This is a genomic window from Nocardioides deserti (assembly GCF_014266025.1).
In the GTDB taxonomy this organism is placed as follows: Bacteria; Actinomycetota; Actinomycetes; order Propionibacteriales; family Nocardioidaceae; genus Nocardioides; species Nocardioides deserti.
Genome location: NZ_JACMYC010000004.1, coordinates 114,271 through 170,147, shown reverse-complemented (window position 1 = coordinate 170,147; position 55,877 = coordinate 114,271). Strand labels below are relative to the sequence as shown.

The following is a 55,877-nucleotide window of genomic DNA, read 5'->3' as shown; positions in this document are numbered from 1 at the left end:
GCGAACAGCAGCAGCGCCGAGCCGAGGAAGGCCGGGCGCAGGAGCGGGATGGCGACGCGGGTCCAGTACTGCCACGGCGTCGCCCCCAGGTTGACCGCCGCCTCGCGCCACTGCGGCCGCAGGCCCTCGAGCGCGGGCAGGAAGACGATCACCATGAGCGGGATCTGGAAGTAGGTGTAGACGAGCACCAGGCCCGGCAGCTCGTAGAGCCACGGGAAGCCGGCCTCGGAGGTGCCGATGGTCCGGGCGAGCAGCTCGGTGAGCAGGCCGCCGAAGCCGAGGGTGGCCAGCCACGCGAAGGCCAGCGTCACGCCGCCGAACTGCGCCAGCACGCCGCACAGCGACGTCACCACGCGGCGTACGACGCTCGTGGGCGGCGCGCTGAGGACCAGCTGCGCGAGGACCGCGCCGAGCACGGCGCCGATCGCCGCGGACAGCAGCGAGAGCAGCACGCTCTCCCGCAGCGCCCGCAGCGGGGTCTCCTCGCCGAGGGCGCGCACCCGGTCGAGGGTGAAGCCGCCCGCCTCGCCGGAGAAGGCGCCGATGAGCACCGTCACCGTCGGGACGAGGAGGAAGATCGCGACGTAGACCAAGAACGGGAGCAGCCCGACGGCCGGCCCGACGCTCGCGCGCCGGGCCGACCGGGGTGCTCGGGACGTCGTGGTCGACGTGCCGGTGACAGGGGCGACGGTGCTCAGCCGATTGCCTTCGCCCAGTTGTCGGCGAGGTACGACGCCATCGACTCCGTCTGCTCGTTGCTCGGGATCACCGGGTCACCGGTGACCTCGGGCAGCGCCTCGTACAGCTCGGTGTCGATCGTGCCGGCCTCGGCCATCGCCTCCGCACGGACCGGACGGGCACCGCCGGCGAGCCAGAGGTTCTGGCCCTCGTCGCTGTAGAGGAACTCCTGCCACAGGCGGGCGGCCGCGGGGTGCGGCGCGTCGGCGTTGATCGCCTGGAAGTAGTAGCCCGCGACGACCGCGTCCTGCGGCACGAAGACCTTCCAGCTGTCGAGCTTCTCCGACTCCGTCGCGTTCAGGTAGTCCCAGTCGATGACGACGGGGGTCTGGCCCGACTCGATGGTGGCCGGCGTCGGGTCGACGGGCAGGAAGTTGCCGGCCGCCTTCAGCTCCTTGAAGAACTCCACACCCGGGGCGATGTCGTCGGCCGAGCCGCCGTTGGCCAGCGACGCCATGACGACCCCGCTGAACGCCGCACCGGCCTGCGTCGGGTCACCGTTGAGCGCGACCTTGCCGCGGAACTCCGGGCCGAGGAGGTCGTCGAGCGAGTCGATGTCCGGCACCTTGCTGGAGTCGTAGCCGACCGACATGTAGCCGCCGTAGTCGTTGACCCACGCGCCGTCCGGGTCCTTGAACTCCTCGGGGATCTCGTCGAACGTCTCGACCTGGTACGGCGCGAACATCTCGGTGTTCGCCAGCGCCACCGACTGGCTCAGGTCGAAGACGTCCGGCGCGCGGTCACTGCCCTTGAGCGTGTTCGCGGCGTTGATCTCGTCCTGGCTCGCCGCGTCGGGCTGCGCCGAGTCGACCTCGATGTCGTACTTCTCCTCGAAGGCCTTGATGATCTCGCCGTAGTTCGCCCAGTCCGGCGGCAGCGCGATCACGTTGAGCGTGCCCTCCTCCTGGGCGGCCTCGACGAGCCCCTCCATGCCACCGAAGTCCTCCGCCGACGTGGCGGTGGCGGCGTCGGTGCCACCGTCGCCCGACCCGGCGTCGCCCTCGTCATCGGCCGGCGGCGCGCACGCCGCCAACGCCGTCGTCGCGGCCAGCACGACGAACCACTTACGAACCTTCACGTCTACCTCCTGAGGCGAGGCGCGGTCGCGCCTCGCGCACCGTTGTGGGCACGACCGTCGCGGACGTTACTATCCCGCGGCCCCGGCGGGGCCGACCGGTGAACTCCCGGCGTCGGACATCGGCACCACGCGGCGTACCCTGGGCGCTCGTGTCGAGCGATCCCGAGTTCCGCTACTCCGACCTGCTGCCCCTCGGCCCGGACCGCACGCCGTACCGGCTGCTGACCACCGAGGGCGTCTCCACCGTCGAGGTGGACGGGCAGACGTTCCTCAAGGTCTCCCCCGAGGCGATCCGGCTGCTGACCCGCGAGGCGATGCACGACATCGCCCACTACCTGCGGCCCGCGCACCTCGCGCAGCTGCGGCGGATCATCGACGACCCCGAGGCGTCCGGCAACGACCGCTTCGTCGCGCTCGACCTGCTCAAGAACGTCAACATCTCCGCCGGCGGCGTGCTGCCGATGTGCCAGGACACCGGCACCGCGATCGTCATGGGCAAGAAGTCCGAGGGCGTCATCACGGGCGTCGACGACGGCGAGGTGGTCAGCCAGGGGGTGTACGACGCCTACACCCAGCTGAACCTGCGCTACTCCCAGCTCGCGCCGCTGACGACGTACGAGGAGAAGAACACCGGCACCAACCTGCCGGCGCAGATCGAGATCTACTCCACCCCCCAGACGCTGGGCTCGGACGGGAGGGGAAAGCCGGAGTACAAGTTCCTCTTCATGGCCAAGGGCGGCGGGTCGGCCAACAAGTCGTTCCTGTTCCAGGAGACCAAGGCGATCCTGAACCCGCAGCGGATGCTGTCGTTCCTCGACGAGAAAATCCGCTCGCTCGGCACGGCCGCCTGCCCGCCGTACCACCTCGCCGTCGTCATCGGCGGCACGTCGGCGGAGTTCGCGCTCAAGACGGCCAAGTACGCCTCGGCGCACTACCTCGACGACCTCCCGACCGAGGGCTCGATGTCCGCGCACGGCTTCCGGGACCTGGAGCTCGAGCAGCAGGTCTTCGAGCTGACCCAGTCCTTCGGCATCGGCGCGCAGTTCGGCGGCAAGTACTTCTGCCACGACGTGCGCGTCGTCCGGCTGCCCCGCCACGGCGCGTCCTGCCCGGTCGCGATCGCCGTCTCCTGCTCCGCCGACCGCCAGGCGCTGGGCAAGATCACCCCCGAGGGCGTCTTCCTCGAGCAGCTCGAGACCGACCCGGCGCAGTACATGCCCGATGCCGGCGTGGCCGACGACATCGCCAGCGGCGAGGTGGTCCCGATCGACCTGACCATGCCGATGGCCGACATCCTCGCCGAGCTGCGCAAGCACCCGGTCAAGACGCGCCTCTCGCTCACCGGCCCGCTCGTCGTCGCCCGCGACATCGCGCACGCGAAGATCAAGGAGCGGCTCGACGCCGGCGAGGAGATGCCGCAGTACCTCAAGGACCACCCGGTCTACTACGCCGGCCCGGCCAAGACCCCGGAGGGCATGGCGTCGGGGTCCTTCGGCCCGACGACCGCGGGACGGATGGACTCCTACGTCGAGCAGTTCCAGGCCGCCGGCGGCTCGATGGTGATGCTCGCCAAGGGCAACCGCTCCAAGGCCGTCACCGACGCCTGCGCCGCCCACGGCGGCTTCTACCTCGGCTCGATCGGCGGCCCCGCCGCCCGCCTCGCCCAGGACTGCATCCGGTCCCAGGAGGTCATCGAGTACCCCGAGCTGGGCATGGAGGCGGTCTGGAAGATCGAGGTCGAGGACTTCCCCGCCTTCATCGTCGTCGACCACCAGGGCAACGACTTCTTCACCGACCCCGCCGGCACCACCACCATCCCCCTCACCGGGCTGCGGGTGCGCTCCGCGCAGTAGCCCGCCTGCCTCGCGGTCGGCACGAGGCTCGTCGGGTAGCCGCGAGGTTCATCGGGTAGCCGACGAACCTCACGGCGAGCCGCTGAAGCTTCGTCGGGGGACCGTCAGGTCCATCGGGTGGCCGATGGACCTGACGGTCCGCTCGGAGCCGCCGGCTCAGGCCTCGCGGGCGGACTCCTGGTTGGCGCGCGGCTTGGCGTTGGGGCCCGCCTCGACGCCCTCGCCGTCCGCGTCGTGCGGCTGGTCGGGGTTGCCGGCGACGCCCTGGTCGTCGGAGATCGGCTGGTCCAGGGCGTCGGGGTCCATGGAGGCGGCCTCGGAGACCTGGCCCTCGGACTGCTTCTTGTTCTCGCTCATGCACTCTCCTTCGGGTCGGTGCGACCGGTACCCGAAGGAGCGTGCGTCAGCAGGAGCGCTTGAAGGTGGCGCTCACGGCGTACCACTTCGACCAGGCGCTGGAGGCGTCCGCGCGGTAGCGGCCCTGGGCGAACACGGTGATCTTCCTGCCGCAGCGCACGGGCGCGGTGCGGTACTGCGTCCGTGCGCCCGGCGCGAGGGTGCGGGCGGCGAGGGTGACGCGCTTGCCGCCGCCGAGGCGGTAGGCGACGCGGACCTGCCGCTGGCCCTCGGAGTCCTGCGTGCGGCGGAACTGCACGAAGGTGCGGGCCTGGCCGGCCGCCGGCGGCGAGACCCGGCCCTGGAGGCCGAGCACCTCGCTGCTCCACGGGCCGTACGACGGGGCGGCGCTCGCCGTGGTCGAGGTGGAGGCGACCAGCCCGATGGTGGGGACCACCACCAGCACGAGCGCCACGAGGGTCCGGAGGATGCGTGCCACGATGTCTCCTTGATCTGAGCGGAGCGGACCGAACGGCCGGTCCGCGCAGGGACAACGAACGACCGGCGATGGAGCAACGCCCCGTGGTGGACGAGGTGGTGGACGAGGTGGTGGACGAGTGGTGGACGGGCACGAGCAGGTCGAGGTCGCGCGGGCGGAGTCCGAGCGCGGTGAGCTGGTACTGCGCGAGCGGCGCGACCCGCACGGACCCACGTCGCTGGAGCTGCGCGCGAACGGCGTCTTCGTGATGGACACCCTCGAGACCAGCACCGAGCGCGCGCTCGCGACCGCCGCCCTCGCGCTGGTCGAGCACCCACGGGCGGTCGTGGTGGGCGGCCTCGGCCTCGGCTTCACCATGCACGAGGTGCTGGCCGACTGCCGGGTCGAGCGCTGCGCGGTCGTCGAGATCGAGCAGGCGCTGGTCGGCTGGATGCGCGACGGCACGATCCCCCACGGCCCGGCGCTGCTCGCCGACGAGCGGGTGCAGGTCGTCGTCGCCGACGTGGCCGTCGCGCTCGCGGAGGCCCGCCCGGCGACGTACGACCTGGTGCTGCTGGACGTCGACAACGGCCCGGGCTACCTCGTGCACGACGCGAACGCCGCGATCTACCGCGAGCCGTTCCTGGCGACCGTCCGCGAGGTGCTGCGCCCTGGCGGCGTCCTGGTGGTCTGGTCAGCAGCGGAGGCCCCGCAGCTCGAGGAGGCGATGCGCGCGGCGTTCGGCGCCGCGGAGGCGCACCCGCACGAGGTCCGGCTGCAGGACCGCGACGAACGCTATTGGCTCTACGTCGCCCGGGTACCGGAGTCCGCGTGAGCGACGCAGACCAGACGCCAGGGCAGACCTCGGCGCAAGCCCAGGAGTTCCGGACCGAGCACGACAGCATGGGCGAGGTCCAGGTGCCGCGCGACGCGCTGTGGCGGGCGCAGACCCAGCGCGCGGTCGAGAACTTCCCGATCTCCGGCACGCCGATCGAGCCGGCGCTCGTCCACGCCATCGGGCTGGTCAAGGCCGCCGCCGCCACCACCAACGGCGAGCTCGGCGTGCTGGACCGGGCCAGGGCCGACGCGGTCGTCGCCGCCGCGACCGAGGTGGCGGAGGGCCGGCACGACCGCGAGTTCCCCGTCGACGTCTTCCAGACCGGCTCCGGCACCAGCTCGAACATGAACGCCAACGAGGTCATCGCCTCGCTGGCCGCGCGCGCCGGCACCGAGGTGCACCCCAACGACCACGTCAACGCCAGCCAGTCCAGCAACGACACCTTCCCCACGGCCATCCACGTCGCCGCGGCGCTCGCCGTCACCAGGCAGCTGCTGCCGGCGCTCGACGTGCTGGCCACCAGCCTCGAGGGCAAGGCCGAGGAGTTCGCCGGGCTGGTGAAGTCCGGCCGCACGCACCTGATGGATGCGACGCCGGTGATGCTCGGCCAGGAGTTCTCCGGCTACGCAGCGACGGTGCGGTACGCCGCCGAGCGGCTCGAGTCGGTCCTCCCCCGCGTCCGCGAGCTGCCACTGGGCGGCACCGCCGTCGGCACCGGCATCAACACGCCGCCGGGCTTCGCGGCGCGGGTGATCGAGGTGCTCGGCGAGCGCACCGGGCAGCCGTTCACCGAGGCGCGCAACCACTTCGAGGCCCAGGGCACGCGCGACTCGCTCGTCGAGCTCTCCGGCGTCCTGCGGACCATCGCGGTCGGACTCACGAAGATCTGCAACGACCTGCGCTGGATGTCGTCGGGCCCGACGACCGGCCTGGCCGAAATCCACCTGCCCGACCTCCAGCCGGGGTCGAGCATCATGCCCGGCAAGGTGAACCCGGTGCTCCCCGAGGCCACGCTCATGGTGTGCGCCCAGGTGATCGGCAACGACGCCGCCGTCGGGTTCGCCGGCGCGAGCGGCAGCTTCGAGCTCAACGTGGCGATGCCGGTGATGGCGCGCAACGTGCTGGAGTCGGTGCGCCTGCTCTCGACGTCGTCCACCGTGCTCGCGCAGCGCTGCGTCGACGGCATCACTGCGGACGCCGAGCGGATGCGGCAGTACGCCGAGTCCTCGCCGTCGGTGGTGACGCCGCTGAACAAGCACATCGGATACGAGAACGCCGCGAAGGTCGCCAAGCAGGCGCTGGCCGACGGCGCGACCATCCGCGAGACGGTCCTGAAGATGGGCTTCGTCGAGCGGGGCGAGGTCACCGAGGAGCAGCTCGACGAGGCGCTCGACGTGGAGTCCATGACCCACCCATGAGCACTCGCTCCGGCCTCGTGCTGCTGAGCGTGCGCCCAGGCGCACGCTGGGCATCACGAGGCGGTCGGCGAGCGCCCGGTCAGTACCAGTTGTGGCCCTGCTTGAACGACCAGGCGCTGCAGGGCGAGCCGTAGGCGTCGCGGATGTAGCCCAGGCCCCAGCGGATCTGCGAGGCGGCGTTGGTCATGTAGTCCGCGGGCAGCTCGTGCAGGCCGGTGAGCGCCTGCGGGATGCCGTACGCCGTCGAGGTGGGGTTGTCGGCGTCCACGCGCCAGTCGCTCTCGCTGACCCAGAGCGAGTCGAGGCAGGAGAACTGGTCGGCGGAGAAGCCGAACTCGCCGAGCATCGCGCGGGCGATGTCGCGCGGGTCGGCGTCGGAGAGGTCCTCGGTGCGGGTGATCGCGCGGGTCGCGCCCTCGCCGGACGCGGCGCCGAGCTCCTCACCGAGGGTCGCCTGCTTGGTCGGGTCGGCCTGCTCGCGGCGGTCCGAGGACCGGGTGACCGAGGAGGCGCGCTCCTCGGCGAACGACGAGCCGCTGAGGCGGGCGTCGTCCGCGACGGCGGCGATGTCGCCCGCGGCGGCGCTCACCGCGCCCGGGCCGCTCAGGACGCCGCCGGCGACGGCGGCCCCGGTCGTGGCAACGGCCACGCCGGAGAGGACGGCCGTGGTGCGCAGGGCCTTCCGGGGTGCCCGGGTGAGCCGCGGCTCGGGAGCGCGGCGGTGCTTCGGGACGTGCTTGACGTGCTTCGACACAGGCGGGTCATCCACGGGGGTAGAGGCCAGGAACCCCGACACCATGCCCGACATGCCGCCGGCCCGCCAAAGCGACGTGCCGTCCTCCGAGACGGACCGGCGGAGCATGTGGCACACGCGTCACAGCGGCCCCGCCGGCCACACTCGTCCAGACCAGTGTCTACAGCGTCACGTTCTCCAGCATCTCCGTCACCAGCGCCGCGATCGGGGACCGCTCGGACCGCGTCAGGGTCACGTGGGCGAAGAGCGGGTGTCCCTTCAGCTTCTCGATCACCGCGACGATGCCGTCGTGCCGACCCACCCGCAGGTTGTCGCGCTGGGCCACGTCGTGGGTGAGGACGACCTTCGAGCCGGCGCCGATCCGCGAGAGCACGGTGAGCAGCACGTTGCGCTCCAGCGACTGCGCCTCGTCGACGATGACGAAGGCGTCGTGCAGCGAGCGGCCGCGGATGTGGGTCAGCGGCAGCACCTCGAGCATCCCGCGGTCGAGCACCTCCTCGATCACCTCCTTGGAGGTCATCGCGCCGAGGGTGTCGAAGACGGCCTGGGCCCAGGGCCCCATCTTCTCGGCCTCCGACCCGGGGAGGTAGCCGAGCTCCTGCCCGCCGACGGCGAACAGCGGCCGGAAGACCACCACCTTCTGGTGCTGGCCGCGCTCGAGGACCGCCTCCAGCCCGGCGCACAGCGCCATCGCGGACTTGCCGGTGCCGGCGCGCCCACCCAGAGAGACGATGCCGACCTCGGGGTCGAGCAGCATCTCGAGCGCGACCCGCTGCTCGGCGGAGCGGCCGTGGACGCCGAACGCCTCGCGGTCCCCGCGCACCAGGTGGATCCGCTTGTCCGGACCCACCCGGCCGAGCGCGGTCCCCCGGTCCGACAGCAGCACCAGCCCCTGGTGGCACGGCATGTCGCGCGCCACCTCGAGGTCGAGCACGCCGTCGTCGTACAGCTCGTCGAGCTCGGCGGCGGCGACCTCAAGCTCGGCCATGCCGGAGTAGCCGGTGTCGGAGTCGCTGACCGCCTCCGCGCGGTACTCCTCCGCGTCCAGCCCGACCGCGGAGGCCTTGATCCGCAGCGGGAGGTCCTTGGAGACCAGCGTGACCACGTGGCCCTCGTCGGCGAGGTTCTTGGCGACCGCGAGGATGCGGGTGTCGTTGTCGCCGAGGCGGAAGCCCGACGGCAGCGCCTGCGGGTCGGTGTGGTTGAGCTCGACGCGCAGCGTGCCGCCCTCGTCGCCGACCGGGACCGGCTCGTCGAGCCGCCCGTGGGTGACCCGCAGCTCGTCGAGCATCCGGAGCGCGGTCCGGGCGAAGAACCCCAGCTCGGGGTGGTGCCGCTTGCCCTCGAGCTCGGTGATCACGACCACCGGCAGCACGACCTCGTGCTCGGCGAACCGGCGGAGCGCGCCGGGGTCGGCCAGCAGGACGCTGGTGTCGAGGACGTAGGTGCGGGTGCTGCTGGTGGTCCGGGTCTTCTTGGCCGTGGTCGGCACGGTTCACCCCTCACGGGACGGCACGCGCACTCGACGCCCCGGTCCCTAGCTCACGCGGTTGGACCGGGACCGGGCCCGCAGGCCGGAGTGCCGGCCCCCTCGCCCACGGCAGGCGGCTGCCTGTCGTGCGCTGCAGTCGTGATCACTCACGAGCGGACCTCCCGACGCGGCCGGCTTCCCCACCGGCCACTGAGCCAGAACGTACGCCGCTGCCCGCTCCGGCGAGGGCGACACGCCCGTCCGCGCGGGTGAACCTCGGTGAACATCGTCCGAACGGCCTACGCGCCGTCGGCCGCGTCAGGCGCCGAAGCGGCGCTCACGCTGGGCGTAAGCGCGGATCGCGCGGAGGAAGTCGACCCGGCGGAAGTCGGGCCAGTAGGCCTCGCAGAAGTAGAACTCCGACTTGGCGCTCTGCCACAGCAGGAAGCCGCCGAGCCGCTGCTCCCCCGAGGTGCGGATCACCAGGTCGGGGTCGGGCTGGCCCTTGGTGTAGAGGTGGTCGGCGATGTGCTCGACGTCGATCTGGCCGGCGAGCTCCTCGAGCGTGGTGCCGCGCTCGGCGTGCTCCTGGAGCAGCGAGCGGACGGCGTCGGCGATCTCGCGGCGACCGCCGTACCCCACGGCCACGTTGACCAGCATCCCCTCGACCTCGCGGGTCGACTCCGCGGCGGCCTTGAGCCGCTCGGCGGTGCGCGACGGCAGCAGGTCGAGCGCGCCGACGGGGTGGAGCCGCCAGCGCTGCTGGGTGGCCAGGGTGTCGACGGCGTCCTCGATGATCTCCAGCAGCGGCGCGAGCTCCGCGGCGGGACGGTTCAGGTTGTCGGTCGAGAGCAGCCACAGGGTGACGACCTCGATGCCGACCTCGTCGCACCAGCCGAGCAGCGGCTCGATGTTCGCGGCGCCGGCGCGGTGCCCGTGGGCGGTGTCGCGGCCCACGGCGCGGGCCCAGCGCCGGTTGCCGTCGAGCATGACGCCGATGTGCTTCGGGAGCTGCTCGGTCGGCAGCCGGCGGAGCATCCGGGCCTCGTAGGCCGGGTAGAGCACCCGGCGCACCCCACGCTTCCAGTCCGCCACGCAAAGCAGGGTACGCCGCCGGAGCGGCACCGTGGGCCAGGTAACTTTCGTCCCATGAGCCGGAGGGACGACGTGCGCGCAGGGCTGGAGCACCGCCTGGAGCACCTCGGCGACTCGATCCAGGACACCTTCGCCGAGATCAAGCCCAAGCTCCGCGGGTGGCTGCACCTGGTGACCGCCCCGCTGACCCTGGCCGCCGGCATCGTCCTGGTGGCGCTCTCCCCCGACACCACCACGCGGGTCGGGTCGGCGGTCTTCGTGGGCACCGCCCTGCTGCTCTTCACGGTCTCGGCGATCTACCACACCGGCACCTGGTCGCCGCCGGTCTGGGCGTTCCTGCGGCGCTTCGACCACGCGAACATCTTCCTGCTCATCGCCGGCTCCTACACGCCGTTCGCGCTCATGCTGCTCGAGGGCACCCAGCGCACCGCGCTGCTCACCGCGGTGTGGACGGGGGCGGTCCTCGGCGTGGTCTTCCGCGTGTTCTGGACCGACGCGCCCCGCTGGCTCTACGTGCCCATCTACGTCGCGCTCGGCTGGGCCGCGGTCTTCTTCATCCCCGACCTGCTCGACGGGGCCCTCGAGCTCGGCATGGGCATCGGGGTCGCGACCTTCGTGATGATCGTGGCCGGCGGGATGCTCTACACGCTCGGCGGCGTGGTCTACGGCTTCAAGCGGCCGAACCCGTGGCCGCGGTGGTTCGGCTTCCACGAGGTGTTCCACACCTTCACGATCCTGGCGTTCGCCGCGCACTACGTCGGCGTCTCGCTGGCGACGTACTCCCTGCGCTGATCCCCTGCGCTGGGCCCGGGCCGGCCGGGCCGGGACCTCAGGCGGGTGGACCGGTCGTCGCGCGCAGCACCAGCTCGGTCGGCAGCACGACCCGCTCCGGCACGAGCTCGTCGGTCTCGCCCAGCAGCGCCAGCACCTGGCGGGCGGCGGTGCGCCCCTGCTCGTCGACCCGCTGGCGGACGGTCGAGAGGTCGAAGAACAGCGCCGTCTCGTGGTCGTCGACGCCGATGACCGACAGGTCGCCGGGCACCGAGCGACCGGCCTCGCGGGCGGCGCGCAGCACGCCGATCGCCATCTCGTCGGACGCCGCGAACACTGCGGTCGGCCCCTCGGGGAGGTCGAGCAGCCGCCGACCCGCGGCGAGCCCGCCGGCCATGGTGAAGCGGCCCTCCACCTCGTACGCCGGGTCCGGCTCGACCCCGGCGTCGAGCAGCGCCTCGAGGTAGCCGTCGCGGCGGGCCGTCGGCACGACCACGTCGACCGGGCTGTCGTCCAGCCCGCCGACGTACGCGATCCGGCGGTGGCCGAGCGCGAGCAGGTGCTCGACCGCCGAGCGGGCCGCGGCGTGGTCGTCGATCTGCACGCTGGGCCAGCCGTCGACCGACGCGCCCACCAGGCCCACCGGGCGGCCGCCGCTGCGCAGCTGCCGGACCTCCTCGGCGGTCGGGGCGAGCCCCAGCACGAGGATCGCGTCGGCGCGCTTGGTGAGCAGGCCGGTGCCGAACAGCCGCTGCCGGGCGGCCGGGTCGCCGGCGAGGTTGTAGAGCAGCAGGTCGTAGCCGCGCTCGCGCAGCACCTGCTCGGCGCCGTGGACTACGGTGGCGAAGAACCACCGGGTCACGAACGGCACCACCACCGCGACCGTGCGGGTCCGGCCGGTCGCGAGCCCGCTCGCGCTGGCGCTGGGCACGTAGCCCAGCCGCACCGCCGCGTCGACCACCCGCTGCCGGGTCTGCTCGGAGACGCGCGGGAGCCCCCGCAGGGCGCGGGAGACCGTGGCGGTCGACACCCCGACCTCGCGGGCGAGGTCGTCGATGCTGGTCATCGGGCCCCCACCCGCGGGTCGGTCACCCCTTGACGCTTCCGGCGAGCAGGCCGCGCACGAAGTAGCGCTGCAGCGCGAGGAAGACGACCAGCGGCACCACCAGCGAGACGAACGCACCGGCGGACAGCAGGTACCAGTCCTGGCCGCGCGTGCCGGAGAGCTCCGCCAGCCGCACGGTCAGCGGCGCGATCTCCGGGTTGGAGCCGAAGACCAGCGCGACGAGCAGGTCGTTCCACACCCACAGGAACTGGAAGATGCCGAACGCCGCGATCGCGGGCGCCATGAGCGGCAGCATGATCTTGGTGAAGATCTGGACGTGGCCGGCCCCGTCGACCCGGGCGGACTCGATCAGCTCGCCCGGGATCTGGCTCATGAAGTTGTGCAGCAGGTAGATCGCCAGGGGCAGCGCGAAGATCGCGTGGGAGAGCCAGATCGTGTAGAGGCCCCCGCCGGGCGCGTCGGAGCCGGCGAGCGGCTGGAGGTTGAACGGCGGCTGCACGTAAAGCTTGAGCAGCGGGATCATCGTGACCTGGATCGGCACGATCTGGAGGGCGAAGATCGCCACGAAGAGGAAGTCGCGGCCGGGGAACTTCATCCAGGCGAAGGCGTAGGCCGCCATCGTCGCGATGCTGATCGGGATCAGCACCGAGGGGATGGTGATGACGACGGAGTTGAGGAAGTACGTCGCCAGGTTGGTCGTGGACCCGTTCAGCACCTCGTCGTAGTTGTCGAGGGTGAAGTCCCAGTTCCACAGCGTCGTCCACCAGCCGCTGCGGGTGATCTCCGACTCGGGCCGGAACGAGGTGACCAGCAGTCCGAACGTCGGGATCGTCCACAGGACCGCGATGACGACCGCGGCCAGCGAGGCCCACGGGGAGGTGAGGCCCCGCTTCGCGGTGGCGGCGACCGACTCCTGGGCGACGATCGCCTCGACGCTCTTCTCCTCCGGGATGACGGTCATCGTGCCTCCAGCTTGCGCATCTGACGGACGTTGTAGATCACGATCGGCATCACCAGCAGGAAGATCAGGACGGCGATCGCGGTGGCCGTGCCCTGGTCGTAGGAGCGGAAGTACTCCACGTAGAACTGGTAGGCCAGCACGCTGGTGTCGTAGTTGCCGCCCGTGGTCGTGCGGACGATGTCGAAGGCCTTCAGCGTGGTGATGCTGATCGTGGTGAGCACGACGATCAGCGAGGGCCGGATGCTCGGCACGGTGATGTTGCGGAACATCTTCATGCCGCCCACCCCGTCGAGCCGCGCGGCCTCGATGATGTCCTCGGGAATCGCCTTGATCGACGCCGACAGGATCGTCATGGCGAAGCCGGCCTGGACCCAGATCAGGATGATGATGAGGAAGATCGTGTTCCAGGGCTCGGTGAGCAGGAACCGGTAGGAGTCGATGCCGACCCAGTTGAGCAGCTGGTTGGCCAGGCCGATCTGGCCGCGGCTGCTGTCGCGGTAGTCGTAGACGAACTTCCAGATGATCGAGGCGCCCACGAGCGAGATCGCCATCGGCAGGAAGATCAGCGCCTTGGCGACCTTCTCGAACCGCGACCGGTCGACCAGCACGGCGTACACCAGACCCACGAGCGTGGAGACCACCGGCACGAGGATGACCCAGGCGGCGGTGTTGAGCAGCACGCGCACCTGGTCGGAGTCGGTGAAGATGGTCTGGTAGTTCTCCAGCCCGACGAACGCGTCGCCGGTGTTGTCCCGGAATGACTGGTAGATGCTCGTGATGGCCGGGTAGAGCAGGCCCAACGCGATGAGCGCAACCGCCGGCAGCACGAAGGCGGCGGACTGCACCAGCTCGCCGCGCCGCGACCGGAGGCGTTGGGTGACCAGCAGGATCAGCGCGACGACGGCGAAGAACACCGCGACCGCGATCGCCATCTGGGTGGACTTCTCACCGGTGGACATGGGGCACTCCGGAGGGCTGGGGCCGGGCCCGAGGGCTCATCGGCCGGACGTACGACGGGGCGGGACGCAGCTGGCGTGGACGGGCCCCTCCCGGCCGGCCGAGCGGCCGACCGGGAGGGGGCGTGTCACCTGCTGAGATCAGTCCTCCCAGGACTCCTCGATCTTCGTGAGGGAGTCCTCGGTGCTCTGGCCCTGGGCGATCCAGGCGGTCATCTCGGTCCAGAAGGAGCCGGCGCCGACGGCACCGGGCATCTGGTCGGAGCCGTCGAAGCGGAAGACCGCGTCGGGGTCCTGGAAGATCTCCGCCGACAGCTGGTCGATCGGGCTGGACAGGTTGGAGATCTCCAGACCGGTGTTGGCGCTCACCCAGCCGCCGCCCGGGGTGGCCTTGGCCTTCTCGTTGGCCCAGGTGTCGCTGGACAGGAAGGTCTGGAAGGCCTGGACCTCCGGCGCGTCGGAGAACGCGGCGACGAACTCGCCACCACCGAGGACCGGGCTGCCGAACTCGTCACCGATCGGCGGGAGGTAGAAGGCGAACGCGTCGCCGTTCTGCGACACGTCGGTCCCCTCGGGCCAGTTGGCGGCGTAGAAGCTCGCCATCCGGTGCAGCGCGCACTCGCCGTCGAGGATCGGCAGGCCGCCCTCCTGGAAGGGGGTGGTCGCGATCGACTTCACGTCGCCGATGCCGCCGTTGACGTAGTCCTCGTTCTTCAGGATCTCGCCCACGGTGTCGAGGCCCTCGACGACGGCGTCGTCGTTGAACGGGATCTCGTGGTTGACCCACTGGTCGTAGACGTCCGGGCCGCCGGTGCGGAGCAGGACGTCCTCGAGCCAGTCGGTGGCCGGCCAGCCGGTGGCCTCGCCGGACTCGATGCCAGCGCACCACGGCTTGATGTCGCCGGCCTGCGCGATCTCCTCGGTCAGCGCCATCATGTCGTCCCAGGTCTCCGGGATCTCCCAGCCGTTGTCGGCGAACATCTTCGGGGAGTACCAGACGAAGGACTTCACGTTCGCGCCGAGCGGGGCGGCGTAGAACGTGTCGTCGACGCTGCCGTAGCCCTTCCAGTCCTCACCGAAGAACTCGTCGACGTTCTCCGAGACACCCTCGGGCGCCTCGACGACCTTGCCGGTGCCGACCAGGGTCTGGAGCAGGCCCGGCTGCGGGATGTAGGCGATGTCCGGCGGGTTGCCGGCCTGGACGCGCACCTGCAGCTGCGCCTCGAACTCCTTGGAGCCCTCGTACTTGACGTCGGCCCCGGTGCAGTCCTCGAAGACCTTCCAGGAGTCGATGTGGGGCTGGTCCTCGGGGGCCACGATCGAGGTGTAGACCGTGACATCGCGACCGGTGAGGTCGCCCCACTCGGTCATGCCCTCGCACTCGGCCTTGCCGTCGCCGGGGGCGGTGCCGCCGGCGCTGCCGCCGCCGTCGTTCTCGCTGTCGTCGGCGCAGCCCGCGAGCGCCGCGCTGGCGGCCAGCAGGACGGCCGCGCCTGCGAGGCCGGATCTCTTCAACGAACGCATGCGTTCTCCCTATCTAGTCCCGTGGTCGGTCACCTGCGTCGGACTCGCGGCGACCGTGCCGGACCCCGATGCAAGCGCTTGCGCACCCAGTGGTCAAGGTCACCGACAGCACGTCGCGTCACGATTCTGTAACGCGAGCGTCATTCCGCGGGACCTGCCGTGGAAACGCTTCCACAGGTCTGGACCAGGGGGTCTCGCCCTGCGGTCGCACGCGGGTCGCACGCGGGCTCGTCCGGCTCCCGCCCGCGACGTACCGTGGGGACATGGCGACCATCGAGCTGACCGGCGCGAACTTCGAGCAGCACGTCGCGGACAGCGACATCCTGCTCGTGGACTTCTGGGCGAGCTGGTGCGGACCGTGCCGGCAGTTCGCGCCCACCTACGAGGCGGCCTCCGAGCAGCACGCCGACATCACGTTCGGCTCCGTCGACACCGAGGCGCAGCAGGAGCTCGCGGCGGCCGCACGGATCACCTCGATCCCGACGCTGATGGCCTTCCGCGAGGGGATCCTCGTCTACGCCCAGCCCGGCGCCCTCCCGCCGCAGGGCCTCGAGCAGCTCATCGGCGCGGTGCGCGGCCTGGACATGGAGGACGTACGCCGCCAGGCGGCCGCCGCGGACCAGGGCGGCGCCTCCGCCTGACGGCCGCGCCCCGGCCCGACCGCCTGGCCGGGTCAGCGCGCGCCGAACACCTGCGCGACGTACCACCGGCCGCCGGTGCCCTGACGGGCGGCGAGACCCATGGTCCGGAAGTCCGGCTCGAGGATGTTCTGCCGGTGGCCGGCCGACCGCATCCAGCCGCGGTTCACGGTGGCCCTGCCGGTCCGGTAGCCCTGCGCGACGTTCTCCCCCACGACCCGCATGTCGCAGTCGCGCAGGACGCGTTGGAGGTCCTGGTGCCACATCCGGCCCGCGCGGGCCATCCGCTGGGCCTGCTTGACGGCCTTGCGCTGCAGGCAGCCGTTCGTGCCCACGCGCGCCCGGCCGTGGTCGACCCGTTGGGCGTTGGTCGCGGCTCGGGCGTCGGCGGCTAACCGCCCGCACCGGCCGCGGTAGCGGCCTCCGCGGGCGTGACCGGAGCGGCCACGGTCAGGGCGACCCCCAACGCGGTGGCGGCGGCGCCGAGCGCCACGGGCTGGTCCTGCTGTGTCGTGTCCTCCACGAGACGTCACCTCGTTCCTGCGGTCGTCGACCGCTTCGGCGATGGTTCGCAGGGGCCGGTACCCGGGTCGCCAGAGGCGGAGTCCGGTGCTTGACTCGGTCCCGTGGACGCGGACGCCTGGGACGAGCGGTACGCCGCCAGCGAGCTGGTCTGGTCGCCCGGCCCGAACGCCGTGGTGGCCGCCGAGTGCGCCGATCTTGCGCCGGGCCGGGCCCTCGACCTGGCCGCCGGGGAGGGCCGGCACGCGCTCTGGCTGGCCGCACGCGGGTGGCGGGTGACCGCGGTCGACTTCTCGGCCGTCGGGCTGGCGAAGGGCCGCCGCGTGGCGGACGCGACCACGCTCACCGGCTCGGTCGCGTGGGTGCCGGCCGACGCCACCACCTGGCACCCGCCGGCCGGCACGGCGTACGACCTGGTGCTGCTCGCCTACCTGCAGCTGCCGCCCGCACGGCGCCGGGTCGCGGTCCGGGCCGCGCACGGGGCGCTCGCCCCCGGCGGGACGCTGCTCCTGGTCGCCCACGACCGGACCAACCTGACCGAGGGCACCGGCGGCCCGCAGGACCCGGAGGTGCTGATGAGCGCCGAGGACGTGCTCGCGGACCTGGCCGGGCTGCCGCACGAGGTCGTGCGCGCGGGCCGGGTCGCGCGGGAGGTCGAGCCCGGCCACGGCGACGTTCCTGGGCGCACCGCCTGGGACTGCGTCGTGCGGGTCAGCCGCCCGGCGTGACCATCGGCGTGACGGTGACCGTCGCGCGGACGAAGGCATGGTCGGTGGCGGCACGCACCGGGGCGCCGTAGTCGACGACGTGGCCGCTGAAGGCCACTCCCCCGACGCCCATGATCTTGTCGATCTTGATCGGGCCGGCGCCCACGCAGGACGTCGGCGTCGCGCCGTTCGAGCCGATCATCCCGGTGGCCGCCGACACCCGGCAGCCGAACTCGGTCTTCTCGTTGGTGTCGCCCATCAGCAGCACCGGCTTGCCGGTCGCCTTGAGCCGCTCGACCAGCGCGATCTGCGCACCGGTGGCGGCGTCGCGGTCGGCCTCCTGGTCGCGCGGGGAGTTGTGCAGGTCGATCACCCAGAACTCGCCGGTCGTCGCGCGGTCCCGGAGCAGGACGTAGGGGATCGGCCGCGACTGGTGGTCGAAGGTCGTGATGATCGAGCCGGTGTCGACGAGCTCGAAGAGGTCGTCGCGCCAGCCGATCTGCAGCCGCACCCCCTGGTTGCCCAGCGACTGGCCGGGCCAGATCGTCCAGCCGGGCAGCCGCGAGCGCAGCACCGCGAGCTGGTCGTCCTGGACCTCCTGGAAGCCGACGAGGTCGACGCCGCGGCCGAGGATCGTGCTCGCGTGCATGGCGGCGCGGCCAGTGCCGTTGGCGCGGTGCTGGCTGCCCTGGACGTTGAGCGTGCCCACCTGGAAGGTGAACGGGTCGCCGGGGACGGGACCGGGCGGGACCTGGCGGACCGGGCGGACCGGGACCCGGCGCAGCGGGGCGCCGGCGCGCTGCAGGCGGTACGGCGGCGGCTCCGGCGCGACCAGCCCGGACACCGCCTCGGTGCGTGAGCGGGAGGCCGCGGGCGCGCGGTCGGCCTCGCGGGAGACGCGCTCACCGCGGGCCGAGACCTGCGCGCCGGCGACCTCGACCGGCGCACCGACCGCGATCGGCACCTGCACCTCGCGCGGGGCGAGCCCGAGGCCCGCGACGACCGCGAGGCCGGTGAGGAGCACGGCCACCACGAGGACGACGGGAGCGGTGGGACGGCGACGCACCGGAGCAGGGTAGCCGCCGCGACGGCGGTTGCCAGCCTCGACGGACACCCTGCGGACAGCCGACGGGTCAGCCTCGCCGGGGCGCGCGGACGCGCACCCGGGCCTGGAGCAGCGCGTGGTCGCTGGCGCGGCGCACCCGGTAGCCGCGGTCCTCGCGATAGCCGGAGAACAGCACGCGGGGTCCACCGCCGAGGATCCAGTCGATGCGCAGGCGGCCCTGGGGCGGGACGCAGGTGCGGCCACGGGTGCTGCCGCCGCTGGCGGACCTGAGGTCGGTGCGCCGGGTCATCCGGCAGTAGAACTCCCGACGTTCGTTGGCGTCGGCGGTGACGAAGACGGGCCGACCGCGTGCCCGGAGCTTCTGGACCAGCCGGACCTGCTTGCGGGTGGCCCGGTCACGCTCGCGCTCCATCCGCCGCGGGGAGTTGTGCACGTCGATGACGTAGAAGGAGCGGCCGGTGCGCCGGTCGCGCAGCTCGACCCACGGGATCGGCCGGGTCTGGTGGTCGAACGTGGTCGTCATCCCGCCGTGGTCGACGAGCCGGAACCGCTTGGTTCGGAAGGCGATCTGCAGGCGGACGCCCCGGTCGCCGAGGCTGCGGCCGGGCCAGAACCGGTGGCCAGGGAGGCGGTTGCGCAGCACCCGCAGCTGGTCGCGCTGGACCTCCTGGAGGCCGATGACGTCGATGTCGCGCTGGCTGATGGCACCGGCCGTCCACCGGGCGCGCTGGGTGCCGGGGGCGAAGCCGCCCCGGCCGCGGGTGTGCTGGCTGCCGAGCACGTTGAAGGTGGCGATCTTGAAGCCGAAGACGGCCGACCGGCGCGCGTCGGTCCCGACGGACTCACCGACGGGCTCACCTGCGGGTGTGGCCGCGGCAGCGGGGAGGAGGCCGGCCGCGAGGGTCAGCACCAGGGCCGCGGCGAACGATGCGGCGACCGAGCCGGCGACCGAGCCGGCGACCGGGGTGGACCGCACGGACCCGGCTGGGGTCGGTCCTGCGGTCCTGGCTCGGGGCACCCGGGGACCGTAGCCACGCGTGGTCCAGTCCAGCAACCGCCCCGCCGTGCGGCGGCGCCCCCGGATCAGCGCCCCCGGATCAGCGCCCCCGGATCAGCGCCCCCGGATCAGCGCCGCCGGGGGCGCAGGGTGACGGTCGCCCGGACGAGCGGGTGGTCGCTCGCCGCGCGGACGGCGCTGCCCTCGAGCACGGTGTAGCGCGAGAACGTCATCGGGCCGGCGCCGAAGATCCAGTCGATGCCCAGCCGTCCCGGGGGCGGGCTGCACGAGCGCGGGGACGACGCCGAGCCGCCGTTGGGGGCGAGCAGGTCGGTCAGGCCGACGATCGTGCAGAACGTCTCGGTGTGCTCGTTCATGTCGCCGACGACGAAGACCGCGCGGCCGGTGGCGCGCAGCCGCTCGACGAGCCGCACCACCTTGCGGGTGGCGGAGTCCCGCTCGTCCTCGAGCCCGCGCGGGCTGTTGTGGTGGTCGACGACGTAGAACTTGCGACCGGTCGCGCGGTGCTCGAGCAGCACCCACGGGACGGGGCGGACCTGGCGGTCGAACGCCGTCCGGATGCTGCCGGCGTCGACCAGGCGGAACAGCCACCTCTTCCACGCGATCTGCAGCCGCAGCCCGCCGCCGCCGAGCGCGGTGCCCGGCCACACGTCGTACCCCTCGAGCTTGCGCTGGAGGACCGCGAGCTGGTCGGCCTGCACCTCCTGGAGGCCGACGACGTCGACGCCCTTGCGCTCGATGAGGCCGGCGGTGATCGCGGCGCGGACCCGGCCGGGCCCCCAGCCGCCCCGGCCGAGCGTGTGCTGGCTGCCGAGCTGGTTGAAGGTGGCGACCTCGAAGCTCGGGCTGGTCGGCCGCGCGGGGACGGCGGACGCGGCCGGAGCGGCGCCGGCCGATCCGAGGACGGTGGCGAGGAGCGTGGCGAGGGTCAGGACGACGGCTGCGCCGCGGCGCCCGAGCGCTGGTCCGAGAGAGTGCACCGGACGACGGTAGGGAGGCCCGGAGCCGACGACGGCCGCTTCCGGACGGCCGCACCCGGACGCCCGGAGGAATGACCCGGGCGGGTCATCGGCGGGCGGGTCAGTCGGAGGACGGGCGGGGTGACCCGGGCGACTCCGGGGCGTCCTGCTCCGGGGTGTCCTGCCCGGCCAGCGGGAGCGCCTCCGCCGACCGCGGGCGGCGGTTGGACGGTCCGTAGAGCCCGGCGTCCTCAGAGGCCTGCGCCTTGCGCAGCCGGCGGACGAGGCTCCAGCCGAGCAGCCCGACGGCGACGGCGAGGGCGATGAAGATGCCGAACGCCAGCCACCCCGCCTTGACGTCCTCGGGCTTCGGCGCCTGGTCGGCCGCGCGGACGAGGGCGTCGGCGGCGAGCGGGAGGAGGTCGAGGGCCATGCCGGCCATCCTCTCAGGACGGGTCGGTGATGCCGGCGAACAGGTCGCTCTCCGGGAGCTCGCTGGCGACGTGGCTCACGACGAGCTCGAAGTCCTCGGTCGGCCACACCTCCTCCTGGATCTCCCGCGGGACCGCGAACCACATGCCGTCGGGGTCGATCTGGGTGGCGTGGGCGAGCAGCGCCTGGTCGCGGACGCCGAAGTAGTCCGAGCAGGGCACCCGCGTGGTGATCCGGGCGTCCCACTCCGGCTCGGGCTTCCAGTCCTCCAGCCGGTCCGCGTAGGGCGACTCGAGCCCGTGAGCCAGCATCGCGTCGTGGATCGCCTGGGTCTTCGGGCGGTTGAAGCCGTGGTGGTAGTAGAGCTTCAGCGGCTGCCACGGCTCCCCCAGGTCGGGGTAGCGCTCCGGGTCGCCCGCGGCCTCGAACGCCGCGACGCTCACCTGGTGGCACTTGATGTGGTCGGGGTGCGGGTAGCCCCCGCGCTCGTCGTACGTCGTCACGACGTGCGGCCGCAGCTCGCGGATCAGCCGGACCAGCGGCGCGGCCGCCTCCTCGAGCGGGACGAGCGCGAAGCAGCCCTCCGGCAGCGGCGGCTTCGGGTCGCCCTCGGGCCAGCCGGAGTCGACGAAGCCGAGCCAGTCCTGGGTGACCCCGAGGATGTCGCGGGCCCGCTCCATCTCCTGGCGGCGGATCTCGGTGATGTTGGCGAGGATGTCGGGGCGGTCCATCTTCGGGTTGAGGATCGACCCGCGCTCACCGCCGGTGCAGGTCACCACGTGGACGTCGACGCCCTGCGCGACGTACATCGCGGTCGACGCCGCTCCCTTGCTCGACTCGTCGTCGGGGTGGGCGTGGACGTGCATGAGCCGGAGGCCCGACCGGGGGTGCTGGTGCCCGTCGTGAGACCCGTCATGAGACATGGGGCCGATCCTAGGTCGCCCGCCCCGGGCCACCGGACGGGTGGGACCATGGGGGCATGAGCAGCGACGTCCTGGCCGAGCGGTACGGCGCGCCGACGCCCTGGCGGCGCCGCGCGGCGCTCGTCGGGTGCGTGGTCCTCGGCGTGGTGTTCCTCGGCTGGCTGGCGTGGACGGCCTGGTCGCACGCGACCCCCGAGGCCACCTCCGAGCTGGAGCGCTTCGAGATCGTCGACGAGCACACCGTCGACGCCGTCGTCGTCGTGAAGCTGCGCGACGACGACGTCGAGGCGACCTGCCTGCTGCGCGCCTTCGCGGAGGACCACACGACCGTCGGCGAGCTGGAGTTCGTGCCCGATCCGGCCCTGGGCGACCGCCAGGAGCAGTCGGTGCGGACCGACCGGCGCGCCACCGCGCTCGAGCTCGTCGGGTGCCGGACCGCGGAGCAGAGCCGCTACTCCTGACCTGCGAACGGAGCGGCCGCTTGTTACAGTGGCCGATCTGACCGTCCCGCCCGGGCCGTCCAGAGGAGGGCCCGAGACGCCGGCCCACGGCGTCAGCACCAGTGCCGCGGCGTACGAGCACACCCTCGACGCCACCCGAGCGGGACGAGTCCTCGTACGCCCCAGGCGGGCACCACCCGCCGTACCCGCACGCACCATCAGGAGTTCCTCATGACGCAGTCGACCGAGCAGGGCACGATCTGGCTGACCCAGGACGCGCACGACAAGCTCTCCGCCGAGCTGGAGAACCTCAAGGGCCCGGTCCGGCAGGAGGTCATCGAGCGGATCGCCTCCGCCCGCGACGAGGGCGACCTCAAGGAGAACGGCGGCTACCACGCCGCCCGCGAGGAGCAGGGCCGCGTCGAGGGCCGGATCCGCCAGCTCGAGGACATGCTGCGCCGCGCCGAGATCGGCGAGACGCCTCCCGACGACGGCGTCGTCGAGCCGGGCATGATCGTGACCTACAAGTTCGTCGGTGACGACGACGACGAGATCGAGTCGTTCCTCCTCGGCGCCCGCGAGATCGAGCCCGAGGGGCTCACCGTCTACTCGCCGCAGTCGCCGCTCGGCGAGGCGATCAACGGCAAGAAGAAGGGCGACACCGTCTCCTACGAGGCGCCCAACGGCAAGACCCTCGAGGTCGTCATCGTGGACGCCAAGCCCTACACGGGCTGACGCCCGGTGACCCGGTAGCCGCTCTCGCGCAGCCGGGCCGCGAGCTGCTCGGCGTGCGGGGCACCGCGGGTCTCCAGCTGCAGGTGCACCTCGACCTCGTCGAGGTGCAGCGAGGGCGAGATCCGCTCGTGGACGACCTCGAGCACGTTCGCGCCGGCGGCGCTGACCTCGCCGAGGAGCCGCGCCAGCCCGCCGGGGACGTCGGGGATGGTGAGCGTCAGGTTGACGTACCGACCGGCCGCCGCCATCCCTTGGCGGATCACCTTGCCGAGCAGCAGCGGATCGATGTTGCCGCCGGAGAGCACCGCGACCGCCGGGGTCTCGAAGCCAGCGGGGTCGTCGAGCACCGCGGCGACCGCCGCGGCGCCGGCGGGCTCGACGACGAGCTTGGCCCGCTCGACGAGCGCGAGCAGCGCGCGGGAGAGGGAGTCCTCGGAGACGGTGCGGATCTCGTCGACGTGGTCGCGCACGGCCGCGAAGGTGATCTCCCCCGGCAGGCCCACCGCGATGCCGTCGGCCATCGTCTTCATGGCCTCCAGCGCGACCGGGCGGCCCTGCGCCAGCGAGGCGGGGTACGCCGCCGCGCCGGCCGCCTGCACGCCGACGACGCGCACGTCGGGACGCGCCGCCTTGACCGCGATCGCGATGCCGGCCAGCAGCCCCCCGCCGCCGGTGGGGACCAGCACGGTCCGCGCCTCCGGCGCCTGCTCGAGGATCTCGAGGCCGGCGGTGGCCTGCCCGACCACGATGTCGGCGTGGTCGAAGGGGTGGATGAGCACCGCGCCGGTCTCGGCCTCGAAGCGCCGGGCTGCGACGAGCGACTCCTCGAGGTTGCGCCCCTCGAAGACGACCTCCGCGCCGTAGCCCCGGGTGGCCTTCTCCTTGGGGATGGGCGCACCCTCGGGCATGAACACCGTCGCCCGGGTGCCGAGCATCCGTGCGGCGAGCGCGACGCCCTGCGCGTGGTTGCCGGCCGAGGCGGCGACGACGCCGCGGGCGCGCTCCTCGTCGCTGAGCCGGGCGATCCTGACGTAGGCGCCGCGCGCCTTGAACGAGCCGGTGCGCTGGAGGTTCTCGCACTTCAGGTGCACCGGGCCGCCCGCGAGGTCGGAGAGCCACCGGGACTCCTCCATCGGCGTGCGCACCGCCACGCCCGAGAGCAACGCCTGGGCGGCCTCGACGTCGGGCAGCGTGATCGGCACCGCGGGGGTGCCCGGGTCCTGCGTCGGCGGCGCGGTCACAGCGGGCTCTCCGGGTCGCCTTCCGGCACGTCGACCTGCGCGTCCGTCTCCTCGTAGTCCTCCGCGAGCTCCTCCACCGGGTCGTCACCCGGAGCGGTGTAGGCCGCCAGGTGCTGGATGACGGCGTTGCCCGCCGCGGCGAGCGGCACCGCGACCAACGCGCCCGCGACGCCGGCGACCACGACGCCCCCGGCGATCGCGACGATGACCGCGAGCGGGTGGACCGAGACCCAGCGGCCGAGCAGGAACGGCTGGAGCACGTGGCCCTCGACCTGCTGGACGACGATGACGCCGGCCAGCATCAGCAGCGCGGTGATCGGGCCCTGGTCGACCAGGGCGACCAGCACCGCGACCGACCCGGCGATGGTCGCGCCGATCATCGGCACGAACGCGCCGAGGAAGACCAGCACGCCGATCGCCAGCACGAACGGCACACCGAGCACGGCCGCCACGATCGCGATGCCGATCGCGTCCACGAGCGCGACGATCACCGTCGCCCGCACGAACTGGGTCAGCGAGATCCACGCGACCCGGCCGGAGCTGTCCACGTGCTCGCGCGCCGCGCGCGGGGCGATCCGGACGAGGAAGGCCCAGATCCGCTCGCCGTCGGCGAGGAAGAAGTACGTCGCGAACAGCACGATGAAGAAGCCGGCGAACAGGTGGGTGACCGCGCTGCCGACCTCCGTCGCGCGCGACACGACGCCGCCCTGCTGGCTGCTCTCGCTGATCGTCCGCTGCGCCGCGTCGATGTAGTCGTTGATCTGGCTGTCGCTGGCGTTGAGCGGGCCGGTCTTGAGCCAGGTCTTGATCTGCCCCAGGCCCTCGACCGTCTGGTCGGCGAGGTCCGTGGCGCCGTTGGCGACCTGCTGGCCGGCGAAGGTCAGCAGCAGCGCGACCAGGCCGATGCCGCCGATGACCACCGAGATCGACGCGAGCCCACGCGGCAGGCCCGCGCGGTCGAGCACGGTCACCAGCGGCTGCACCAGCGCCGCGATCAGCAGCGCGACCGCCAGCGGGATCGTGACGACCGAGAAGAACCCGATCAGCTGGAGCAGGACGTAGCCAGCGGCACAGATGACCAGCAGCCGCCAGGCCCAGGCGGCGGCGAGGTCGACGCCCCACGGCACCTGCGCGCGGGAGAAGTTCGACGGCCCCGTCGGGATCGGCGCCGGCGCCGGCCGGCGCTCCTCGCGCATCTGCGCCCACTGCTGGGCCAGGCGCTGGGCGAGCCCGTCGTCGTCGTCGGCGATCCGCGGCAGCCGCAGGGCCAGGCGCCGCCGGTGCTCCTGCTCCGCGGGCCCGCGGCCTGCGGCCTGGCCCTGGCCCTGGCCCTGCGCCTGCTGCTCGTCCACCGGTCGGCCTAGGCGCCGGCGCCGAGCGCCCGGTCGAGGTCGGCGAGGAGGTCCTCGGCGGTCTCGATGCCGACGCTGAGGCGCACCAGGTCGCCCGGCACCTCCAGGTCGGTGCCCGCGACGCTCGCGTGGGTCATCCGGCCGGGGTGCTCGATCAGCGACTCGACGCCGCCCAGGGACTCGCCGAGGGTGAACACCTCGGCCCGCTCGCAGACCGCGAGCGCCTGCTGCTCGCCGCCCTTGACGCGGAACGACACCATGCCGCCGTACCGCTTCATCTGGCGGCTCGCGACCGCGTGGCCGGGGTGGTCCTCGAGGCCCGGGTAGATCACCTGCGTGACGTCGGGGTGGCTGCCGAGGAACTCCACCACGCGCTCGGCGTTGTCGCAGTGGCGCTCCATCCGCAGCGCCAGCGTCTTCAGGCCGCGCAGCACCAGCCACGAGTCGAACGGCCCGGCCACCGAGCCCATGGCGTTCTGGTGGAAGCCGATGCTCTCCGCGAGCTCGAGGTCGCGGACGACGAGGGCGCCGCCGACGACGTCGGAGTGGCCGCCGCAGTACTTCGTCGTGGAGTGGACGACGACGTCCGCGCCGAGGGTCAGCGGCTGCTGCAGGTACGGCGAGGCGAAGGTGTTGTCGACGACGAGCAGCGCACCGGCCTCGTGGGCGACGCCCGCGAGGGCCTCGATGTCGGCGATGTTCAGCAGCGGGTTGGTGGGCGTCTCGACCCAGACCATCTTCGTGCGGCCCGGCTCGATCGCGGCGCGGACCGCGTCGACGTCGGAGACCGGCGCGGTGGTGTGGTCGACACCCCAGACCTTGACCACCTTGTCGAAGAGGCGGTGCGTGCCGCCGTACGCGTCGTCGGGGAAGACGACGTGGTCGCCCGCCTTCAACGCCGAGCGGACCAGCGTGTCCTCCGCGGCGAGGCCGGAGGCGAACGCGAAGCCCCGCTCCCCCTCCTCGAGCGCGGCGATGTTGCCCTCGAGAGCCGTGCGCGTGGGGTTGCCCGAGCGGCTGTACTCGTAGCCGCCGCGCAGGCCGCCGACGCCGTCCTGCTTGTAGGTCGAGGTCGCGTAGATCGGCGGGATGACCGCCCCCGTTGCGGCGTCCGGCTCGTAGCCCGCGTGGATCGCCCGCGTCTCGAACCCGGTCTTGTGCCTCGCCTCGTGTCCGTGCTGCTGTTCGCTCACCCCGCGAGGTTACCCACGAGCCCCGACATGCAGCCCCGCGGGAACGTCTGCGTCCGCGGCGGTGTTGCACCCGGTGCCAGGATGGATGACCCACCAGGAGGTAGCCCGTGTTCTTCGCCCGCAAGCAGACCCAGCTCGTCGCCCCCGAGGAGACGCTGCCCGGCCACACCGAGCGGTGGTTCAACCTGCACGACCGGCACCTCGCGCTGGGCACCCCCGTCGTCACCGACGAGGCCCCCGCCGGCATGGAGGTCGCGGTCTTCGGCCTCGGCTGCTTCTGGGGCGCCGAGGAGGTCTACTGGCAGCTGCCGGGCGTCTGGTCGACCTCGGTCGGGTACGCCGGCGGCACGACCCCGCACCCGTCCTACGAGGAGGTCTGCTCGGGCGCCACGAACCACACCGAGGCCGTCCGCGTCGTCTTCGACCCCTCGGTCGTCTCCTACGCCGAGCTGGTCAAGCGGTTCTTCGAGGTCCACGACCCGACCCAGGGCATGCGCCAGGGCAACGACGTCGGCACGCAGTACCGCTCCGCGATCTACTTCACCACTCCCGAGCAGGAGCAGGTCGCCCGCGAGCTGACCGAGGTCTACGGCGCCGAGCTGCGCCGCCGCGGGCTGGGCGAGATCACCACCGAGATCCGCGAGGTCCCGACGTACTACTACGCCGAGGACGTCCACCAGCAGTACCTCGTCAAGAACCCGAACGGCTACCGCTGCCACGCCAACACCGGCGTGAGGTTCCCCGAGATGGCCTGAGGGCACAGACGGGCCCCACGCCATCGGGCACCTGCCGGCATGACCGTGCCGTCCCCAGCGCCGGGTCTGATCGCCATCCGACACGAGCGTGACCGCTGCTGGGCTCAGCCCATCGTCGAGGGGGGACCGTCACCAGCCGGCGGGGTGCCGCCGGCACCGGGAGCACCCCCGGTGCCGTTCATGCCGGTGGCGGCCTGCTGGGTGGCGCTGCCGGCGTAGTCGTTGGACGGGTCCCGGTAGACGGTGTGGACGTGGCCCCACCCGGAGGTGGTGACGCCGTCGACGTCGGCACCGGCGGAGCCCTGCTGGGCCTGGAAGGCGATGTAGACGCCCGGGCCGGAGATGGAGAAGCTGACACCGTCGCCGGTGCTCATGTCGTACGACGTCGCGCCGGACCAGCTGATGTAGGTGTCGTCGAGCGTCGCCTCGATGACGGCGAGCGCAGAGGCGGTGGTCTCCGCGTCGGCGAGTCCGGCCCAGTTGGCGACGAGGTCGAGGAGGAGCTGCTGCTGCTCATCGGTCAGGTCGGACCCCTGGAGCCCGGACCCGGTCGGGAAGTCACAGGTGTCCCCGGGCGCACACATGCTGACCTCGCCCGAGGTGAGGGTCGCCAGCTGGTCGTCGGTCAGGCTGTCGTAGAAGGCGAACGCATCGGTGTAGATGGCGTCGAAGGGCTGGACCTCCTCGCCGTCCTCGTTCGTGTAGACGGCCGGCTGGACGCCGAGGTGGGTCGGGGCGAAGGTGAGGGTGCCGGCGGCGGCGTCCATGGTGGCGTTGATGCCGAGGTGGTGGCCCCCGAACTGGACCGCCCAGGCCTCCGTGTCGGAGGGGTCGCCGAAGAAGGCGATGTAGTACTGGCCAAGCGAGTCCTCGGTGCTGCCGCTGTTGTCGGCGAGGTACTGGTCGCCGCCGATGATGCCGGCGACAGTGGCGTAGCCCTCCTCGCTGAGCAGCGCCTCGAGCACCTCGAGCGCGGCCGCCTGCTGCTCCTCGGTCAGCTCGGCCAGGTTCACACCGGCCCGCTCAACGAAGGTGACCGGGAAGTTCGACCACGACGTCGTCTTGGTCTCGTCCTCGTAGGCGTGGAGGACCTGTTCGCGCTGCTCGTCCGAGAGGGTGGCGAGGAAGGCGTCGGCTGCCGCAGCGGTGTCGGCGATGGTCTGCGTGGTAGAGGTCGCGTCCGTGCTCGCAGACCTTGCTGCGGTGGTTGCGGCGTCGGCGACCGTGGTGGTGGCCGAGCTCGTCGTGGCCGACGAGGCGGATGACGCGGCGGTGGCGTCGTCGCTGGTGCCGCAGCTGCTCAGGGCGAGCACGGCCACGAGGGCCCAGGAGGCAACGCAGGCGAGGCGGCGGCGAGCAGGGGTGGCGGCGGAGGGACGTGGTGTGTTCGTGTTCATGGGACGAGCGTCGCGATCGGTCCTGTGCGTGTTCTGTGCACTCCCTGTCCCGCAGCGAGGAATGAGTTACGCCTTCGCTCGACACCGCCCGTAGCGCTCGGCCGACTCGTCAGCGTCGCGGGAGCCGCACGGTGATGGTGGTGTCGCCGGGGCGGCTGTCGAGGTCGACGTCCCCGCCGTGGGCGTCGACGATGGCGGCGACGAGGGCGAGTCCGAGGCCTGCCCCGCCTTCGCGGTGCCGGGAGGTGTCGCCGCGCACGAAGCGCTCGAAGGCGTGGTCGAGCAGCGACGGCGGGAAGCCAGGACCGTCGTCGTGCACGGCGAACCCGCTCGGCGTGGCGGTGACTGTGACCGTGGTGCCGGCCGGGGTGTACTTGCGGGCGTTGGTCAGCAGGTTGGTGACGACCTGGCGCAGCCGCGGCTCGTCGCCGGTCACTTCGACGGAGTCGGCGGGCAGGTCCAGTCGCCAGTGGTGCTCGGGGGCGAGGACGCGGGCGTCGGAGACGGTCTCCAGCAGCAGGCGAGTGAGGTCGACGGTGTCCTCGGCCAGCGGCCTGCCGGCGTCGAGGCGCGCGAGCAGGAGCAGGTCCTCCACCAGCGAGGTCATCCGTCCCGCCTCCTCCTCGACCTTCGCCAGCGCCGTGGCCGTGGCCTCCTTGTCGCCGGGGCGACGGCGGGCGAGCTCGGTGTAGCCGGCGATGGTGGCGAGCGGGGTGCGCAGCTCGTGGGAGGCGTCGGCGACGAACTGCCGGACCTGCTGCTCGCTGCGGTGCCGAGCCGAGAGCGAGTCCTCGACGTGGCTGAGCAGGGTGTTGAGCGCGGCGCCGACCTGGCCGACCTCGGTCCGTTCGTCGGTGAGCCGGTCGGGCACCCGCTCGTTCAGGTCGATCCTGCCCGAGGAGAGGGGCAGCGCGGACACGGCGTGGGCAGTGGCGGCGACGTCGCGTAGCGGTCGCAGCTGGCGGCGTACGACCACCAGGCCGGCGGCCGAGGCGACGAGCCCGCCGAGCAGGACGAGAACGACCTCCCAGGCCACCAGGGTCGTGACGACGTCGTCGACGTCGTCGGTCGGGAGGCCGGCGACCACGTCGGCGCCCCCCGTCCCGTCGTCGGTGACCACCACCCGGTAGGGGCCGAGGTCGGGCAGGTCGACGTCGTGGGGTTCCTCGTCGGTGGGCACGTCACCGAGCACGTCGAGCGCTTCCTCGGACAGTTGCTGTCGCGTCGTCGCACCGTCCTGGGACTGGACCAGCACGTCGCCGATCCCGGGGTCCCAATCCTCGAAGAGGAAGGCCGTGAGCGTCCCCACCCCCTGACCACGCACGTCCTGCGGGCCCCGGCCGTCGAGGCCGTCGGCGTCGCCCGGGCGCTCCGGACCTCCGGTCGGCGGCTCGTCGAACCACGGCGGCGTCCCGTCGGGTGCAGGACGGCTCGCCCGCTCCAGAGCAGCACGAACGTCGTCGTCGAGCTGGTCGTGCAGATACGCGCGGACGGCGAGCGTCGTGGTGACCGCCATCAGCACGGCGACCACCGCGACCAGCGCGAGGGTGGTGGCGACGAGGCGTGCGGTCAGCGACCGCGGGCGGAGCGACCCCGGACGACGCACGTCAGGACGCCGGCTTGAGGACGTAGCCCGCGCCGCGCATCGTGTGGATCATCGGTGGCCGCCCCGCGTCGATCTTCTTGCGCAGGTAGGAGATGTAGAGCTCCACGACGTTCGCCTGGCCGCCGAAGTCGTAGTTCCAGACCCGATCCAGGATCTGCGCCTTGCTCAGCACCCGGCGCGGGTTGCGCATCAGGAACCGGAGGAGCTCGAACTCCGTGGCGGTGAGCGTGACCTCTTCGCCCGCCCGGAACACCTCACGGCTGTCCTCGTCGAGGGTGAGGTCACCCACCGCGAGCACGGACGAGGAGGCCGCCTGCTGGGCGCCGGCGCGGCGCATCAGCCCCCGCACCCGGGCGACGACCTCCTCGAGGGAGAACGGCTTGGTGACGTAGTCGTCCCCGCCGACCGTGAGACCGGCGATCCGGTCCTCGACGGCGTCGCGCGCGGTGAGGAACAGCACCGGGACGTCGGGCTCGGTGGCTCGCACCCGGCGCAGCACCTCGAAACCGTCGAGGTCGGGCAGCATGATGTCGAGCACCACCGCGTCGGGGCGCGTCTCCTTCGCCGCGGCGACGGCCCTGTGGCCGGTGTGGGCCGTCGTGACCTGCCAGCCCTCGTGCCGCAGAGCCATCGTGAGGAGCTCGGCAATGTTGACCTCGTCGTCGACCACGAGCACCCGCAAGGGCGAGCCGTCAGGGCGGGTGAGCGCAGGAGCGTCGGTGGGAGCCACAGGTCTCACGTTGCCGACGCTACCTGTGCGCCTGCTGTGAGGAGGCCGTGGAGCGGCGCAGGAACCATGGCTGCCGGAGTTGAGGTCGCTGGCCCGGTTCACCGCCCGGGAGCGGGTCGCCGTGCCGGCTGCTGTGCCGGTCCGGTCGGTCGTCGCCTCGGTGGCCGCCCCGCGGGCGAACCCTCCCAGTCCCCCGAGGAGGAGCAGCCCGAGTGCGGCGGCGCCGAGCAGGAGCCGGGTGCGGGCGAACCAGGCCCGGACCTGTCGACGCCGGGTCGCGCTCGTCGCGCCGTCCTCCGCCGTGGGTGCGCTCGTGCCGGCCGGGTGCTCCTCCCCCGGTGCTCAGCGTGGACCGATGCCGTGCACAGCACGCGCACAGCCGGCGTCGACAACCTCGGGGTGTCACCGCCCCACCGCTTTGAGGAGTCCTTGTGGACCACCACTCATCCGTCCGCCGCAGTGCCGTCCGTCGTGCCGGTGCTGCGACCGCGGCCGCAGCTCTCGCCGCCTCGTTGCTCTGCCTGCCGCGCCGGCTCAGGCATCCACCCCGTCCCTCGTGCGGGCAGTGGGGGCGCCCGTGGTTCTCAGCGAGTGGTTGCGGTGGCCGAGGTCGCCCCGTTACCTGGACCCCGCCTTCTCCGCCCCGGGCTCTTCCGGCTCGCCCGTCTGGCCCTACCAGGCCGCCGGGTCGGCCGTCGCGGGTCTCGAGGTCAGCGACGCGACGACGGACCAGTCCTCGGGCGTGGTCCTCGTGTCGGCCGTGGTCGACTTCGGTGCCGGCGAGGCCGCCGGTTCCGGCATGGTCGTCGACGGCAAGGACGGCATCGTCGTCACCAACCACCACGTGGTCGAGGGATCCACGACCGTGACCGTCACCGACGCCACCACCGGCGGGAGCTACGTGGCGGACGTACTGGGGACCGACGCCCAGCACGACGTCGCCGTGCTCCGGATCGAGGACGCCCCGACGCTGGCCGAGGTCACCCTCGACACCGCACCGCTCGCGGTCGGCGACCTCGTCACCGCAGTCGGTGACGCCGGCGGAGACGGCGGCACCCTGACCGCTGCCGCCGGCACGGTCACCGACACCCACGAACCTGTGACCGTCACCGAGGACGACGGCACCACCGCCACGCTCCGCAACCTCGTCGAGGTCGACGCCGACATCATCTCCGGCGACTCCGGCGGTGCGCTCCTCGACGCCGACGGCGAGGTGGTCGGCATGAACGTCGCCGCCTCCAAGGGGACCACCGACATCACCGGGTACGCCATCCCCGCCCGCCGGGTGCTCCGCATCGTGGAAGCGGTGCTGTCCGAGGTCGCGTCCACGGACTCGCTCGGGTACGACCCGTTCCTCGGCGTCCAGCTCGACACGACGAGTCAAGGCGCCGGCGCCGCGGTCGCCGCCGTCCTCGACGACGGCCCCGCCCAGACCGCCGGACTGACCGCCGGCGCCACGATCACCGCGCTCTCCGGCGCAGCGACACCAAGCGCCGACGCGCTGGTCCGCGAAGTGGTCGGCCACGAGCCCGGCGAGGTCGTCGAGGTCACCTGGACCGACGCCGCCGGCACCAGCCACACCGCCGAGGCGACCCTCGGACGCGCCCCCGTCGCCTGACTCCGGCGCCTGACTCTGGCGCAAACGCCTGGCCTCACAGGCGCCGCACAAGTGCGCCACACGCTGTTCCGGGCTTGCTCCGGCGTACTGGTCCTACCGCCGGTGGTCGCTTGCAGCACGGCCGCCGCCTCCCACCGATCACAGGAGCTCCTCCATGCAGCAATACGTCATGCTCGTCGCCGACCTGGCCGCGATCACCGTCCTCGTCGGCCTCTTCCTGGCCCGCCACCGTCGCCGCGAGCTCGTCGTGGCCTACCTCGGCATCAACATGGCCGTCCTCGCGGTCACCGCCACGCTGGCGAGCAGCACCGTCGGGGCCGGACTCGGACTCGGTCTCTTCGGGGTGCTGTCGATCATCCGACTGCGCTCCCAGGAGCTGGCCCACCACGAGATCGCCTACTACTTCGCGGCTCTCGCGGTCGGCCTCCTCTGCGGGCTTACGACGACACCGACGGTGCTGCACGGCGTGCTCCTCGCCGGAGTCCTCGGCGCCCTCTGGCTCGGCGACCACCCCCGCACGGCCCCGGCCGTGCGCCAGCAGGAGCTGCTGCTGGACCGGGCGATGACCGAGGGCGCCGCCCTCACCGCCCACCTCGAGCAGCTCCTCGGCACCGAGGTGTTGACCGTCGCGGTCCGTCGTACCGACCTGGTCAACGACACGACCCTCGTCGACGTCCGACACCGCCCGACCGCCTCCGCCGTCACAGCGCTGGCCCCGCCGATCCGGATCGGTGGCGGCCGGTGATCCCGACGTCCCGCGGTCTCGTCGCCGTGCCGGCCCCGGTCGACCGGTTCGACCCCATCGGTCTCGCGGACCTCGTCGAGCAGGCCTCGCTCCTCTCCCGGGTCGACCGCAAGTACCTCGTCCCCGTTGCCGAGCTACCCCGTCTGCTAGCGGCGGCCCCGTCGAGCGCCCGGGTCCTCGAGATCGGCGGCTCACGCACCTTCGGCTACCGCTCGACCTACCTCGACACTGCCGACCGGCTCAGCTACCTGCTCGCGGGCCGGCGACGCCGCCGCCGCTTCAAGGTGCGTACCCGCTCCTACCTGGACACTGGGACCTCCTGGCTGGAGGTGAAGACCCGGCGCGCACGCGACCTGACCGTCAAGGAGCGGGTGGCGCACCACGACGCCGCCGTCGACGGACCCCTCACCCACGAGGGCCGAGCCTTCGTGGCGGACCGCCTCTCGGCCGCCGGCATCCCGGTCGACGCCGACGCGCTCGAGCCGGTCCTGGTCACGGCGTACCTGCGCTCCACCCTGTTCCTCCCCGAGTCGCGCAGCCGGGTCACCATCGACACCGACCTCGGCTGGACGACGCTGGCCCGCACCGACCACACCGACCTCGACCGCGCGTCCCTGGCGGTCGTCGAGACCAAGAGCGGATCCAGCCCCTCGGCCTTCGACCGGCTGCTGTGGACCCGAGGTCACCGTCCGCGGCAGATCTCCAAGTACGGCGTCGGCATGGCCGCGCTGCACCCCGAGCTCCCGCGGCTCAAATGGCACCGGGTCCTCGACCAGCAACTCCAGGTGCCGCCCATCTCCCGCAGGCTCCCCAACCACAGCCCGCACACAGGGTGACTCCACCTCCGCGACAGGTGCGCCCAGCAACCTCGACCCCATCCGCGGCAGACCTCCTGTCCCCGCGCAGACCTCGTTCTCGAAAGGCCCCCCTCATGCGACTCCCCCGACTCCGACGGGCCCTGGCAGCAGCCGCGGCGACAGCCCTCCTCGCCGGCTGCGGCACCTCGGCCGGGAACGACATCACCACGTCGACCACCGCTGGGACGACCACCGTCTCCACCGCCGCCACCACCGCCGCCGAGGCCCTCGCCGAGGACATCGAGGTCGAGACCGGCGAGGTGTCCTACGACGAGGGAGACCTCGTCGACATCAGCCTTGCCGGCAGCGCGGCGACCTCCGACAGCGACGCGGTCAGCACCCAGGACGGGACCGTCACCATCAGCGCCGGCGGGACCTACCGCCTTCACGGCGAGCTCACCGGGCAGGTGGTCGTCCACAGCAGCACCGACGGCGTCGTACGACTCGTGCTCGACGGGGCGACGATCACCTCCGAGACGACCTCGGCGATCAACGTCGCAGACGCCGAGTCCGTCGTCGTCGTCCTCGCGGACGGCAGCGACAACACCCTCTCGGACGCCGAGACCTACGAGGACACCTCTGAGGACGCGCCCACCGGCGCGCTCTACTCCTCCGCCGACCTCACCATCGGCGGCCCCGGCAGCCTCACCGTCGACGGCAACGCCAACAACGGCATCGTCGGCAAGGACGGCCTCGTCCTCACCGGCGGCTCGATCACCGTGACGTCCGTCGACGACGGCGTCATCGGAAAGGACTACCTGGTGGTCGCCGACGGAACGGTCGTCGTTGATGCCGTCGACGACGGCCTGAAGTCCGACAACGCCACTGACCCCGGCACCGGGTTCGTCCTCATCGAGGGCGGCACCGTCCACGTGACCTCGCAGGACGACGGCATCAAGGGCGTCCAGGTGCTGGTCGACGGCGGCACCGTCGACGTGACCGGTTCCACCGAGGCCCTCGAAGGCTCCCTGGTCATTATCGACGGCGGCGACCTCGAGCTGCACTCCGCCGACGACGGCATCAACGTCGCCTCCTCCGACGACAGCGCCGCCACCGATGGCCGGGCCGGTGGCGGCATGGAGGCCGACAGCTCCTTGCACCTGCACATCAACGGCGGCACCGTCGAGGTGTGGTCCAGCGGCGACGGTCTCGACTCGAACGGTGACGCCACCATCACCGGCGGAGACATCACCGTCTACGGCCCGACCAGCGAGGGCAACGGCGCCCTGGACGTCAACGGCACCCTCGACATCACCGGCGGCACCCTGCTGGCGACCGGCAGCGCCGGAATGATGGTCGCCCCCGGCACCGACTCCCCCCAGGGCTGGATCGCCACCGCTCTCACGGCCGCCGGCGCCGCCGGCTCCGCGCTCACCATCACCGACGCCGATGGCGATGAGGTCGCGGCGTACACGGTCGAGAAGGACTACGCCTCCGTCGTCTACTCCTCCGCAGGCATCGAACCCGGCGCCACCTACACCGTCACCGTCGACGGCACCGCCATCGACGTCGTCGCCGGGGAAGCCCCTTCCGGCGGCCGCGGCCCCATGGGCCGATGAGCCTTCACCGACCACCTACCACCACGACCCGAGGAACCACCATGAGCACCCACGACGACAGCACCAGCACCACCGACACCCCCACCCGGGCGACCACCGAGGACACCCCCGAGCCCGCCCGGCCTCGCTCCTGGCGCCGCGCGCTACCGCGCGGGCGAGCCGCCCTGGCGGCCACCGCCGCTGTCGTCGGCTTGGCCATCGCAGGCATCGGCTTCGGCACGGGGTACGCCGTCGCCGACCGATCCACCGACCAGAGCAGCACCAACGGGGGCGACCCGACGAGCCTCCCCGACGAGCAGTTCGACCGTCCCATGGGCGGCCCGATGGGCGGACTCGGCGGCGGACGGATGGACGGCGGCACCGGGGCTTCCGGGCAGACGCCGGACTTCGACGGAGACGGCCAGCCCGACGAGGCCCCTGCGGACCCCGGGACAAACCCCGGGACGGACGCAACCGAAGACTCCGCCCAGCAGGGCTGACGCAGAACGACCCATCACGGTTGCCGAGCCCCCGAAGGCGGCCGGGGTGGGTCCTGTCCCCGACGGGGAGCCGTGCCCATCGAATAGGTTTCGGGCGGGCCAGTCTCTCGCCGACTGACCGATCGGTTCGCACTCGCGAGAACGAAGAATCCGTCGCTGACCGGAGGGATGTTGATCGAGGCGAAGGGTCCGCATCAACCCCGTTGTCGCCGGCACACTCGCAGCCCGTCTACGCCTGAAACGCTGACGCGCCATAACGAGTCTCACTTGTACGACGGCGACGAGCAGTACTTCGTCAAGAACCCGAACGGCTACCGCTGCCATGCCAATACCGGCGTGAAGTTCCCGCAGACCGCCTGATCAGCGGATCGCGGCCCGGGCTCAGGACTCCAGGATGCGCTTGATCGCCGCGAGCGTGACCGGGATCCCCTCGTGCGCGGCTCGCCTGCGCGCCGCTACCTCCTGCGGCGCCGCCGGCCCGAAGCGCTCCTCGAAGTACCGCTGACCGGCCGCGGTGAACTCCCAGGTCTCCGTCAGCAGCGTCCCGCCGTCGGCCGGCTCCATGAGGTATCCCCACCGCACCCGGCCCGGGCCCACCGACCACGCGAACGCGCGGCCCGGGTCGGCAGCGACGACCTCGGAGCGCGTCTCCCAGGTACGGTCCGGAGTGACGTTCCGCCCGGTGAAGCGCGCGCCCACCTCGGGGCCCTCGCCGGCGTCCCACCAGCACTCCGCGCACACCGGTGACCACTCGCCGGTGCGGGTCACGTCCGAGACGAGGGTGTACACCTCGTCGGGGGTCGCACGGACGAGGACCGAGTCGTGGTGCGTCAACGGCGCGGGCTCCATGCGCGCCATCGTCCCAGCTGTCGGACGCGTCCGCGCGGCGGGGCGCCCGGCACGGAACGGACGCGGGAGCCGCCCGCTAGCGTCCGACCATGCCGACCGCGCTCGCGATCCCGCTGCCCACCCATGCCGACCGTCCGGAGGAGCCGCCCGCCCGGCTGGTGCTGCGGGAGATGTGGACCGCGCCGGCGATGCACCGGCTGACGGAGGCGAACCTCGACCGGCTGCGCGCGTTCGAGCACTGGGCGCACGCCGAGCAGACCCTCCGCTCGCAGCAGGCCTACACCCGCCAGCAGCTGCTCGACTGGGTCGACGGGCGCGCGGTGCCGTTCGCGATCGAGTGCGGCGGCGAGCTGGTCGGCTCGGTGGGCGCGCGGATCGACCGCTGGGACAACACCGCCGAGATCGGCTGCTGGATCGACGCCGCCCACGAGGGCCGCGGGCTCGTGCTGCGGGCGATGCGGCGGATGGTCGAGCACCTCTTCGACGACCACCTCGTCGCCCGGGTCGAGGCACGCACGTCCGCGCACAACCCGCGGACCCGCCTGCTCAACGAGCGGCTCGGCATGGTCCACGAGGGCACGCTGCGCGACGCCTCGCAGGTCGGCACCGAGCGGCACGACGTCGCGGTGTGGAGCATCCTGCGGCCGGCGTGACCGCGGCGTACGTCCGAGGGGTCAGGGGTACGGGACCGTCATGATCGGATTCCTTGTCGCCGGCCTCGTCATCGGCGCGCTCGCGCGCCTCGTCAAGCCCGGGAAGCAGAACCTGTCGCTGCTGTGGACGCTGCTGCTCGGCCTCGCCGGGTCCGTCATCGGCGGACTGATCGCCAGCGCGCTCGGCACCGGTGACATCTGGGAGCTCAACATCCTCGGGTTCGTCCTCTCGGTCGTCGCCGCCGTCCTGCTCATCGGCGTCGCCGAGGGCCTCAGCGGCGGCAGGAAGACCGCGCGCCGCTGACCTGTCCCGGCTCGCCTGTCCAACGGTCGACACGCCTCGGCGGCGTGGTCCCACTGACGCGAGGGACGGGTGCCCACCTCGTCGGCATGATGGGGGCATGACCGAGCTCCCTCGCAAGGCGGTCGCCCGCACCGCCCGGCTCGCGGCGCTGCCGCTGGGCTTCGCGGGCCGCAACGCGATCGGGCTGGGCAAGCGGCTGGGGGGCCGCCCGGCCGAGACCGTGATGACCGAGATCCAGCAGCGCACGGCCGAGCAGCTGTTCCGGACGCTCGGGGAGCTCAAGGGCGGCGCGATGAAGTTCGGCCAGGCGCTCTCGGTGCTCGAGGCGGCGCTGCCCGACGAACTGGCCGGCCCCTACCGCGAGCAGCTCACGCTGCTGCAGGACTCCGCGCCGCCGATGCCCACCTCGACGGTCCGCGAGGCGCTCGCCCGCGACCTCGGGCCGGACTGGCGCGAGCAGCTGGTGTGGCTCGACGGCGGCCCGACCGCGGCGGCGTCGATCGGGCAGGTCCACCGCGGGCGGTGGGTCGACGGCCGCGAGGTGGCGGTCAAGGTGCAGTACCCGGGGGCCGGCGAGGCGCTCCGCTCCGACCTGCGTCAGCTCGCGCGGCTGGCCCGCACCGTGGGCTCGCTCGTGCCGGGCGTCGACATCAAGCCGCTCATCGCGGAGCTGCAGGCCCGCGCGGTCGACGAGCTGGACTACCGCCTCGAGGCCGAGGCGCAGCAGGGGTACGCCGAGGCGTTCGCCGGCGACCCCGACATCGTCGTACCCGCCGTGGTCGCCGTGGGCGAGACGGTGCTGGTCACCGAGTGGCTCGAGAGCGAGTCGTCGCTGGCGGCGGTCATCGCCGACGGCACGCAGGAGGACCGCGACCGCTTCGGCGAGCTCTTCGCCCGGTTCCTCTTCGCCGGGCCGGAGCGCACCGGGATGCTCCACGCCGACCCGCACCCGGGCAACTTCCGCGTCGTGCGCGACCCCGACGGCGGCCCCGCCCGGATGGGCGTCCTCGACTACGGCGCCGTCGCGCGGCTGCCCACCCGGGGGTTGCCCGAGGCGATGGGTTCCCTCATCCGGCTGGCCGCGGCGGGCGACACGGCCGGCCTGGTCGAGGGCCTGCGCGCGGAGGGCTTCGTGCGGCCCGGCATCACCGTCGACCCCGACCTGGTGCTGGAGTACCTCGCGCCGTTCGTCGAGCCGACCCAGGTCGAACGGTTCCGGTTCTCCCGGGAGTGGATGCGCGAGCAGTTCCAGCGGATCAACGACCCCCGCTCGCCGACGTACACGATGGCGATGAAGCTCAACCTGCCGCCGTCGTACCTCCTCATCCACCGCACCTGGCTCGGCGGCATCGGCATGCTGAGCCAGCTCGAGGCCGAGGCGCCGTTCCGCGCGATCCTCGAGGAGCACCTGCCCGGCTTCGCCGGCTGACCCGGGCTCAGGTCGCCGGCACGCGGTCGGTGATGCAGTACGCCGGGCCGGCGGGCGGCCGCATCGCCGTCCACTCGTCGAAGACGCCGTCCACGCGCGCACCGAGCGCCTCGTGGCGGGCGGTCTCGGCGGCCCGGTCGCTGCTGGAGAGGTCCAGGTGGGCGGTGACGCGCTCCTGGTCGTCGTCTAGGCGCTGCACGAGCAGCTGCAGCGGGCTCTGCGGCGGCGAGGACAGCCGGCGGAACTCCCCGCTCGGCGGCTGCACCGGCCAGCCGGTCACCTCCGCCCAGAACGTCACCTCGGGGTCGAGCAGCCGAGGCGGCACGTCGAGGCAGACCTGGTCCACCAGCGAGGTGTGCCCGCCCCAGTCGACCGCGGCCGGGCGCACCACCGCCCGGTGGGTGACGAAGCAGAACACGAAGCCGCCGGGCGACTCCAGGACGGCGTACTCCCCCTCCTCCGCGAGGAGCCTCGCGCCGAGCCCGACCGCGCGCTCGACGGCCGGCACGACCTCGGCGACGTGGAGGTCGAGGTGGATCCGCGTGGGCCCCTCCCCCAGCCGCTGGACCTTCAGGTGCGGGTCGCCGTCGGCGGGGAGCAACGAGGCGAACTCGCCGTCGTCGCCACGGGTGGTCGAGACGCCGTAGCCGGTCACGGCCGCCCAGTGGGCGACGGTCGGCCCCAGGTCGTCGGGGGTGAGGTCGAGGAACGCGGTGATCCAGAACGGGTGCACCCCAGCGAGCCTACGGACCGTCGACCCAGCGTTCACCCACGTTCCGGGCCGAGGCGGCCCCGTGCGTCAGCTCGGCGAGCGCCGCGTGGAGGCGGTCCTCCGCGTCGGGCGCCACGCCGACGCGCAGCCCGACGACAGAGCCGTACGTCGCGTCGAGCACCGCCACCCCGCGCGAGCGCAGCTCGGTCTCGACCCGGCCGGCCTCGGCGTGACCGACCTCCACGACCAGCTCCCGGCGCAGCTCGCGCCGCACGGTGCCGGCCTCGTCGAGGGCGGCGCGCACCGCGTCGCCGTACGCGCGGACCAGACCCCCGGCGCCGAGCAGCGTGCCGCCGAACCAGCGGGTCACCACCGCCACCACGTCGGAGAGCCCGTGGCCGCGCAGCACCTCGAGCATCGGCGCTCCGGCCGTGCCGGCCGGCTCGCCGTCGTCGCTGGAGCGCTCGACCGGCGAGGGGGGCGGCCCCAGGACGAACGCAGTGCAGTGGTGGCGGGCGTCCCAGTGCTCCCTGCGCAGCCGCTCGACCACCGCGCGGGCGGCCGCCTCGTCCTCGACCCGGCGCAGCGTGCACAGGAACCGCGACCGCTTCACCTCGATCTCGGCCTCGGCGTCGCGGGCGAGCGCGAGGTAGCTCAGGACCACAGGCCGAGGACCTCGCCGCCGATCCGCACGACGAACGCCGCGACGACCAGCACGAAGAAGACCCGCACGAAGCCGGAGCCGCGCGCGACGGCGGTGCGGGCGCCGACGTACCCCCCGAGCAGGTTGCAGAGACCCATGACGAGGCCGGTCTTCCACAGCACCGCGCCCTGCGGCACGAACAGCAGCAGCGCGCCGAGGTTGGTCGCCCAGTTGGCCATCCGCGCCTTGGCGGAGGCCTCGAGGAAGCCGTAGCCGAGCAGCCCGACCAGCGCGAAGACGAAGAAGCTGCCCGTGCCGGGGCCGAGCGCGCCGTCGTAGAAGCCGATCGCGACGCCGACCAGCATGGCCAGGCCCAGGTGGCGGCGGCCGGTGAAGCGCAGGGCGGTCGCGTCGCCGAGCGACGGCTTGAGCACGACGTACGCCCCCACGGCGACCAGCGCCACCAGCACGATCGGCTCGAAGGCCTCGCGCGGCACCTGGGAGGCGACGAACGCACCGCCGAACGAGCCGAGCAGCGCGAGCCCCATGAGCGGCAGGAAGGTGCGCGGGTCGGGGCGGACGCGGCGGTAGTACGTCGCCGAGCTGACCGTCGTGCCGCAGATCGACGCCAGCTTGTTGGTCGCCAGGATCTCGACCGGCGAGGCGGCCGGCAGGCCCACCAGCAGCGCAGGCAGCTGGATGAGCCCGCCGCCGCCCACGACGGCGTCGACGAAGCCGGCGGTCAGCGCGGCCAGCCCCAGGAGGGCCAGCACGGTCAGCGTCGGGTCCTCCACCGGGAGGACGCTAGCCGCCGACCGGTCAGCTGCTGTGGGCGGGCTTGGCGGTGCGGGTGCGGCGACCGGTGAGGATCAGCGCGATGCCACCGAGGACGCACAGGGCGCCACCGATGAAGCCGACCAGCGGGACCGTCTTGGTCAGCAGGTCGAGGCTCGCGATGTTGTCCTCGGCGTCGGCCACGTTGTCCGCGACCTCCTCGTCGGTGTACTCCACCTGGAGGTCGAGCACCTGGGTGCCGTCGGCGAGCGAGCGCTGCTGGTCGACGACCTGCTTGATGATCGCGCCGGTCCGCGGGTCGACCGAGTACTCCTTGCGGTCGCTGTAGAGACCGTCGATGTCGCTGCCGAGGTCGATCGGCGCGTCGACGGTCTCGGTGACGTAGACGTAGACCTCGAGGCCGTCGATCTCGTCGGTGGTCTCGTAGCGCGCGGTCACCGGCTCGGCGATGACGTTGTCGTAGACCTCGTAGTCCTTCTTCTCCGCGTCGAAGGGCCACTTGTTGACCAGGCCCTCGTAGGGCTCGACGTCGTCGGGCAGCTTCGAGCCGTCGACGGCCATCGCGGTCTCGCGGTCGGTCGCGAAGGTCGCCTCGCCGGCCGAGATCAGCCGGTCGTCGTTCTCGTCGACGCAGTCGGGGGTCTCCCCGTCGACCTCGACCAGGCAGGTCGCCTGCTTGAAGTAGACGGTGTCGTCGTCCGAGGCCTCGGTGTCGGACTTCGTGATGCTCGTGTACTTCACCTCGAGCTCACGGGTCTCCCCGGTCGAGGTGTCCAGACGCAGCGCGGTGCCGGCCAGGTCGGTCTTCTGGTCCACCTCGACCGGCGTCTTCTTCACCGAGCCCGGCGCCCAGGCGACGCCCAGGATCCCGGCCACCAGCAGGAAGGCACCCAGCCCCAGCAGAACTCGTCCCACGATCACACGCACGATTGTCTCCGTACCTCTCCCTCGAACCCTCGAGGCGGAAAGTTACCCTGTGGTAGCCGTCACCCCGCAATCGGGTGTGACGTCGACCTCGGACCTAGTCTGGCGCGGATGCGCATCGTCTCCCTCCTGCCGGCCCACACCGAGGTGCTCTTCGCGATCGGCGCCGGTGACGACGTCGTCGGCGTGACCTTCGAGTGCGACCACCCCGCCGAGGCCCGCAGCCGCACGATCGTGTCGACCTCGGCGATGCCCGAGGGGCTCACCCCGCCCGAGATCGACGCGTACGTCGCCTCCGCGGTCGCCGCCGGCGAGGACCTCTACCGCCTCGACGCCGGCGCGCTGGCCGGCCTCGACGCCGACCTCGTCGTCACCCAGGACCTCTGCGCGGTCTGCGCCGTCGACGTCTCGGTGGTCGACGACGCGCTGGCCCACCTCGGCTGCACGGCCGACGTGCTGACCCTCGACCCGCACACGCTGGCCGAGGTCGACGACGCCGTGCTGCGGCTCGGTGCCGCGACCGGCCGGACCGCCGCCGCCGAGGCGCTCGTCGCGTCGACCCGTGACCGGCTCGAGGCCGTCCGCACCCGCGTCGCCGGGCGGCCCCGCCCGCGGGTCGCGGTGCTCGAGTGGGCCGACCCGCCCTACGCCCCCGGGCACTGGATCCCCGAGATGGTCCACGCCGCCGGCGGTGAGTGCGTCCTCGGCACGGCCGGCGCCCCGTCGACGCGGGTCACCTGGGAGACCGTGCACGCCGCTGAGCCCGAGGTGTACGTGGTCGCGCCCTGCGGCTTCGACCGCGACGGCGCGCAGGCGCAGGCCGACGCGCTCCTCGCGCAGGGGCTGGTGCCGCCCGGGGCGCGCGTGCTGGCCGTCGACGCCAACGCCTCCTGGGCCCGCCCCGGCACCCGGCTCGTCGACGGGATCGAGGAGCTGGCGGCGTACCTGCACGGGTAGGGCGTGCTGCAGGGGTCACCGGTTAACCGGTGACCCCTGCACATATCGGGGTAGATCTGCCCCGATATGTGCAGGACTCCCCCGGTCTGTCCCGCCCGGGTGCCCGCACCGTCGGTGGTCGGAGCCAGGATCGCGGCGTGCGTGCCGAGTGCCTCCTGTGCTTCACCGCCCGCCAGGTCGCCGACGAGGGCTGCGACCACACGCTGCGGTGGGTGGACCTGTTCCGCGAGCTGCGGTCGCCCACCGCGACCGGCCTGGAGAAGCGCGTCGGAGCGTGCGACTGCGCCACGCTCGCGCGCTGGACGCTCGCGCGGCACCTGCTCGTGCGCGACGTGCGCACCGACGAGCTCGAGCCGCCGCCCGAGGCGCCGCGCTGCGCCGGCGTGGGCGCCACCTCGACCCGCCCGTGCGCGAACTGGGACCGGGTTAGGGTCACGCGGTGAAGCGTCTGCGCGCCGGTCTCGCCGGCCTCCTCGCCGCCTCGACGGCCGCCGTCGCGCTGGCCGCGCCCGCCGACGCGGCACCCGGCTGGACCCGGCCGCAGGTGGTCGTGGACGACATGCAGACCGGGTTCGGGTTCGTGGAGCCGCGGGTCGCGGTGAACCGGCACGGGCTCGCGGTCATCAGCTGGGACTGCGACGGGCTGTGCGTGCGGGTGCGGACGCCCGACGGCCGGCTCGGCCCGCTGCTGCGCACCGACGACGACAGCCGCTACCACTGGGCGCGTCAGCCGGTGGTCGACGACCTCGGGAACATCACCGTGCTGGCGTCGGGGTACGCCGCCGGCGGCCCGTTCACGGCGTACCGGATGACCGCCGCCGGCGACCTCCGCGACGAGGTCGTCATCGACGAGGACGAGGCCGGCCGGGTGCTCGCCGAGGCCGGCCCGACCGGGGACGTCCTGGTCGTGTGGGCGGTCGGCGACGAGCACCGGGTCCGCGTGCTGCGACCCGACGGCAGCCTCGGCCCGTCCGGCTCGCTGCCGGACCTTCCCGAGCGGGTCGTCGCGTCGCCGGACGGGTCGTTCATGCTCCTGGGCCGGACCGACGAGCGCCTGTGGCTGCGGCCGGTCGTCGACGGCGTCGTCGGCGACTCCGTGGCGCCGACCGAGCGACGGACCGGGTACGCCGACGCGGCGTTCCTCGCCGACGGCACGCTCGCCTTCCTCTGGTGGCAGCGCACGCCGTCCGGCGACGACCTCCTCACCCGCCGCTGGACGCCGACGGCCGGCCTCGGTGAGCCGACCGTGCTCGCGACCGACCAGGAGCGGCTCCGCGACCTCCGGCTGCACACGCTCGGCGACGGTCGCGTCCTGGTCACCTGGGCCCGCAACCAGGGCCTGCGGGCCGGCGTCCTGCCAGTCGCCGCGGACGCCCCCTTCACCTTCCGTCGGATCAGCAGCAAGCACGTGGGCGTCCACACCGCGCGCAACCGGCTCGTGCTCCTGCAGGTCTCCGACCGCCCCCACCGCGTCGCGGTGCGGACGTGGAACGGGCGGGGCGAGGCGACGCAGCGCCGGTTCGTCCTCGTCGACCCGCGCTACCGCAAGGAGCTCGGCCTCACCGAGCTCTCCGCCGCCTCCGCCGGCGGACCGGTCGTGCTGGTCAACCATCGCGAGATGGTCCACTCCCACCGCGGCCGCGACGCCTTCGCCACCCTGTGGGTCACGGTGCGGCGATGAGGGCCCGCGCGCTGCTCGGAGCGGTCGTCGGCGGGCTGGGGCTCAGCCTGGTGGGCGTCGTCCCGGCACCGGCACAGCCGACGTCGCGCCCGGTCTGGACCCCACCGCAGGTGGTGGGCCGCGACGTCTACCCGACCGATCTCGCGATGAACCCGCGCGGTGTCACTGTCATCTCCTGGTCCTGCGAGAACTCCGTGTGCCTCCGCCGGCGCACGCCCCGAGGAGCACTGACCCGCGTCGTGCGGGTGCCGGTCGTCGGTGGGGGGTCGACGCGGGCATCCGTCACGCTCGACACCCACGGCACCGCCACGGTCGCCTACTCGGTCCGCCGCGGGTCGTACCCCGCCCTGCGCGACGGTCCTCTCCTGGTCCACCGGGTGAGCCCGGGCGGCGTTGTCAGCGAGCCGGTCGCCGTCGAGGAGAGCGCCTCGCCGACCGACCTGGTCGCCTCGCCGACCGGCGACGTCGCCGTGCGCGCCCGGTCGGGGGACGACACCTGGATGCGCGTGCTCGCCGACAACGGCGTGGTGGGCCCGGTCGTGCCCATCGAGCGGGACACCGTGCTCGAGCCGTCACCGGACGGCTCCTTCTGGCTGCTCGACCGCGACCGCGCAGGGGCCGTCACGGTCCGTCGCGTGGCCGGTGGCACGGTCACCGCCACGATCCCGGTCGGTGTCTCCGAGGTGCCCGCCGACCTCGCCGTCCGCACCGACGGCACCGTCGTGGTGGCTTGGTGGGAGGGACCACGACCGGAGCGCCGGCTGCGGACGCTCCACGTCGCCCCGACCGGCACCGTGTCCCGGGTCCGCGGCCTCACCGGGCTCCTCCTAGCGGGTCGTGAGCTGGACCTGACCGCCCTGCCCGACGGTCGGGTCCTCGCGGCCTTCCGCACCGGCGGCGGCCGCCGCGCCGCCGTCCGCGGTGGGGTCGTCCCGCGGGAGCCCGGACCGTGGCTGCGACTGGGGCCGGCACTCCTCCCCGGGTACGACCGGGTGGTCGCGGTGGCCCACGACCGGGTCGTGCTCCTGTCCCTGGTCGACACGTGGATGGACCACCATGTGCTCGCCCAGACGTGGGACGGCCGCCGGACGTCGAGGCCGAAGCGCGTCATCGAGGCGCCCGGCTACGACAACGACTGCGGCTCCAGCGAGATCACCGCCGCGAGCGCGGGCGGCCACGTCGCGCTGGTCAACCGGCGCGGTCACGCGTGCCGGCCCCGTTACGACAAGGTCGTGCTCACCTACCGCCGTTGACCTCCGCAGGACCGGTCAGCCGACCCAGAACCCCCGGCTGCCGAACCACCCGCCGAGGTCGCCCCCGCCGGCACCGCCGGCACCGCCGGCGCCGCCCGAACCGCGTCGCGAGCCGAGGTAGGAGCCGACGACGGCGGCGCCCAGGTCGTCCAGCTCCGGCGCGACCACGCGGCCGTCGACCCGTCGCGCCATCGAGTCGATGAAGCGCGCCAGCCCCGGGTCCTCGCCGAGCCGGAAGAACGTCGTCTGCGCGCCGAGCCGGCGGGCGTTGTCGAGCTCGCGGACGGCGTACGCCACGGTCAGCGGGTGCGGCGGGTAGCTGAACCACACCTCGCCGTCGGGCTCCAGGTGGGAGGTCGGCTCGCCGTCGGTGACGATCAGCAGGACCGGCTGGGCGTTGGGGTGCTTGCGGAAGTGGCGGTTGGCGAGCAGCAGCGCGTGGTGGAGGTTGGTGCCCTTGTCCCACATCGCGTCGAGCGCGGTGAGCTGCTCGATCTCCATCACCTCGGCGTGCCGGCCGAAGCCGATCAGCTGCAGGTGGTCGCCGCGGAAGCGCGAGCGGATGAGTGTGTGCAGCGCGAGCGCGGTGCGCTTCATCGGCACCCAGCGGCCGTCCATCGCCATCGAGAACGACGTGTCGACGAGCAGCGCGACGGCCGCCTGCGTGCGCGCCTCGGTCTCCTGCACCTCGACGTCGCCGATCTCCACCAGCGGACCGGTCGGGTCGCCGGCGCGGCGGAGGACGCCGTTGAGCACGGTGCGGGTGACGTCCCACGGCTCGGTGTCGCCGAACGCCCACTCCCGGGTGGCTCCGGAGCGTTCACCGGCGGCGCCCGCCTTGTCCATGTCGCGCTGGCCCTGGCGGCCGGAGAGCCTCTGGGCGACGTCGCGCAGGAGCGCCTTGCCGAGCTGGCGCATCGCCTTCGGCGTCAGCCTGAGCTGCCCCGAGGAGTCCCGCTTGAGCGTCCCGGAGTCGCGCAGCGCCTTCTCCAGCTGCTGGAGGGTCCGGGCGTCCACGGCCGCCTGGTCGCCGAGCTGGCGCGAGAGCGCGTCGAGGTCGAGGTCGTCCATCCGGGCGCCGCCGTAGGACTGCGAGAGCTGCTCGGAGAGCTGGTCGAGGTCGGCGAGGTCCTGGAAGACGCCGGTGCCGTCGCCGAGGCCGAGACCCTCCTGGCCGTCCATCCGCTCCGAGCCGCCCCAGTCCTCCCCCGGGCGCAGCGCCTGGAGGTTGCCGTCGAGCTGGTCCAGCGACTGCATCAGCTCGGGGCTGCCGAAGGCCTGGGAAGCGAGCGCGTCGAGCTCGTCGCGCTGCTCCTGGGTCATCGAGTTGCGCATCCGCTGGGCCGCGGCCGCGCGCTGCGCGAGGGAGTCGAGCAGCTCGTCGACGTTCGAGGGACGCTCGGGGAAGAAGTCCCCGTGCTTGTCCATGAACTCCGCGAACTGCTCGTCGGTGTCCTCGCCGCGGCGGTGGTCCTCGAGCAGCCGGTTCAGGTCCTGGAGCATCTCGTTGACGCGCGCGCGGTCCTCGTCGGTCGCGCTCTCCAGCGCCTGCTTCATCCCGGCGAACCGCTGGTCGAGCATCTCCCGCCCGAGCAGGTCCTTGATCTTCTCGAAGTCCTCGCGCGCCTGCCGGCTCTGCCAGTCGTACGACGACAGCTCGCTCACCGCCGCGGCCGGGCTGGGCGAGAGGTTCTCCAGCTGCATCTCGCGGAACGCCCGGTCAGCGTCGTCCATCATCGCGTCGCGGGCCAGCTGCTTGCGCTCCTCCAGCACCGCCCGGTCGAGCAGCTCGCGGACCTCCTGGAGCGTCCCGTCGAGGTTGTGCCGCTGCAGCAGCTCCCGCCGCCGCTCGGCCACCCGTCGCGCCAGGTCGTCGAGCCCGCGCTGGTCCTGGCCGCCGCGGCGCAGGAACTCCTGCATGGCCCGCTCCGGGGAGTAGCCGGCCATGACGTCCTCGCCGATGGCGTCCAGCGCCTCGGCCAGGTCGACCGGCGGGGCGAGCGGGTCGCCCCCCTCGTAGCGGCGGAACCGCGTGCGGTCCTTCATCAGCCGTAGACCGTCTCGGCCCCGTCGGTGTCCTTGCCGACCTTGCGGGCCAGGTAGAGCCCCTCGAGGGCCAGCTCGATCGCGCCGGCGCGCTGGCCGTCGTTCGTGGCGCCGAGCCGGTCGCAGATGTCGTCGTACAGCTCCGACTCGCCCAGCACCGGGAGGCCGCTGAGGAAGTCGCGGGCGGTGACCCGCTCGCCGGTGGTGACCATCGCGCCGGCCTCGATCGCGTCGACGAGCAGGCTCATGTCGAGCCCCCGCAGGTGCGTCCGGACCGTCTCGGCGGTGGCGGTGCGCAGCAGGTGGGTGAGGACCTCCGCCTCGCGGCCCTCCTCGCCCGACTCGAACTCGACCTTGCCGCCGAGCACCTCGACGGCCGTCTCGAGGTCGACGACCCGGGCGACCGCCTCGTCCTCGCCCCGGCTGGTCGCGCGGTGGATGGCGGCCGCGGCGATGGTCTCCGCGCCGGCGATCGCGAACCGCGCCGAGACGCCCGAGCGCTGGTCGACCGCGGTCGACTCGCGCAGGTTGCGGGTGAACCGCGCGAGGATCTCGACCAGATGGTCCGGCACGTCCGCGACGAGGTCGGCCTCCTGGCGGATCACCGCGACCTCGTCCTCGAGCGCGGTCGGGTAGTGCGTGCGGATCTCCGCGCCGAAGCGGTCCTTGAGCGGGGTGATGATCCGGCCGCGGTTGGTGTAGTCCTCGGGGTTGGCGCTGGCGACGACGAGCACGTCCAGCGGCAGCCGCAGCACGTAGCCGCGGATCTGGATGTCCCGCTCCTCCATCACGTTGAGCATCGCCACCTGGATCCGCTCGGCGAGGTCGGGCAGCTCGTTGATGGCGACGATCCCGCGGTGGCTGCGCGGGATCAGCCCGAAGTGGATGGTCTCCGGGTCGCCCAGGCTGCGGCCCTCCGCGACCTTCATCGGGTCGACGTCGCCGATGAGGTCCGCGACGCTCGTGTCGGGGGTGGCCAGCTTCTCGGCGTACCGCTCGTCGCGGTGGCGCCACTCCACCGGCAGCTCGTCGCCCAGCTCGGCGGCGCGGCGGCGGGAGACGTGGGTGATCGGCTCGAAGGGGTGCTCGCCGAGCTCGGAGCCCGCGATGACCGGCGTCCACTCGTCGAGCAGGCCGACCATCGTGCGCAGCAGCCGGGTCTTGCCCTGGCCGCGCTCACCGAGCAGGACGACGTCGTGACCGGCGATCAGTGCTCGCTCCAGCTGCGGCACGACGGTGTCCTCGAACCCGTGCAGCCCCGGCCACGGGTCGCGCCCCTCGCGGAGCGCGGCGAGCAGGTTGTCGCGGATCTCGACCCGCACCGGCTTGCTGACGTGGCCGGCCGCGCGGAGCTCGCCGACGGTGGAGATCGCAGGAGCGGAAGTCACGTGCTCACGCTACTCAGCACGCCAACCCTCGCGACCGCGTCCGCGTTACGGTCGGCCGCGTGACCGTGCCGCCGCTGCGCCCCTCGTGTCCCTGCGGCTCCGGCGAGGCGTACGACGCCTGCTGCGGCCGCTTCCACCGCGGGGCGGGCCACGCGGAGACGGCCGAGGAGCTGATGCGCTCGCGGTACGCCGCCTTCGCCGTCGGGGACACGGCGTACCTCTGGCGCACCTGGCACCCCCGCACCCGCCCCCACGACCTCGAGCTCGACGCCACCCGGACCTGGACCGGCCTGCGGGTGCTCGACTCCGGCGAGGACTGGGTCGAGTTCGTCGCGTCCTACGACACCCCCACCGGCCCCTGCGAGCAGTCCGAGCGCTCCCGCTTCGAGCAGCGCGGCGGCCGCTGGGTCTACGTCGACGGCGACATGGGGGACTCCGCCGACAGCTGAGGGTGACGTCCGTGGATCACCGAAGTACTGGGAGAAGTCGGGTCCGGCGGCGGCGCTGCCGCGCAGCACTGCAGCGCGGGACGGACTTCGACCAGTACTTCGGCGGTAGCCTGCGCCTCAGCGGGTGAGGACGACCGAGGAGCCGTGGCCGAAGAGGCCCTGGTTGGCGGTGATGCCGACGCGGGCGCCCTCGACCTGCCGGCCCTCGGCCTGGCCGCGCAGCTGCCAGGTGAGCTCGCAGACCTGGGCCAGCGCCTGGGCGGGGACGGCCTCGCCGAAGCAGGCCAGGCCACCGGACGGGTTGACCGGGATCCGGCCGCCGATGGTCGTGTCGCCGGCACGCAGCAGCTTCTCGGCCTCGCCGGGACCGCAGAGGGCGAGGTCCTCGATCCAGTCCAGCTCCAACGCGGTCGACAGGTCGTAGACCTCCGCCACGTCGACGTCGGCCGGGCTCACGCCGGCCTCCTCGTACGCCGCGTGGCCGATGGATGCCTTGAACGTGCGCTCCGGCTCACCGACGGCGAGGGATGAGTCGGTGGAGAGGTTCGGCATGTCCATGACCGTGTTCGGGAAGGTCGGGGTGACCGTCGAGATCCCGGCGATCTTGACCATGTCGCCGCCGCCGTTGCGCAGCCCGTGCCGGGCGGCGTACTCCGTGCTGGTCACGAGCACCGCGGCCGCGCCGTCGGAGGTGGCGCAGATGTCGAGCAGGTGCAGCGGGTCGGAGACGACCGCGGAGCCCAGGACGTCGGCGACCGCGACCTCCTTGCGGTAGCGCGCGTAGGGGTTGGCCAGGCCGTGCTTGGCGTTCTTCACCTTGACCTGGGCGAAGTCCTCGCTGGTCGCGCCGAAGAGGTCCATCCGCCGGCGGGCGTAGAGCGCGAAGTAGGCCGGGTTGGTCATCCCGAGCAGGCGGAACCGCAGCCAGTCCGGGTCGTCCCAGCGCTCGCCGGCGTTCGGGGCGAGGAAGCCCTTCGGCGTGGTGTCCGCGCCGACGACGAGCGCCACCTCGGACAGGCCGGCCAGGATCCGGGCCCGCGCGGTGTCGAGCGCCTGGGCGCCGGTGGCGCAGGCGGCGTACGACGTGGCGACGCGGGCGCCGTTCCAGCCGAGCGCCTGGGCGAAGGTCGCACCGGCGACGTACCCGCCGTAGCCGTTGCGGACCGTCTCCCCGCCGACCACCAGGTCGACGTCGGTCCAGGCAACGCCGGCGTCGGCGAGCGCGGCGCGGGCGGCGTGCACGCCGTACTCCACGAACGGCTTGCCCCACTTGCCCCACGGGTGCATGCCGACGCCGAGGACGGCCACCTCGCGCGCGCTCACTGGTCGGCCTCCTCGCCCAGCTCAGCTACCGGCTTCCAGCGCCAGATCGAGCGCTCGCCGGACTCGTCGGTGTAGAGCGTCTCGACGACCAGCTCCGCCTCGGCGCCCACCCGGAGGTCGGCGACGCCGTAGCCCGCGGCGACCTGGCCGAGCACCGTCAGGCCCTCGGGAAGCTCGACGGCTGCGAGCGCGAAGGGGACGTAGGGGTCGGCGGCGGGGACGTACGGCGCCGGCGGCTGGTACTGCGCGTCGGTGTAGGACCACACGGTCCCCCGCCGCGACAGCTCGACCCGCTCGAACTCCTCGCCCGAGCAGGCCGGGTTGCGGCAGAAGCCGCTCGTCGGCGGGAAGTAGACGGTGGTGCATGCCGTGCACCGGGAGCCGACGAGGGCCGGCTCCGGCCCGGTGGTGAACCACCCGTCGATCGCGGGTGTGGCGGTCGCTGACATCCGGCCTCCGAAACTAGAACGTGTTCTGATCCTAGCCCCGGTCGGTCGGCCGGCCAGCGCCGTGTCCCAGCGCCGCGTCCCAGCGCCGTGTCCCGATCCCCGTCAGGCGCCGGCGAGGAAGCTCAGCAGGTCCTGCCGGGTGACGACGCCGACCGGCTTGCCCTCCTCCTGGACGAGCAGCGCGTCCGCGCTCCCCAGCAGCGCGACCGCGTCGTGGGCGTCGGCGTTGGCGCCGATCGTCGGCAGCGCGGGCGACATGTGCTGCTCGACGGGGTCGGTCAGCTTGGCGTGGCCGGCGAAGAGCGCGTCGAGGAGCGTGCGGGTGGAGACGGACCCCGCGACCTCGGCGGCGACCAGCGGCGGCTCCGCACGGACCACGGGCATCTGGGACACGCCGTACTCCTGGAGGATCTGGACCGCCTCGGCCAGCGTCTCGCCGGGGTGGGTGTGGACCAGGTCGGGCAGGCGGCCGTCCTTGCCGCGCAGCACCTCGCCGACGGTCTGGGCGGCCTGCTCGCCGCCGAAGCCGTACTGCGAGAGCCACTGGTCGTTGAAGATCTTGCCGAGGTAGCCGCGGCCGGAGTCGGGCAGCAGCACGACGATGACCGCGTCGGTGCGGCCCTCGGCGGCGAGCTCCTGCGCGAGCTGCTTCGCGGCGTACGCCGCCATGCCGGCCGAGCCGCCGACGAGCAGCGCCTCCTCGCGGGCCAGGCGGCGGGTGAACGCGAACGAGTCGGCGTCGGAGACCTCGATGACCCGGTCCGCGACGGTGCGGTCGTAGGTCTCGGGCCAGAAGTCCTCGCCGACGCCCTCGACGAGGTAGGGGCGACCGGAGCCGCCGGAGTAGACCGATCCGGACGGGTCCGCGCCGACGACCTGGATCTCGCCCCCGGTCTTCGCAGCCTGCTCCTTGAGGTAGCGGCCGACGCCGCTGATCGTGCCGCCGGTGCCCATGCCGGTCACGAAGTGGGTGATCCGCCCCTCGGTCTGCGCCCAGATCTCCGGGCCCGTGGTCTCGTAGTGGGAGCGGGGGTTGTGGGGGTTGGCGTACTGGTTCGGCTTCCACGCGCCCGGCTGGCTGGAGAGCCGGTCGGAGACGTTGTAGTAGGAGTCCGGGTGCTCGGGGTCGACCGCGGTCGGGCAGACGACCACCTCGGCGCCGTACGCCCGCAGCACGTTGCGCTTGTCCTCGCTGACCTTGTCGGGCACCACGAAGACGCACTTGTAGCCGCGCTCCTGGGCGACCATCGCGAGGCCGACGCCGGTGTTGCCGGAGGTCGGCTCGACGATCGTGCCGCCGGGCTGCAGCTCGCCGGAGGCCTCCGCGGCGTCGATCATCCGCTCGGCGATGCGGTCCTTCACCGACCCGCCGGGGTTGAGGTACTCCACCTTCGCCAGGACGAGCGGGCCCTCGGCGCCGTTCAGGTCGTCCAGCGAACGCCGCAGGCGCAAGAGCGGGGTGTTGCCGATGAGGTCCAGGAGCGAGTTCACGTACTGCACCAGCCCAGGCTAGGCCCGGCGCGCACGCCCGGTCGAAACCCGGCGTGAGCCCCGGTCGGGTCGTCCGTAGAGTGCGGCCGTGGGGAAAGCAGCTGCAGCACGCAAGCTCGCCGGCGCCGCGGCCTTCGGGGGCGGTGGCCTGTCGGTGCTCGGCGGCGCGCTGTACGGCGTCATGCGCGTCGAGGCGAAGCTGGCGCGCAAGACCATCGGCGACCCGCGAGAGGAGCCGCCGCCGGACGCGACGGGGTGGTACGGCCGCGGTCGTCCCGGTCCGGCGGTGAAGGTCGCGCTCCTCGGCGACTCGAGCGCCGCGGGCTACGGCGTGGAGCGGGTCGAGGAGACCCCCGGCGCGCTGCTCGCGAGCGGCGTCGCCGAGCGGGCGGACCGTCGGGTCTACCTCCGCAGCTTCGCCGTGGTCGGCGCGAAGTCATCCGACCTCGACGAGCAGATCTCGCGCGCGCTGCCGATCGAGCCCGACGTCGCGGTCATCCTCATCGGCGCCAACGACGTCACCCACACCGTCATGCCGTCGCACTCGGTGCGCCACCTGGCCGAGGGCGTGCGCCGCCTGCGCGAGGCGGGCGTCGAGGTGCTGGTCGGCACCTGCCCCGACCTCGGCACGATCAAGCCGATCGCTCCCCCGCTCAAGCAGGTCGCCCGCGCCTGGTCGCGCCGGCTCGCCGCCGGGCAGACGATCGCGGTCGTCGAGGAGGGTGGCCGCACCGTGTCGCTGGCCTCGATCCTCGGCCCGGAGTTCGCCGCGGCCCCGGCCCTGCTCTTCGGGCCCGACCAGTTCCACCCCTCCGCCCAGGGCTACCGCTCGCTGGCCTCGGTCCTGCTGCCCTCCACGCTGGCCGCGCTGGACCTGATCGCGCTCGACGAGGTCGAGGTCGAGCCCTACCGCGGCGAGGGCGTCCTGCCGATCACCGCGGCCGCGCTGCAGGCCGTCAACACGCCGGGTACCGAGCTGGGCGGCACCGAGGTCGCCGGCAACCGCCGCGGCGTCCGCGGCCTCTGGGTCGAGCTGCGGCACCGCCGCCGCCACCCCTCCACCGACGGCACCGCGCCCGAGGAAGCCGACGACGACGCCCAGCCGGCGCCTGCCGACGCCTGAGCGGCAGCCCGAGGTCGCTTGTAACGCGCTGTCCGGTCGACTACCGCGCCGTTCGAACGGCGCGGTAGTCGCCCCAAGAGTGCGGTAGATGGGCCGACGGCGCGGTAGATGAACCGACGGCGCGGTAGTTCCTCGAACGGCGCGTTACATGCGGGCAGACGCACGCCTCGAGACGCACGGACGGCCCCGGACCGAAGAAGGTCCGGGGCCGTCCGCTTGTGGCGCCGACCGTTGCGGGGGGTCGGAACCCGTGGTGCTGCGGGCCGTATCAGTCCTGGCTGAAGATCGCCAGCAGGCGCAGCAGGTTGGTGTAGATCCAGACCAGGCTCACGGTCATCGCGAAGGCCGCTCGCCACGACTCGCGCTCGGGGATCGCGTTGGCGACGCCCTGCTCGACGAAGTCGAAGTCGAGGATCAGCATGAAGACACCGAGCACGAGGCCGGCGACCGAGAACAGCAGGCCCATGGCGCCGAAGCCGTGGAGGCCGATGGCGTTGCCGAACATGCCGAGCACGATCTCCATCAGGCTCAGCGCGATCATGCCGAAGACGGCCGCGACGACGAACGTGCGGAACTTCTGGCCGACCTGGATGTTGAAGAACTTGTACGCCGCGAGCGTGCCCGCGAACGCCGCGAAGGTGCCGATGACGGCCTGGGTGACGATGCCGCCGCCGAACTGCGCGTCGAACAGCTTGCTGAGACCGCCGAGCGCGACGCCCTCGAGCACCGCGAACGCCAGCACCAGGGCCGGGCTGATCACGCGCTTGAACGAGTTGACCATCGACAGCACGAAGGCGCCGAGGGCACCGATCATGACCGCACCGGTCAGCGTCGCCATGGCCTCCTGGGACACGGTGCCGCTGATGTCCGGGGTGAGCACCCAGGTCGCGAACGCCGCGACGATGACGGTGCCGAGGGTCAGCGCGGTCTTCTGGACGACCGAGTCGATCGTCATCGGGCCGCCGGTGGCCTGCGGGGTGGTGGGCGCGCCGGGCGTGCCGGTGCCCCACGCGGACGGGTCGGTGCCGTAGCCGGGGTAGGTGGCTCCGTTCCCGGCGTACGTCTGGTTGCCGTAGGCGTTCGCGCCGCCGCGGTTGAA

General features: G+C 72.8%; 57 protein-coding genes and 1 pseudogene (2 of these 58 only partly in view). 23 read left to right on the top strand and 35 right to left on the bottom strand.

The features are described from left to right. Both H7344_RS08685 and H7344_RS08680 read right to left on the bottom strand, forming a co-directional pair. Positions 1–593, bottom strand: partial view of an ABC transporter permease gene (locus tag H7344_RS08685; RefSeq protein WP_222130431.1) — the 5' portion only. The gene continues 214 nt to the left of window position 1, outside the view; 593 of the gene's 807 nt are visible here — the first part of the coding sequence; its start codon is at positions 591–593; its stop codon lies beyond the left edge, outside the window. Positions 594–694: 101 nt separating this feature from the next. Beyond that, positions 695–1,816: an ABC transporter substrate-binding protein gene (locus H7344_RS08680; protein ID WP_186345626.1), complete on the bottom strand. Its 1,122-nt coding sequence runs from the start codon at positions 1,814–1,816 to the stop codon at positions 695–697. A 149-nt stretch (positions 1,817–1,965) separates the two neighbouring features. Between H7344_RS08680 and H7344_RS08675 the strand changes: the two genes are divergently transcribed. Continuing rightward, the gene (locus H7344_RS08675; protein WP_186345625.1) at positions 1,966–3,669 is read left to right on the top strand and encodes a fumarate hydratase; all 1,704 of its coding nucleotides are present in this window, start codon (positions 1,966–1,968) and stop codon (positions 3,667–3,669) included. Between the two features lie 156 nt (positions 3,670–3,825). On the opposite strand, the gene H7344_RS08670 is transcribed toward H7344_RS08675, so the two are convergent. Then, positions 3,826–4,026 carry a hypothetical protein gene (locus tag H7344_RS08670; RefSeq protein WP_186345624.1) on the bottom strand — a complete coding sequence of 67 codons (201 nt, stop codon included), beginning with the start codon at positions 4,024–4,026 and terminating at the stop codon, positions 3,826–3,828. Positions 4,027–4,072: 46 nt separating this feature from the next. Then, positions 4,073–4,504: a hypothetical protein gene (locus H7344_RS08665; RefSeq protein ID WP_186345623.1), complete on the bottom strand. Its 432-nt coding sequence runs from the start codon at positions 4,502–4,504 to the stop codon at positions 4,073–4,075. Positions 4,505–4,622: 118 nt separating this feature from the next. Between H7344_RS08665 and H7344_RS08660 the strand changes: the two genes are divergently transcribed. Further along, on the top strand, positions 4,623–5,318 hold the full coding sequence (locus tag H7344_RS08660; RefSeq protein WP_308423319.1) for a spermine/spermidine synthase domain-containing protein: 696 nt from the start codon (positions 4,623–4,625) through the stop codon (positions 5,316–5,318). Then, positions 5,315–6,739 carry a class II fumarate hydratase gene (locus H7344_RS08655; protein ID WP_268238527.1) on the top strand — a complete coding sequence of 475 codons (1,425 nt, stop codon included), beginning with the start codon at positions 5,315–5,317 and terminating at the stop codon, positions 6,737–6,739. Before H7344_RS08660 ends, H7344_RS08655 begins: the two co-directional genes overlap by 4 nt. A gap of 79 nt (positions 6,740–6,818) precedes the next feature. Here the strand turns inward: H7344_RS08655 and H7344_RS08650 are convergent, their stop codons facing one another. The 3 genes from H7344_RS08650 to H7344_RS08640 all read right to left on the bottom strand — a co-directional run bounded on the left by H7344_RS08650 (position 6,819) and on the right by H7344_RS08640 (position 10,059). Beyond that, entirely contained in the window at positions 6,819–7,508 is a 690-nt protein-coding gene (locus H7344_RS08650) for an aggregation-promoting factor C-terminal-like domain-containing protein (protein ID WP_229706909.1), read from the bottom strand. 145 nt (positions 7,509–7,653) lie between these two features. Then, positions 7,654–8,985, bottom strand: a complete 1,332-nt coding sequence (locus H7344_RS08645) for a PhoH family protein (RefSeq protein WP_186345622.1) — start codon at positions 8,983–8,985, stop codon at positions 7,654–7,656. 297 nt (positions 8,986–9,282) lie between these two features. Further along, positions 9,283–10,059, bottom strand: a complete 777-nt coding sequence (locus H7344_RS08640; RefSeq protein WP_186345621.1) for an isoprenyl transferase — start codon at positions 10,057–10,059, stop codon at positions 9,283–9,285. A gap of 54 nt (positions 10,060–10,113) precedes the next feature. Here H7344_RS08640 and trhA point away from each other — a divergent pair, with 54 nt between their 5' ends. Continuing rightward, positions 10,114–10,851, top strand: a complete 738-nt coding sequence (gene trhA, locus H7344_RS08635; protein WP_186345620.1) for a PAQR family membrane homeostasis protein TrhA — start codon at positions 10,114–10,116, stop codon at positions 10,849–10,851. Positions 10,852–10,888: 37 nt separating this feature from the next. Here the strand turns inward: trhA and H7344_RS08630 are convergent, their stop codons facing one another. The 4 genes from H7344_RS08630 to H7344_RS08615 all read right to left on the bottom strand — a co-directional run bounded on the left by H7344_RS08630 (position 10,889) and on the right by H7344_RS08615 (position 15,337). After that, on the bottom strand, positions 10,889–11,896 hold the full coding sequence (locus tag H7344_RS08630) for a LacI family DNA-binding transcriptional regulator (RefSeq protein WP_186345619.1): 1,008 nt from the start codon (positions 11,894–11,896) through the stop codon (positions 10,889–10,891). A gap of 22 nt (positions 11,897–11,918) precedes the next feature. Beyond that, on the bottom strand, positions 11,919–12,857 hold the full coding sequence (locus H7344_RS08625; protein WP_186345618.1) for a carbohydrate ABC transporter permease: 939 nt from the start codon (positions 12,855–12,857) through the stop codon (positions 11,919–11,921). Continuing rightward, entirely contained in the window at positions 12,854–13,816 is a 963-nt protein-coding gene (locus tag H7344_RS08620) for a carbohydrate ABC transporter permease (RefSeq protein ID WP_186345617.1), read from the bottom strand. Before H7344_RS08620 ends, H7344_RS08625 begins: the two co-directional genes overlap by 4 nt. A 138-nt stretch (positions 13,817–13,954) precedes the next feature. Next, a complete protein-coding gene (locus H7344_RS08615) occupies positions 13,955–15,337 on the bottom strand; it encodes an ABC transporter substrate-binding protein (RefSeq protein ID WP_186345616.1) in 1,383 nt (460 codons plus the stop codon). Between the two features lie 263 nt (positions 15,338–15,600). Here H7344_RS08615 and H7344_RS08610 point away from each other — a divergent pair, with 263 nt between their 5' ends. Then, on the top strand, positions 15,601–15,978 hold the full coding sequence (locus tag H7344_RS08610) for a thioredoxin family protein (protein ID WP_186345615.1): 378 nt from the start codon (positions 15,601–15,603) through the stop codon (positions 15,976–15,978). 32 nt (positions 15,979–16,010) lie between these two features. On the opposite strand, the pseudogene H7344_RS21145 reads toward H7344_RS08610, so the two are convergent. Next, positions 16,011–16,337, bottom strand: a pseudogene (locus H7344_RS21145) (CAP domain-containing protein); the annotation flags it as partial. A gap of 29 nt (positions 16,338–16,366) precedes the next feature. Then, the gene (locus H7344_RS21140) at positions 16,367–16,498 is read right to left on the bottom strand and encodes a hypothetical protein (RefSeq protein ID WP_268238535.1); all 132 of its coding nucleotides are present in this window, start codon (positions 16,496–16,498) and stop codon (positions 16,367–16,369) included. A 103-nt stretch (positions 16,499–16,601) separates the two neighbouring features. Between H7344_RS21140 and H7344_RS08600 the strand changes: the two genes are divergently transcribed. Further along, entirely contained in the window at positions 16,602–17,225 is a 624-nt protein-coding gene (locus tag H7344_RS08600) for a class I SAM-dependent methyltransferase (RefSeq protein ID WP_186345613.1), read from the top strand. Here the strand turns inward: H7344_RS08600 and H7344_RS08595 are convergent. The 5 genes from H7344_RS08595 to mca all read right to left on the bottom strand — a co-directional run bounded on the left by H7344_RS08595 (position 17,209) and on the right by mca (position 21,602). Then, positions 17,209–18,270: an endonuclease/exonuclease/phosphatase family protein gene (locus H7344_RS08595; RefSeq protein WP_186345612.1), complete on the bottom strand. Its 1,062-nt coding sequence runs from the start codon at positions 18,268–18,270 to the stop codon at positions 17,209–17,211. The genes H7344_RS08600 and H7344_RS08595 overlap by 17 nt on opposite strands. A gap of 67 nt (positions 18,271–18,337) precedes the next feature. Next, the gene (locus H7344_RS08590) at positions 18,338–19,246 is read right to left on the bottom strand and encodes an endonuclease/exonuclease/phosphatase family protein (protein ID WP_186345611.1); all 909 of its coding nucleotides are present in this window, start codon (positions 19,244–19,246) and stop codon (positions 18,338–18,340) included. A 149-nt stretch (positions 19,247–19,395) separates the two neighbouring features. Continuing rightward, complete coding sequence (locus tag H7344_RS08585) at positions 19,396–20,268, bottom strand: endonuclease/exonuclease/phosphatase family protein (RefSeq protein ID WP_186345610.1); 873 nt, start codon at positions 20,266–20,268, stop codon at positions 19,396–19,398. A 100-nt stretch (positions 20,269–20,368) separates the two neighbouring features. Then, positions 20,369–20,680, bottom strand: coding sequence for a hypothetical protein (locus H7344_RS08580; RefSeq protein ID WP_186345609.1), 312 nt, complete (start codon positions 20,678–20,680; stop codon positions 20,369–20,371). 13 nt (positions 20,681–20,693) lie between these two features. Further along, positions 20,694–21,602 carry a mycothiol conjugate amidase Mca gene (gene mca / locus H7344_RS08575; protein ID WP_186345608.1) on the bottom strand — a complete coding sequence of 303 codons (909 nt, stop codon included), beginning with the start codon at positions 21,600–21,602 and terminating at the stop codon, positions 20,694–20,696. A 56-nt stretch (positions 21,603–21,658) separates the two neighbouring features. Between mca and H7344_RS08570 the strand changes: the two genes are divergently transcribed. Both H7344_RS08570 and greA read left to right on the top strand, forming a co-directional pair. After that, on the top strand, positions 21,659–22,063 hold the full coding sequence (locus H7344_RS08570) for a DUF4307 domain-containing protein (protein ID WP_186345607.1): 405 nt from the start codon (positions 21,659–21,661) through the stop codon (positions 22,061–22,063). Positions 22,064–22,273: 210 nt separating this feature from the next. Then, a complete protein-coding gene (greA, locus tag H7344_RS08565; protein WP_186345606.1) occupies positions 22,274–22,777 on the top strand; it encodes a transcription elongation factor GreA in 504 nt (167 codons plus the stop codon). On the opposite strand, the gene ilvA is transcribed toward greA, so the two are convergent. The 3 genes from ilvA to H7344_RS08550 are packed head-to-tail and all read right to left on the bottom strand — an operon-like array spanning position 22,765 to position 26,563. Next, positions 22,765–24,018, bottom strand: a complete 1,254-nt coding sequence (gene ilvA, locus H7344_RS08560; RefSeq protein WP_186345605.1) for a threonine ammonia-lyase — start codon at positions 24,016–24,018, stop codon at positions 22,765–22,767. The genes greA and ilvA overlap by 13 nt on opposite strands. Further along, entirely contained in the window at positions 24,015–25,370 is a 1,356-nt protein-coding gene (locus H7344_RS08555) for an AI-2E family transporter (RefSeq protein ID WP_229706910.1), read from the bottom strand. Before H7344_RS08555 ends, ilvA begins: the two co-directional genes overlap by 4 nt. A gap of 8 nt (positions 25,371–25,378) precedes the next feature. Further along, complete coding sequence (locus H7344_RS08550; RefSeq protein WP_186345604.1) at positions 25,379–26,563, bottom strand: cystathionine gamma-synthase; 1,185 nt, start codon at positions 26,561–26,563, stop codon at positions 25,379–25,381. Between the two features lie 107 nt (positions 26,564–26,670). On the opposite strand from H7344_RS08550, the gene msrA reads away from it, so the two are divergent. After that, the gene (msrA, locus tag H7344_RS08545; protein ID WP_186345603.1) at positions 26,671–27,318 is read left to right on the top strand and encodes a peptide-methionine (S)-S-oxide reductase MsrA; all 648 of its coding nucleotides are present in this window, start codon (positions 26,671–26,673) and stop codon (positions 27,316–27,318) included. A 104-nt stretch (positions 27,319–27,422) separates the two neighbouring features. On the opposite strand, the gene H7344_RS08540 is transcribed toward msrA, so the two are convergent. The 3 genes from H7344_RS08540 to H7344_RS08530 all read right to left on the bottom strand — a co-directional run bounded on the left by H7344_RS08540 (position 27,423) and on the right by H7344_RS08530 (position 31,051). Further along, on the bottom strand, positions 27,423–28,715 hold the full coding sequence (locus H7344_RS08540; protein WP_186345602.1) for a DUF3500 domain-containing protein: 1,293 nt from the start codon (positions 28,713–28,715) through the stop codon (positions 27,423–27,425). 109 nt (positions 28,716–28,824) lie between these two features. Further along, entirely contained in the window at positions 28,825–30,321 is a 1,497-nt protein-coding gene (locus H7344_RS08535) for a sensor histidine kinase (protein WP_229706911.1), read from the bottom strand. Position 30,322: 1 nt separating this feature from the next. Beyond that, a complete protein-coding gene (locus H7344_RS08530) occupies positions 30,323–31,051 on the bottom strand; it encodes a response regulator transcription factor (RefSeq protein WP_186345874.1) in 729 nt (242 codons plus the stop codon). A gap of 577 nt (positions 31,052–31,628) precedes the next feature. Here H7344_RS08530 and H7344_RS08525 point away from each other — a divergent pair. From H7344_RS08525 to H7344_RS08505, 5 genes are all read left to right on the top strand, one after another. Beyond that, positions 31,629–32,669, top strand: a complete 1,041-nt coding sequence (locus H7344_RS08525; protein ID WP_186345601.1) for a S1C family serine protease — start codon at positions 31,629–31,631, stop codon at positions 32,667–32,669. A 154-nt stretch (positions 32,670–32,823) separates the two neighbouring features. Next, on the top strand, positions 32,824–33,414 hold the full coding sequence (locus H7344_RS08520; RefSeq protein ID WP_186345600.1) for a DUF4956 domain-containing protein: 591 nt from the start codon (positions 32,824–32,826) through the stop codon (positions 33,412–33,414). Further along, positions 33,411–34,250, top strand: coding sequence for a polyphosphate polymerase domain-containing protein (locus tag H7344_RS21135; RefSeq protein ID WP_222130430.1), 840 nt, complete (start codon positions 33,411–33,413; stop codon positions 34,248–34,250). The genes H7344_RS08520 and H7344_RS21135 overlap by 4 nt, the downstream gene beginning before the upstream one ends. Positions 34,251–34,345: 95 nt before the next feature. After that, entirely contained in the window at positions 34,346–35,830 is a 1,485-nt protein-coding gene (locus tag H7344_RS08510; RefSeq protein ID WP_186345599.1) for a carbohydrate-binding domain-containing protein, read from the top strand. A 41-nt stretch (positions 35,831–35,871) separates the two neighbouring features. Next, positions 35,872–36,309, top strand: a complete 438-nt coding sequence (locus H7344_RS08505) for a hypothetical protein (protein ID WP_186345598.1) — start codon at positions 35,872–35,874, stop codon at positions 36,307–36,309. A 381-nt stretch (positions 36,310–36,690) separates the two neighbouring features. Here H7344_RS08505 and H7344_RS08500 read toward each other — a convergent pair whose 3' ends face one another. After that, the gene (locus H7344_RS08500) at positions 36,691–37,158 is read right to left on the bottom strand and encodes an SRPBCC family protein (protein WP_222130429.1); all 468 of its coding nucleotides are present in this window, start codon (positions 37,156–37,158) and stop codon (positions 36,691–36,693) included. A gap of 89 nt (positions 37,159–37,247) precedes the next feature. Here H7344_RS08500 and H7344_RS08495 point away from each other — a divergent pair, with 89 nt between their 5' ends. From H7344_RS08495 to H7344_RS08485, 3 genes are all read left to right on the top strand, one after another. After that, positions 37,248–37,811: a GNAT family N-acetyltransferase gene (locus tag H7344_RS08495; RefSeq protein WP_186345596.1), complete on the top strand. Its 564-nt coding sequence runs from the start codon at positions 37,248–37,250 to the stop codon at positions 37,809–37,811. Between the two features lie 40 nt (positions 37,812–37,851). Continuing rightward, positions 37,852–38,115 carry a GlsB/YeaQ/YmgE family stress response membrane protein gene (locus H7344_RS08490; protein ID WP_186345595.1) on the top strand — a complete coding sequence of 88 codons (264 nt, stop codon included), beginning with the start codon at positions 37,852–37,854 and terminating at the stop codon, positions 38,113–38,115. A 97-nt stretch (positions 38,116–38,212) separates the two neighbouring features. Further along, on the top strand, positions 38,213–39,544 hold the full coding sequence (locus H7344_RS08485; protein WP_186345594.1) for an ABC1 kinase family protein: 1,332 nt from the start codon (positions 38,213–38,215) through the stop codon (positions 39,542–39,544). A gap of 7 nt (positions 39,545–39,551) precedes the next feature. On the opposite strand, the gene H7344_RS08480 is transcribed toward H7344_RS08485, so the two are convergent. Genes H7344_RS08480 through H7344_RS08465 form a run of 4 tightly spaced genes read right to left on the bottom strand, consistent with a single transcriptional unit; the run spans position 39,552 to position 42,621 of the window. After that, on the bottom strand, positions 39,552–40,277 hold the full coding sequence (locus H7344_RS08480) for a VOC family protein (RefSeq protein WP_186345593.1): 726 nt from the start codon (positions 40,275–40,277) through the stop codon (positions 39,552–39,554). A 10-nt stretch (positions 40,278–40,287) separates the two neighbouring features. After that, entirely contained in the window at positions 40,288–40,920 is a 633-nt protein-coding gene (locus tag H7344_RS08475; protein ID WP_186345592.1) for a YigZ family protein, read from the bottom strand. Further along, positions 40,911–41,693, bottom strand: coding sequence for a TSUP family transporter (locus tag H7344_RS08470; protein ID WP_186345591.1), 783 nt, complete (start codon positions 41,691–41,693; stop codon positions 40,911–40,913). Before H7344_RS08470 ends, H7344_RS08475 begins: the two co-directional genes overlap by 10 nt. Before the next feature lie 25 nt (positions 41,694–41,718). Next, complete coding sequence (locus H7344_RS08465; protein ID WP_186345590.1) at positions 41,719–42,621, bottom strand: DUF3068 domain-containing protein; 903 nt, start codon at positions 42,619–42,621, stop codon at positions 41,719–41,721. Positions 42,622–42,729: 108 nt separating this feature from the next. Between H7344_RS08465 and H7344_RS08460 the strand changes: the two genes are divergently transcribed. The 4 genes from H7344_RS08460 (at position 42,730) to H7344_RS08445 (ending at position 46,509) form a co-directional block, all read left to right on the top strand. Beyond that, on the top strand, positions 42,730–43,575 hold the full coding sequence (locus tag H7344_RS08460; RefSeq protein ID WP_186345589.1) for an ABC transporter substrate-binding protein: 846 nt from the start codon (positions 42,730–42,732) through the stop codon (positions 43,573–43,575). A 137-nt stretch (positions 43,576–43,712) separates the two neighbouring features. Next, positions 43,713–44,018 (top strand): DUF2695 domain-containing protein, encoded by a 306-nt coding sequence (locus H7344_RS08455; protein ID WP_229706912.1) that lies wholly within the window; start codon positions 43,713–43,715, stop codon positions 44,016–44,018. Continuing rightward, positions 44,015–45,256, top strand: a complete 1,242-nt coding sequence (locus tag H7344_RS08450) for a hypothetical protein (RefSeq protein WP_186345587.1) — start codon at positions 44,015–44,017, stop codon at positions 45,254–45,256. Before H7344_RS08455 ends, H7344_RS08450 begins: the two co-directional genes overlap by 4 nt. Further along, the gene (locus tag H7344_RS08445) at positions 45,253–46,509 is read left to right on the top strand and encodes a hypothetical protein (protein ID WP_186345586.1); all 1,257 of its coding nucleotides are present in this window, start codon (positions 45,253–45,255) and stop codon (positions 46,507–46,509) included. The genes H7344_RS08450 and H7344_RS08445 overlap by 4 nt, the downstream gene beginning before the upstream one ends. A 15-nt stretch (positions 46,510–46,524) precedes the next feature. On the opposite strand, the gene H7344_RS08440 is transcribed toward H7344_RS08445, so the two are convergent. Continuing rightward, positions 46,525–48,555 (bottom strand): vWA domain-containing protein, encoded by a 2,031-nt coding sequence (locus tag H7344_RS08440; protein WP_186345585.1) that lies wholly within the window; start codon positions 48,553–48,555, stop codon positions 46,525–46,527. Then, positions 48,555–49,943, bottom strand: a complete 1,389-nt coding sequence (locus H7344_RS08435) for a magnesium chelatase (RefSeq protein ID WP_186345584.1) — start codon at positions 49,941–49,943, stop codon at positions 48,555–48,557. The genes H7344_RS08440 and H7344_RS08435 overlap by 1 nt, the downstream gene beginning before the upstream one ends. Before the next feature lie 59 nt (positions 49,944–50,002). Here H7344_RS08435 and H7344_RS08430 point away from each other — a divergent pair, with 59 nt between their 5' ends. Further along, positions 50,003–50,392 (top strand): YchJ family protein, encoded by a 390-nt coding sequence (locus H7344_RS08430; protein WP_229706913.1) that lies wholly within the window; start codon positions 50,003–50,005, stop codon positions 50,390–50,392. A 117-nt stretch (positions 50,393–50,509) separates the two neighbouring features. Here the strand turns inward: H7344_RS08430 and H7344_RS08425 are convergent, their stop codons facing one another. From H7344_RS08425 to H7344_RS08415, 3 genes are all read right to left on the bottom strand, one after another. Beyond that, positions 50,510–51,715 (bottom strand): lipid-transfer protein, encoded by a 1,206-nt coding sequence (locus H7344_RS08425; RefSeq protein ID WP_186345583.1) that lies wholly within the window; start codon positions 51,713–51,715, stop codon positions 50,510–50,512. Then, positions 51,712–52,164, bottom strand: a complete 453-nt coding sequence (locus H7344_RS08420; protein ID WP_186345582.1) for a Zn-ribbon domain-containing OB-fold protein — start codon at positions 52,162–52,164, stop codon at positions 51,712–51,714. The genes H7344_RS08425 and H7344_RS08420 overlap by 4 nt, the downstream gene beginning before the upstream one ends. Before the next feature lie 102 nt (positions 52,165–52,266). Then, positions 52,267–53,664 (bottom strand): cystathionine beta-synthase, encoded by a 1,398-nt coding sequence (locus tag H7344_RS08415; RefSeq protein ID WP_186345581.1) that lies wholly within the window; start codon positions 53,662–53,664, stop codon positions 52,267–52,269. A gap of 79 nt (positions 53,665–53,743) precedes the next feature. Between H7344_RS08415 and H7344_RS08410 the strand changes: the two genes are divergently transcribed. Then, positions 53,744–54,778: an SGNH/GDSL hydrolase family protein gene (locus tag H7344_RS08410; RefSeq protein WP_186345580.1), complete on the top strand. Its 1,035-nt coding sequence runs from the start codon at positions 53,744–53,746 to the stop codon at positions 54,776–54,778. Positions 54,779–55,046: 268 nt separating this feature from the next. On the opposite strand, the gene H7344_RS08405 is transcribed toward H7344_RS08410, so the two are convergent. Further along, a protein-coding gene (locus H7344_RS08405; protein ID WP_186345579.1) for a Bax inhibitor-1/YccA family protein crosses the window boundary here: on the bottom strand, positions 55,047–55,877 show its 3' portion. The gene runs 39 nt beyond the window's last position; only the last 831 of its 870 coding nucleotides appear in the window; its start codon lies off the right edge, out of view — the gene reads right to left on this strand; the stop codon is at positions 55,047–55,049.

What these genes read in the sequence shown, in the direction of transcription:
- H7344_RS08670 (WP_186345624.1), bottom strand. Translation starts at nt 4,026, where the DNA reads ATGAGCGAGAACAAGAAGCAGTCCGAGGGCCAGGTCTCCGAGGCCGCC.
- trhA (WP_186345620.1), top strand. Translation starts at nt 10,114, where the DNA reads ATGAGCCGGAGGGACGACGTGCGCGCAGGGCTGGAGCACCGCCTGGAG.
- H7344_RS08630 (WP_186345619.1), bottom strand. Translation starts at nt 11,896, where the DNA reads ATGACCAGCATCGACGACCTCGCCCGCGAGGTCGGGGTGTCGACCGCC.
- H7344_RS08625 (WP_186345618.1), bottom strand. Translation starts at nt 12,857, where the DNA reads ATGACCGTCATCCCGGAGGAGAAGAGCGTCGAGGCGATCGTCGCCCAG.
- H7344_RS08620 (WP_186345617.1), bottom strand. Translation starts at nt 13,816, where the DNA reads ATGTCCACCGGTGAGAAGTCCACCCAGATGGCGATCGCGGTCGCGGTG.
- H7344_RS08615 (WP_186345616.1), bottom strand. Translation starts at nt 15,337, where the DNA reads ATGCGTTCGTTGAAGAGATCCGGCCTCGCAGGCGCGGCCGTCCTGCTG.
- H7344_RS08610 (WP_186345615.1), top strand. Translation starts at nt 15,601, where the DNA reads ATGGCGACCATCGAGCTGACCGGCGCGAACTTCGAGCAGCACGTCGCG.
- H7344_RS08580 (WP_186345609.1), bottom strand. Translation starts at nt 20,680, where the DNA reads ATGGCCCTCGACCTCCTCCCGCTCGCCGCCGACGCCCTCGTCCGCGCG.
- mca (WP_186345608.1), bottom strand. Translation starts at nt 21,602, where the DNA reads ATGTCTCATGACGGGTCTCACGACGGGCACCAGCACCCCCGGTCGGGC.
- H7344_RS08570 (WP_186345607.1), top strand. Translation starts at nt 21,659, where the DNA reads ATGAGCAGCGACGTCCTGGCCGAGCGGTACGGCGCGCCGACGCCCTGG.
- greA (WP_186345606.1), top strand. Translation starts at nt 22,274, where the DNA reads ATGACGCAGTCGACCGAGCAGGGCACGATCTGGCTGACCCAGGACGCG.
- H7344_RS08540 (WP_186345602.1), bottom strand. Translation starts at nt 28,715, where the DNA reads ATGAACACGAACACACCACGTCCCTCCGCCGCCACCCCTGCTCGCCGC.
- H7344_RS08520 (WP_186345600.1), top strand. Translation starts at nt 32,824, where the DNA reads ATGCAGCAATACGTCATGCTCGTCGCCGACCTGGCCGCGATCACCGTC.
- H7344_RS08510 (WP_186345599.1), top strand. Translation starts at nt 34,346, where the DNA reads ATGCGACTCCCCCGACTCCGACGGGCCCTGGCAGCAGCCGCGGCGACA.
- H7344_RS08505 (WP_186345598.1), top strand. Translation starts at nt 35,872, where the DNA reads ATGAGCACCCACGACGACAGCACCAGCACCACCGACACCCCCACCCGG.
- H7344_RS08500 (WP_222130429.1), bottom strand. Translation starts at nt 37,158, where the DNA reads ATGGAGCCCGCGCCGTTGACGCACCACGACTCGGTCCTCGTCCGTGCG.
- H7344_RS08495 (WP_186345596.1), top strand. Translation starts at nt 37,248, where the DNA reads ATGCCGACCGCGCTCGCGATCCCGCTGCCCACCCATGCCGACCGTCCG.
- H7344_RS08490 (WP_186345595.1), top strand. Translation starts at nt 37,852, where the DNA reads ATGATCGGATTCCTTGTCGCCGGCCTCGTCATCGGCGCGCTCGCGCGC.
- H7344_RS08485 (WP_186345594.1), top strand. Translation starts at nt 38,213, where the DNA reads ATGACCGAGCTCCCTCGCAAGGCGGTCGCCCGCACCGCCCGGCTCGCG.
- H7344_RS08460 (WP_186345589.1), top strand. Translation starts at nt 42,730, where the DNA reads ATGCGCATCGTCTCCCTCCTGCCGGCCCACACCGAGGTGCTCTTCGCG.
- H7344_RS08445 (WP_186345586.1), top strand. Translation starts at nt 45,253, where the DNA reads ATGAGGGCCCGCGCGCTGCTCGGAGCGGTCGTCGGCGGGCTGGGGCTC.
- H7344_RS08440 (WP_186345585.1), bottom strand. Translation starts at nt 48,555, where the DNA reads ATGAAGGACCGCACGCGGTTCCGCCGCTACGAGGGGGGCGACCCGCTC.
- H7344_RS08420 (WP_186345582.1), bottom strand. Translation starts at nt 52,164, where the DNA reads ATGTCAGCGACCGCCACACCCGCGATCGACGGGTGGTTCACCACCGGG.